53 protein-coding genes and 1 riboswitch (1 of these 54 running past the window's edge) are annotated in these 56714 nt (G+C 69.0%); of the genes, 18 read left to right on the forward strand and 35 right to left on the reverse strand.

All coding sequences use genetic code 11. The features are described 5' to 3' along the window. The first annotated feature begins 110 nt into the window (after nucleotides 1-110). Nucleotides 111-341 carry an RNA-binding S4 domain-containing protein gene (locus CXQ96_RS09275; protein ID WP_104117768.1) on the forward strand — a complete coding sequence of 77 codons (231 nt, stop codon included), beginning with the start codon at nucleotides 111-113 and terminating at the stop codon, nucleotides 339-341. A gap of 89 nt (nucleotides 342-430) precedes the next feature. Here the strand turns inward: CXQ96_RS09275 and CXQ96_RS09280 are convergent, their stop codons facing one another. Further along, a complete protein-coding gene (locus CXQ96_RS09280) occupies nucleotides 431-1111 on the reverse strand; it encodes an alpha/beta hydrolase (protein WP_104117769.1) in 681 nt (226 codons plus the stop codon). A 229-nt stretch (nucleotides 1112-1340) separates the two neighbouring features. Here CXQ96_RS09280 and CXQ96_RS09285 point away from each other — a divergent pair, with 229 nt between their 5' ends. Next, nucleotides 1341-2159 (forward strand): SGNH/GDSL hydrolase family protein, encoded by an 819-nt coding sequence (locus CXQ96_RS09285; RefSeq protein ID WP_104117923.1) that lies wholly within the window; start codon nucleotides 1341-1343, stop codon nucleotides 2157-2159. Nucleotides 2160-2378: 219 nt separating this feature from the next. Here the strand turns inward: CXQ96_RS09285 and CXQ96_RS09290 are convergent, their stop codons facing one another. The 3 genes from CXQ96_RS09290 to CXQ96_RS09300 form a co-directional block, all read right to left on the reverse strand. Next, a complete protein-coding gene (locus CXQ96_RS09290) occupies nucleotides 2379-2621 on the reverse strand; it encodes a hypothetical protein (RefSeq protein WP_104117770.1) in 243 nt (80 codons plus the stop codon). 129 nt (nucleotides 2622-2750) lie between these two features. Beyond that, complete coding sequence (locus CXQ96_RS09295; RefSeq protein ID WP_104117924.1) at nucleotides 2751-3869, reverse strand: homoserine O-acetyltransferase; 1119 nt, start codon at nucleotides 3867-3869, stop codon at nucleotides 2751-2753. Between the two features lie 30 nt (nucleotides 3870-3899). Beyond that, nucleotides 3900-5216 (reverse strand): bifunctional o-acetylhomoserine/o-acetylserine sulfhydrylase, encoded by a 1317-nt coding sequence (locus CXQ96_RS09300; protein WP_104117771.1) that lies wholly within the window; start codon nucleotides 5214-5216, stop codon nucleotides 3900-3902. Nucleotides 5217-5298: 82 nt separating this feature from the next. Then, a riboswitch (SAM riboswitch) is annotated at nucleotides 5299-5416 on the reverse strand. 124 nt (nucleotides 5417-5540) lie between these two features. Between CXQ96_RS09300 and CXQ96_RS09305 the strand changes: the two genes are divergently transcribed. After that, on the forward strand, nucleotides 5541-6182 hold the full coding sequence (locus CXQ96_RS09305) for a VOC family protein (RefSeq protein ID WP_104117772.1): 642 nt from the start codon (nucleotides 5541-5543) through the stop codon (nucleotides 6180-6182). 60 nt (nucleotides 6183-6242) lie between these two features. Here the strand turns inward: CXQ96_RS09305 and CXQ96_RS09310 are convergent, their stop codons facing one another. The 7 genes from CXQ96_RS09310 to CXQ96_RS09340 form a co-directional block, all read right to left on the reverse strand. Continuing rightward, entirely contained in the window at nucleotides 6243-6530 is a 288-nt protein-coding gene (locus tag CXQ96_RS09310) for a DUF1540 domain-containing protein (protein ID WP_104117773.1), read from the reverse strand. A gap of 141 nt (nucleotides 6531-6671) precedes the next feature. Continuing rightward, entirely contained in the window at nucleotides 6672-7445 is a 774-nt protein-coding gene (locus CXQ96_RS09315; protein ID WP_104117925.1) for a CPBP family intramembrane glutamic endopeptidase, read from the reverse strand. 81 nt (nucleotides 7446-7526) lie between these two features. Then, nucleotides 7527-8729 carry an imidazolonepropionase gene (gene hutI, locus CXQ96_RS09320; RefSeq protein ID WP_104117774.1) on the reverse strand — a complete coding sequence of 401 codons (1203 nt, stop codon included), beginning with the start codon at nucleotides 8727-8729 and terminating at the stop codon, nucleotides 7527-7529. Then, complete coding sequence (locus CXQ96_RS09325; RefSeq protein ID WP_104117926.1) at nucleotides 8729-10207, reverse strand: formimidoylglutamate deiminase; 1479 nt, start codon at nucleotides 10205-10207, stop codon at nucleotides 8729-8731. The genes hutI and CXQ96_RS09325 overlap by 1 nt, the downstream gene beginning before the upstream one ends. Nucleotides 10208-10227: 20 nt before the next feature. Further along, nucleotides 10228-11445, reverse strand: coding sequence for an allantoate amidohydrolase (locus CXQ96_RS09330; protein ID WP_104117775.1), 1218 nt, complete (start codon nucleotides 11443-11445; stop codon nucleotides 10228-10230). A 38-nt stretch (nucleotides 11446-11483) separates the two neighbouring features. Beyond that, entirely contained in the window at nucleotides 11484-13205 is a 1722-nt protein-coding gene (hutU, locus tag CXQ96_RS09335; RefSeq protein ID WP_104117776.1) for a urocanate hydratase, read from the reverse strand. Continuing rightward, nucleotides 13202-13891: an IclR family transcriptional regulator gene (locus CXQ96_RS09340; RefSeq protein ID WP_104117777.1), complete on the reverse strand. Its 690-nt coding sequence runs from the start codon at nucleotides 13889-13891 to the stop codon at nucleotides 13202-13204. The genes hutU and CXQ96_RS09340 overlap by 4 nt, the downstream gene beginning before the upstream one ends. Nucleotides 13892-13993: 102 nt before the next feature. Here CXQ96_RS09340 and hutH point away from each other — a divergent pair, with 102 nt between their 5' ends. Both hutH and CXQ96_RS09350 read left to right on the forward strand, forming a co-directional pair. Continuing rightward, the gene (hutH, locus tag CXQ96_RS09345; protein ID WP_258059000.1) at nucleotides 13994-15613 is read left to right on the forward strand and encodes a histidine ammonia-lyase; all 1620 of its coding nucleotides are present in this window, start codon (nucleotides 13994-13996) and stop codon (nucleotides 15611-15613) included. A gap of 50 nt (nucleotides 15614-15663) precedes the next feature. Then, entirely contained in the window at nucleotides 15664-16509 is an 846-nt protein-coding gene (locus tag CXQ96_RS09350) for a siderophore-interacting protein (protein WP_104117779.1), read from the forward strand. Between the two features lie 80 nt (nucleotides 16510-16589). Here CXQ96_RS09350 and CXQ96_RS09355 read toward each other — a convergent pair whose 3' ends face one another. The 10 genes from CXQ96_RS09355 to CXQ96_RS09400 all read right to left on the reverse strand — a co-directional run bounded on the left by CXQ96_RS09355 (nucleotide 16590) and on the right by CXQ96_RS09400 (nucleotide 26970). Continuing rightward, nucleotides 16590-17783, reverse strand: coding sequence for a cation:proton antiporter (locus CXQ96_RS09355; RefSeq protein WP_104117780.1), 1194 nt, complete (start codon nucleotides 17781-17783; stop codon nucleotides 16590-16592). A 7-nt stretch (nucleotides 17784-17790) separates the two neighbouring features. Then, nucleotides 17791-18273, reverse strand: a complete 483-nt coding sequence (locus CXQ96_RS09360; protein ID WP_104117781.1) for a cation:proton antiporter regulatory subunit — start codon at nucleotides 18271-18273, stop codon at nucleotides 17791-17793. Between the two features lie 152 nt (nucleotides 18274-18425). Continuing rightward, nucleotides 18426-19523, reverse strand: a complete 1098-nt coding sequence (locus CXQ96_RS09365; protein ID WP_258059001.1) for an FAD-binding oxidoreductase — start codon at nucleotides 19521-19523, stop codon at nucleotides 18426-18428. A 70-nt stretch (nucleotides 19524-19593) separates the two neighbouring features. Then, nucleotides 19594-20880 carry a glycine C-acetyltransferase gene (locus CXQ96_RS09370; RefSeq protein ID WP_104117782.1) on the reverse strand — a complete coding sequence of 429 codons (1287 nt, stop codon included), beginning with the start codon at nucleotides 20878-20880 and terminating at the stop codon, nucleotides 19594-19596. A 15-nt stretch (nucleotides 20881-20895) separates the two neighbouring features. Next, nucleotides 20896-21939 carry an L-threonine 3-dehydrogenase gene (gene tdh, locus CXQ96_RS09375; protein ID WP_104117783.1) on the reverse strand — a complete coding sequence of 348 codons (1044 nt, stop codon included), beginning with the start codon at nucleotides 21937-21939 and terminating at the stop codon, nucleotides 20896-20898. A 182-nt stretch (nucleotides 21940-22121) separates the two neighbouring features. Then, the gene (locus CXQ96_RS09380; protein WP_104117784.1) at nucleotides 22122-23021 is read right to left on the reverse strand and encodes an aminoglycoside phosphotransferase family protein; all 900 of its coding nucleotides are present in this window, start codon (nucleotides 23019-23021) and stop codon (nucleotides 22122-22124) included. 42 nt (nucleotides 23022-23063) lie between these two features. Beyond that, entirely contained in the window at nucleotides 23064-24578 is a 1515-nt protein-coding gene (gene gatB, locus CXQ96_RS09385) for an Asp-tRNA(Asn)/Glu-tRNA(Gln) amidotransferase subunit GatB (protein ID WP_104117785.1), read from the reverse strand. After that, nucleotides 24578-26083, reverse strand: a complete 1506-nt coding sequence (gene gatA, locus CXQ96_RS09390) for an Asp-tRNA(Asn)/Glu-tRNA(Gln) amidotransferase subunit GatA (RefSeq protein WP_104117786.1) — start codon at nucleotides 26081-26083, stop codon at nucleotides 24578-24580. The genes gatB and gatA overlap by 1 nt, the downstream gene beginning before the upstream one ends. Before the next feature lie 3 nt (nucleotides 26084-26086). Further along, the gene (gene gatC / locus CXQ96_RS09395; protein ID WP_104117787.1) at nucleotides 26087-26383 is read right to left on the reverse strand and encodes an Asp-tRNA(Asn)/Glu-tRNA(Gln) amidotransferase subunit GatC; all 297 of its coding nucleotides are present in this window, start codon (nucleotides 26381-26383) and stop codon (nucleotides 26087-26089) included. A gap of 80 nt (nucleotides 26384-26463) precedes the next feature. After that, entirely contained in the window at nucleotides 26464-26970 is a 507-nt protein-coding gene (locus CXQ96_RS09400; RefSeq protein WP_146070853.1) for a GNAT family N-acetyltransferase, read from the reverse strand. Between the two features lie 208 nt (nucleotides 26971-27178). Between CXQ96_RS09400 and CXQ96_RS09405 the strand changes: the two genes are divergently transcribed. The 6 genes from CXQ96_RS09405 to CXQ96_RS09430 all read left to right on the forward strand — a co-directional run bounded on the left by CXQ96_RS09405 (nucleotide 27179) and on the right by CXQ96_RS09430 (nucleotide 32118). Continuing rightward, on the forward strand, nucleotides 27179-28045 hold the full coding sequence (locus CXQ96_RS09405) for a GAF domain-containing protein (protein WP_181036412.1): 867 nt from the start codon (nucleotides 27179-27181) through the stop codon (nucleotides 28043-28045). A gap of 115 nt (nucleotides 28046-28160) precedes the next feature. After that, on the forward strand, nucleotides 28161-28790 hold the full coding sequence (locus CXQ96_RS09410; protein ID WP_104117789.1) for a GNAT family N-acetyltransferase: 630 nt from the start codon (nucleotides 28161-28163) through the stop codon (nucleotides 28788-28790). A 239-nt stretch (nucleotides 28791-29029) separates the two neighbouring features. Next, nucleotides 29030-30076, forward strand: coding sequence for a CE1758 family FMN-dependent luciferase-like monooxygenase (locus CXQ96_RS09415; protein ID WP_104117929.1), 1047 nt, complete (start codon nucleotides 29030-29032; stop codon nucleotides 30074-30076). 147 nt (nucleotides 30077-30223) lie between these two features. Continuing rightward, nucleotides 30224-31219 carry a pirin family protein gene (locus CXQ96_RS09420; protein ID WP_104117790.1) on the forward strand — a complete coding sequence of 332 codons (996 nt, stop codon included), beginning with the start codon at nucleotides 30224-30226 and terminating at the stop codon, nucleotides 31217-31219. A 12-nt stretch (nucleotides 31220-31231) separates the two neighbouring features. Continuing rightward, on the forward strand, nucleotides 31232-31603 hold the full coding sequence (locus CXQ96_RS09425) for a GNAT family N-acetyltransferase (RefSeq protein ID WP_104117791.1): 372 nt from the start codon (nucleotides 31232-31234) through the stop codon (nucleotides 31601-31603). Further along, nucleotides 31600-32118 carry a carboxymuconolactone decarboxylase family protein gene (locus CXQ96_RS09430; protein WP_104117792.1) on the forward strand — a complete coding sequence of 173 codons (519 nt, stop codon included), beginning with the start codon at nucleotides 31600-31602 and terminating at the stop codon, nucleotides 32116-32118. The genes CXQ96_RS09425 and CXQ96_RS09430 overlap by 4 nt, the downstream gene beginning before the upstream one ends. Before the next feature lie 6 nt (nucleotides 32119-32124). On the opposite strand, the gene CXQ96_RS09435 is transcribed toward CXQ96_RS09430, so the two are convergent. The 10 genes from CXQ96_RS09435 to CXQ96_RS09480 form a co-directional block, all read right to left on the reverse strand. Next, nucleotides 32125-33048, reverse strand: a complete 924-nt coding sequence (locus tag CXQ96_RS09435; RefSeq protein WP_104117793.1) for an NADP-dependent oxidoreductase — start codon at nucleotides 33046-33048, stop codon at nucleotides 32125-32127. A gap of 116 nt (nucleotides 33049-33164) precedes the next feature. Further along, nucleotides 33165-33656, reverse strand: a complete 492-nt coding sequence (locus tag CXQ96_RS09440) for a DUF2087 domain-containing protein (protein ID WP_104117794.1) — start codon at nucleotides 33654-33656, stop codon at nucleotides 33165-33167. Continuing rightward, nucleotides 33629-34495, reverse strand: coding sequence for an inositol monophosphatase family protein (locus CXQ96_RS09445; RefSeq protein WP_104117795.1), 867 nt, complete (start codon nucleotides 34493-34495; stop codon nucleotides 33629-33631). Before CXQ96_RS09445 ends, CXQ96_RS09440 begins: the two co-directional genes overlap by 28 nt. Next, a complete protein-coding gene (ligA, locus tag CXQ96_RS09450; RefSeq protein WP_258059002.1) occupies nucleotides 34492-36690 on the reverse strand; it encodes an NAD-dependent DNA ligase LigA in 2199 nt (732 codons plus the stop codon). The genes CXQ96_RS09445 and ligA overlap by 4 nt, the downstream gene beginning before the upstream one ends. Nucleotides 36691-36852: 162 nt before the next feature. After that, nucleotides 36853-37794, reverse strand: coding sequence for a hypothetical protein (locus CXQ96_RS09455; RefSeq protein WP_104117797.1), 942 nt, complete (start codon nucleotides 37792-37794; stop codon nucleotides 36853-36855). Next, entirely contained in the window at nucleotides 37791-38753 is a 963-nt protein-coding gene (locus CXQ96_RS09460; protein ID WP_104117930.1) for a PP2C family serine/threonine-protein phosphatase, read from the reverse strand. The genes CXQ96_RS09455 and CXQ96_RS09460 overlap by 4 nt, the downstream gene beginning before the upstream one ends. A gap of 249 nt (nucleotides 38754-39002) precedes the next feature. Beyond that, a complete protein-coding gene (locus tag CXQ96_RS09465) occupies nucleotides 39003-40253 on the reverse strand; it encodes an adenylate/guanylate cyclase domain-containing protein (RefSeq protein ID WP_258059003.1) in 1251 nt (416 codons plus the stop codon). After that, nucleotides 40250-40846, reverse strand: a complete 597-nt coding sequence (locus CXQ96_RS09470) for a PH domain-containing protein (protein WP_104117798.1) — start codon at nucleotides 40844-40846, stop codon at nucleotides 40250-40252. The genes CXQ96_RS09465 and CXQ96_RS09470 overlap by 4 nt, the downstream gene beginning before the upstream one ends. A 2-nt stretch (nucleotides 40847-40848) precedes the next feature. Next, complete coding sequence (locus tag CXQ96_RS09475) at nucleotides 40849-41730, reverse strand: biotin--[acetyl-CoA-carboxylase] ligase (protein WP_104117799.1); 882 nt, start codon at nucleotides 41728-41730, stop codon at nucleotides 40849-40851. Between the two features lie 46 nt (nucleotides 41731-41776). Next, nucleotides 41777-42637 (reverse strand): NAD(P)-dependent oxidoreductase, encoded by an 861-nt coding sequence (locus tag CXQ96_RS09480; protein WP_104117800.1) that lies wholly within the window; start codon nucleotides 42635-42637, stop codon nucleotides 41777-41779. Between the two features lie 224 nt (nucleotides 42638-42861). Between CXQ96_RS09480 and CXQ96_RS09485 the strand changes: the two genes are divergently transcribed. From CXQ96_RS09485 to CXQ96_RS09510, 6 genes are all read left to right on the forward strand, one after another. Next, a complete protein-coding gene (locus tag CXQ96_RS09485; protein WP_104117801.1) occupies nucleotides 42862-44457 on the forward strand; it encodes an acyl-CoA carboxylase subunit beta in 1596 nt (531 codons plus the stop codon). After that, complete coding sequence (locus tag CXQ96_RS09490) at nucleotides 44454-44681, forward strand: acyl-CoA carboxylase subunit epsilon (RefSeq protein WP_104117802.1); 228 nt, start codon at nucleotides 44454-44456, stop codon at nucleotides 44679-44681. The genes CXQ96_RS09485 and CXQ96_RS09490 overlap by 4 nt, the downstream gene beginning before the upstream one ends. A 67-nt stretch (nucleotides 44682-44748) precedes the next feature. Continuing rightward, complete coding sequence (locus CXQ96_RS09495) at nucleotides 44749-46470, forward strand: DUF885 domain-containing protein (protein ID WP_258059004.1); 1722 nt, start codon at nucleotides 44749-44751, stop codon at nucleotides 46468-46470. Nucleotides 46471-46609: 139 nt separating this feature from the next. Then, entirely contained in the window at nucleotides 46610-48022 is a 1413-nt protein-coding gene (locus CXQ96_RS09500; RefSeq protein ID WP_104117803.1) for a dicarboxylate/amino acid:cation symporter, read from the forward strand. A gap of 84 nt (nucleotides 48023-48106) precedes the next feature. Continuing rightward, nucleotides 48107-48739: a nucleoside triphosphate pyrophosphatase gene (locus CXQ96_RS09505; RefSeq protein WP_104117804.1), complete on the forward strand. Its 633-nt coding sequence runs from the start codon at nucleotides 48107-48109 to the stop codon at nucleotides 48737-48739. 107 nt (nucleotides 48740-48846) lie between these two features. Beyond that, entirely contained in the window at nucleotides 48847-50685 is a 1839-nt protein-coding gene (locus tag CXQ96_RS09510; RefSeq protein WP_104117805.1) for a biotin carboxylase N-terminal domain-containing protein, read from the forward strand. Nucleotides 50686-50861: 176 nt separating this feature from the next. Here the strand turns inward: CXQ96_RS09510 and CXQ96_RS09515 are convergent, their stop codons facing one another. The 4 genes from CXQ96_RS09515 to CXQ96_RS09530 form a co-directional block, all read right to left on the reverse strand. Further along, nucleotides 50862-51527, reverse strand: a complete 666-nt coding sequence (locus CXQ96_RS09515; protein WP_104117806.1) for a hypothetical protein — start codon at nucleotides 51525-51527, stop codon at nucleotides 50862-50864. Further along, the gene (locus CXQ96_RS09520; RefSeq protein ID WP_104117807.1) at nucleotides 51524-52924 is read right to left on the reverse strand and encodes a serine/threonine-protein kinase; all 1401 of its coding nucleotides are present in this window, start codon (nucleotides 52922-52924) and stop codon (nucleotides 51524-51526) included. The genes CXQ96_RS09515 and CXQ96_RS09520 overlap by 4 nt, the downstream gene beginning before the upstream one ends. A 223-nt stretch (nucleotides 52925-53147) precedes the next feature. Then, complete coding sequence (locus CXQ96_RS09525) at nucleotides 53148-54560, reverse strand: MFS transporter (RefSeq protein ID WP_104117933.1); 1413 nt, start codon at nucleotides 54558-54560, stop codon at nucleotides 53148-53150. A 167-nt stretch (nucleotides 54561-54727) separates the two neighbouring features. Next, on the reverse strand, nucleotides 54728-56128 hold the full coding sequence (locus CXQ96_RS09530) for an NAD(P)H-quinone dehydrogenase (RefSeq protein WP_104117808.1): 1401 nt from the start codon (nucleotides 56126-56128) through the stop codon (nucleotides 54728-54730). A 143-nt stretch (nucleotides 56129-56271) separates the two neighbouring features. On the opposite strand from CXQ96_RS09530, the gene CXQ96_RS09535 reads away from it, so the two are divergent. Then, nucleotides 56272-56714 carry the 5' portion of a purine-nucleoside phosphorylase gene (locus tag CXQ96_RS09535; RefSeq protein ID WP_104117809.1) on the forward strand. Its footprint extends 358 nt past the window's final position, so the window shows 443 of its 801 coding nt (coding positions 1-443); the start codon lies at nucleotides 56272-56274; its stop codon lies beyond the right edge, outside the window.

The raw sequence follows: 56714 nt of genomic DNA on the forward strand, positions 1-56714 counted from the left end.
TCAGACATCTCCACTAAGCCCGGAGGTTCTCCCCTTTCACAAGACCGGAAACGCCACCAACCTCATGGCCGGGTACACCTAGTGCGGCAGCATCCGGCATGATGGACTGCATGACCGACGACGCATCCATCGCAGAGCTGCCCATCCGGGACGACATGATCCGCCTCGGGCAGTTGCTGAAGCTCGCCTCCCTCGCCGAGGACGGCGTCGAGGCCAAGAACCTGATCGACAACGGACTGGTGCAGGTGAACGGGGAGATCGAGGAACGCCGCGGACGGCAGTTGCACCCCGGGGACACCATCAGCGTCAACGGCGAGACCGTGCGCATCACGCAGGGCTAGTACCCGGAGGGCAGCGACCCTCGGGCAGCACCCTCGCGGGTAGGACCGCACGCGTCGAGCGCTTCAGGCGTCGAGCAGGCGTCGAGCGCTCAGCGACGGCCGAGAACCGTCATGCTGAGGAACTCCCGAACATGCGCAAGTTCCTGCAGATTGATGCTGTGGAACATGTTCGGGTAGAGGATCTTCGTGAGCTTCGTGTGCTTGGTGAGCCAGGCGTGCGTGAACTCGATCATCTCCGGGGTGATCACCTCGTCTGCCTGGTCGCGGCCCCAGAAGAACTGGGCGGGCGCTTCCGCAGCTTCCTCGTCACGGAAGAAGGCGTGGCCTTCGGACGGCACGGCGAACCCTGACAGGCCGACAACGCAGGCGAAGTCGGACGGCCGATGGCGCAGGAGCGAGGTCGCAACCGCCATACCCTGCGAGAAACCCAGGAGGCTGACGCTGGTGTGGGCGCTGCGGAGGGTATCGAGCCACTGCACGACGGCGGTGGCGCTCTCCACGACGCGCTCCACGGAGTAATCGGTCTCACGGGAGAGCGGGAACCACGAGAAGCCCGGCCCTGCGGGCTGAGGGGCGCGCACCGATGCCACGGTGAAGTCCGCCGGGAGGTGGTCGGTGAGCCCCATGAGGTCCTCCTCGTTGGCCATGTACCCGTGGAACAGGACCAGCAGGGGCGTACCCTCGCGTTCGGACTCGGGCTTCGACCACAGGACGACGGGGTCCCAGGAACGGGTGGAGGGCGCAGCTGTGCCGCGGGCGGATTCGGTCATGACACCATTTTGGCATGGTGCAGTCTGCACCCTGCCCCGGAGATCGCGCCACGGCGCCTCGTCCCGAAGATGGATCCGGAGCCGCGCGCCAGCCGCAGCCGGCGGGCGCGACCGCGGGGACCGGAGTCGCTGGCCCCATCGGCACGGGGCCTGAAAGAATGCCCGGGTGAGCCCAACGGATGCCCCATCGCCTCTGCCCGACGCTGCCGATCCCCTCGTCAACGGGCCGATGATCGACCCGAGCCTCGTGTCCGAGCCCCACCCCTGGCATCGGTACGCCGCCCTCGGGGACTCCTTCACGGAAGGTATCGGGGACCCCGACCCGGAAAGCGTCGGTGGAAATCGTGGCTGGGCAGACCGCGTTGCGGAGGAATTGGCCCGCGGGCAGGCGGACTTCGCCTACGCGAACCTGGCGGTCCGCGGCCGCCTGCTGCAGCAGATCATCGACCAGCAGGTCGAGCCGGCCCTCGCCCTCCAACCGGACCTCGTCACGATCAGCGCGGGCGGGAACGACCTCCTACGGCCCGGCGGGGATCCCGACCTCCTCGCGGACAAGCTCGACGCCGTCGTCGACACCTTCGCCGCCTCCGGAGCGACTGTCGTCCTGTTCACCGGTCCGGACGTCCGGGAGACCGTCCTCGGCAGCATCCGGTCGAAGACCGCGATCTTCAACGAGAACCTCCGCACGGTTGCCGCCCGTCACGAGGCGGTGATCGCCGACATGTGGGCGCTGCGGCAGCTCATGGACCCGCAGATGTGGTCCTCGGACCGGTTGCACTTCTCACCACTCGGCCACCACACAATAGCGGCGATGGTGCTGGACACCCTCGCCGTGCGCCACACCCTCGAGCCGCTGCATCCGAAGGAGCGTCCAGTACGCTCCTGGCGCACCGCTCGCGCGGAGGACCTGGTGTGGGCTCGCGAATATTTCGTGCCGTGGGTCCTGCGCCGCCTGCGCCACCAGTCCTCGGGCGACGGCGTCGTCGCGAAGCGCCTCGAGGCGGGGCCGATCTTCGGCCCGGGCATGCCGCCGGGGGCATCGGACTGACGAGTCCCGATCGCGAGCGAGTCCCGATCGCGAGCCGCGGGGCCGGCGAGGGACCGAGGTCGTGGCGCGACGTCGAGCCCCGCGTTCTGCTGCTCAGGACTGCCATGAGTTACAGGGAATTCGCGGAATGACAGGAATGACAGAAATGACAGGAATGACCGGTGAGCGCCATGCCCACCGGTCACTTCTGTCACGATTCAGTGATCGAACCCGCCGCGCTCAGCTCTCCAGGTCGACGTCGCCGTTCGCTACCGCGTCCGCGCAGGCGCTGAGGTCCGGTCCGGGCTTGAAGTCGACGAACTGCGGCTGCAGCTTCTGGAACAGGAACTCGTAGATCTCGTCGCGGGACTTGCCCTGCATCGTCTCGACGGCCTCGCGGACCGCTCCCTGCAGGGCGCGATCGGAATCGAGCAGGATCTTGTCGCGTGCTTCCTGGTTCCAGCCAATGGTGCTCAGTTCCATGAACAGCTCCTCTTCATCTCACGCCGGTGAGTCCGGGGGCGTTGTACCTCGAACGTGCCTGCAGACCATCAGTAAGCAGGCTTAGCTCCCAGCCTAGGTGCCCGCCGCTGGAATCCCAACCGGTATCTGTTACACCGCGTAGAGGGTGGCGCGCAGCTGCGCGTCGAGCTGATGGATCTGCGTGAGGAACGCGTCATGGCCCACCGGCGAGGAGATCGTGTGAACCGGGACATCCCCGGGCAGTCCATCAGCCAGCCGCTGCGACTGCTCCGGGAAGTACAGCCGGTCCGAGTCCACGGCGGCGATGAAGAACTCCGACGTGGCGCCCCGCAGCGCAGCGTCGAGGCTCCCCCGGTCGCGTGCGGCGTCGTGGCTCATGAGCGCCTCCGTCAGGACGACGTAGCTGTTGGCGTCGAAACGCTCCACGAGCTTGTCCGCCTGGTGGTCGAGGTAGCTCTCCACCTGATAGCGCCCTCGATCGGCGGGCAGGACGGCCCCGAGGGGCTGCTCGGCGTCCTGCTCCGCCCGACCGAAGCGCGCTTCCAGTTCATGTTCCGAACGGTAGGTGATGTGCGCGATCCGCCGGGCGAGTCCGAGGCCCGCGTCCGGATGCGGGCCGTCGTAGTAGTCGCCGCCGCGATACGCGGGGTCGAGGCGGATGGCTTGCAGCTGCGCCTGGGCGAACGCTATCTGTTCGGCCGAGCTGGCGGCAGTGCAGGCGATGACCGCGCACCGTTCCACGCGCTGCGGATACATCAAAGCCCATTCGAGTGCGCGCGCCCCTCCCATCGAGCCCCCGAGCACCGAGTGCCAGCGGCCGATACCGAGCTGGTCGGCGAGCAGGCTCTCGGCGCGGACGGAATCCCGGATGGTGACGAAGGGGAAGCGCGAGCCCCAGGGCGTACCGTCGGGAGCGAGGCTGGCCGGCCCCGTCGAGCCGTAGCAGCCTCCCAGCATGTTGACGGACACCACGAAGTAATGATCGGTATCCACCGGACACCCGGGTCCGACGAGCGCATCCCACCAGCCCTCCTCCTCCGACGAGCCCCGGGCGACGTGCGAGCTGCCGGTCAGGGCATGCTGCACGAGTACCGCATTGGAGCCGTCCCTGTTCAACCTGCCCCAGGTTTCGAAGGCGAGCTGGACGTCCGGCAGCTCACCTCCGGTCTCGAGTGCCAGCGGACCGATCGAGCCGATGCGCAGGAGCCCGTCCCCCGCGGGGGCCGCGGCGTCGAATCCGGAATGCAGTGGAGCAGGAGGGTAGGTGGTCACGAAGGGTCAGGCTTCTTTCGCAGCGCGGAAACCGGCGTCGAGGTCGGCGAGGATGTCGGCGACGTTCTCGAGGCCGACGGACAGCCGGACGAGCCCCGGCCGGACGCCCGCGGTGAGTTGCGCTTCTGCCCCCAGCTGGCTGTGCGTCGTCGACGCGGGATGGATCACGAGCGAGCGGACGTCGCCGACATTCGCGACATGCGAGTGGAGCTCGAGGCCGTCCACGAAGCGTTTGCCGGCCTCGAGGCCTCCGACGATGTCGAAGCTGACGATGGCGCCGGTACCGATTCGGCCGTACTTCCTGCCGCGTTCGTACCAGGGGCTCGAGGGGAGACCCGCGTAGGAGACACGCTCGACGTCGTCGTGCGCCTCGAGCCACTCGGCGACGGCCTGGGCGTTCTGCACGTGCCGTTCGACACGCAGGCTGAGGGTCTCGAGCCCTTGCGCGATGAGGAAGGCGTTGAACGGGGACACGGACGCCCCGAGGTCCCGGAGCAGCTGGACGCGCGCCTTGAGGATGTACGCGAGGTTGGCTCCGAGGGCGCTGCCGACGCCGAGATCACGCGCGTAGACGAGTCCGTGGTAGCTCTCGTCGGGGGTGTTGAAGCCGGGGAACCGCTCCGGGTGCTGCGCGAAGTCGAAGTTGCCCGAATCGACGATCACGCCCGCGATGGCGTTGCCGTGCCCGCCGAGATACTTCGTGGCCGAGTGCACGACGATGTCGGCTCCCCACTCGATGGGCCGGATCAGGTACGGCGTGGACAGGGTGTTGTCCACGACCAGGGGCAGTCCGTGCTCATGCGCAACGGCACTGATGCCCTCGAGGTCGAGGACGTCCTGCCGCGGGTTCGAGACGACCTCGCCGAAGAAGAGCTTCGTGTTGGGCCGGATGGCGTCCCGCCACTGCTGCAGGTTGTCGGGATCCTCCACGAAGGTGGTCTCGATACCGAACTTCTTCAGGGTGTGCTTGAAGAGGTTGTAGGTGCCCCCGTAGAGGCTCGGGCTCGCCACGATGTGGTCTCCCGCCTCGGCGATGTTGAGCACCGCGAAGGTTTCGGCGGCCTGTCCGGAGGCGAGGAGCAGTGCTCCGACTCCGCCCTCGAGGCTGGCGATCCTCGTCTCGACCGCTTCCTGGGTCGGGTTGCCGATGCGCGTGTAGATGGGCGCCAATTCGGTCAGCGAGAAACGGTTCGCCGCACTCTCGGCGCTCGGGAAGACGAACGACGACGTCTGATAGATGGGCAGCGCGCGCGCTCCCGTCGCTGCATCCGGCACCTGGCCGGCGTGGATCTGGCGTGTCTCAAAGGACCAATCGTTGGACATGGTGCTCCCTAGTCGATAGGGGCTCCGCGTGGTCCGATGCTCCGGCCGGTGGACACCGCTCCAGGAGACCGGACCCCGGAGGAGCCCGCGCTTGCACGGCGCCATTGGCGACGCCGAGCCTGGTCCTCACCCGGGGCACCCCACCGCGGTTGGAGGGTTGCCGGCCAGCAAGCCGGGGCTTCGTGCTGGCACTCATGACCTGCACTCATGAAAACCCATCGGGGCCGATCCGGCAACCCGTATGACCTTGCGTGAAGTGGACCGCCAGAAGGGGTAAGGCGAGCCTAAGTCGAGACGTTCATCACTTAGTGCCAAAATGTCGGCATGCGCCTGGACCACGTTTCATATGCCTGCGAACCCGATGGACTTGCCGCGACGGCCGACCGGATCTCGGCCAAGCTCGGCATGGAGGCCGTGAAGGGCGGCGTTCACCCCCGCTTCGGCACCCGCAACATGATCTTCCCTCTGGCGAACGGCCAGTACCTGGAGGTCGTCGAGGTTCTCAACCACCCGGCGTCGGACAAGGCTCCGTTCGGTCAGGCAGTCCGGGCCCGCTCCGAGGCCGGCGGCGGATGGATGGGCTGGTGTGTTGCCGTCGACGACCTCGGTCCGTTCGAGGAGCGCCTCGGCCGCAGTGCGGTACCGGGCAACCGCAAGTTCCCCGACGGCCAGGAACTCACGTGGCAGCAGATCGGCATCAAGGGGTTGATCGCGGACCCGCAGGTGCCCTACCTCCTCCGCTGGGACGAGGGCACCGAGCCCCTCCACCCCTCGAAGGCGCGCCCAGCTTCCGTGAAGCTGGATTGCCTGACGATCGCCGGATCCTCGGAACGCGTCACCGAATGGCTCGGCACCGACGTCGAGGAGACGCTCGACGGTGTGCAGGTGCAGTGGATCGCTCCGAACGGTACGCCGGGCATCATGTCCGTGACCTTCGAGACCGGAGAAGGCCGCATCGAGATCTGATGGGGTAGAAACGGAAAAAGGGGGCCGGACGTCGTCCGGCCCCCTTTCGTCTTCTTCTGCTCAGGCGTGGGTGTAGGTCAGGCAGTCGGCCGCTTCGGCACCCGGGCCCACCTTGACCGCAGGGGCGCTGCACAGCAGGTCGTGGTTGAAGCTGCACTCGGAGCGCTGGCAGGCACCGACGTGCGCGAGCATCTTGGGTAGGCCCCCGCTGATGGAGGTGTCGATGAAGGTTGCGCAGGACGCGTGCTCCTCGCTTCCCGACACCGTGATGGCGACGGCGGTGCAGCCGTCGTGATTGAACGAGCAGTTGTGGACACTGCACTCAGAGACACTGGTGACGACGCTCATGATTCCTCCTGGCCGGTCCGGTGCAGCCCCGGTCGAAGCCGCCGATATCCCGAATGAATTCACGCTAGCACCGCAATTGTCGATTAATTTAGTCATGATCAGCGTCCGCAATAAGCAGAGGTAAGGCTTATCCGGCCGCATTCATCCGCCAATTCCGATGGCGGGTCCGAGCAGCGCGAATCCGACGAATCCCGTGGTGTCGATCAGGGCGTGGGCTATCACGAGCGGCATGACACGACGGGTCCGGGTGTAGAAGAAAGCGAAGAGGAGCCCCATCAGCACATTCCCGATGAAGGGCCCGAATCCCTGGTAGAGGTGGTAGCTGCCCCTCACCAGCGAACTGGTGAGGATGATCGCGGGAGTTGACCAGCCGAGCTCCCGCAGACGGATGAAAAGGTAGCCCACCACGATGACCTCCTCGAGCACCGCATGCCGGACCGCGGAGAGGATCAGCACAGGAACCGTCCACCAGTAGGCGTCGAGCGCGGCGGGCACCAGTGCCGTCGTGATCCCGAGCGCGCGGCCACCGGCGTACACACCCAGAGTGCCGACGCCGATCACCGCCGCCAAGCCGACCCCGAAACCGACGGTACGCAGCGGTCGCTCGAACGTGAGACCGAGTCGGCGGAACGCCGAGGCACCCTGCCCGCTGAGCAGGAACAGCACCAGCGCCACCGGGACCAGCGCGAAGAAGATCCCCAGCAGCTGGTAGGTGAGATCGAAGTACTGCCGGTCGTTGAGGACCGGATTGAGTGTGGTGGTCTGCCCGGCGAGCGGCCCCCGCGTCAGCTTCTCCGCCAGGTTGACGATGGCGTACACCCCGGACTGGCCGAGGGACAGACCGAGTACGATCAGCAGCTCCGCCGTGATGCGGCGTCTCGATGCGGGAGCATCCGCACGGCCAGGATCTGCCATGGACGACGCGGAGGATGCAGGCATGGCGCTATCCTCCCAGCGGCCGACGGTGATTCCCAGTCGCCGCACTGGGCGGCCTTCCTACCTGACCCTGGTGCCGGCCTTCCAGACCGCGTGGACGAGGGGCATGCCGGGGCGATAGGCCAGATGGGTCGCCGACGGCGCGTTGAGCACCTGCAGGTCCGCGCGGTGCCCGACGGCCAGCGATCCGACGGCGCGACGCCCGTCGACGTCATCCCCCGTGTGCCGCCGCAGTGCCAGCGCTCCCCCGAAGGTGGCGGCCCTGACCGCCTCGTGCACGGTCAGCCCCATCTGCAGGACAGCCGTGGCGACGCAGAATGCCATCGAACTCGTATAGGACGTGCCGGGATTGCAGTTGCTCGCGAGGGCGAGGTGCACGCCGGCGTCGAGCAGCTGCCGGGCAGGCGGGAACGGCTGGCGTGTGGAGAGATCGCAGGCGGGCAGGCAGGTCGCGACGGTTCCGGGTGCACCGTCCTCGGCGAATGCTCCCCACGTGGCCGCGAGCGCGCGGACGTCGCCGTCGGACAGGTGGTTGACGTGATCGACGCTGGCGGCGCCGAACTCGACCGCGAGTGCGACTCCCTCGCCCTGCCCCAGCTGGTTGCCGTGCACCCGCAGGCCGAGGCCGGTAGCCGAGCAGGCAGCGAGGACGCGTCGGGACTGCTCTGCCGTGAACGCACCGGTTTCGCAGAAGACGTCGGCCCAGCGCACGTACGGGCGGACGGCGTCGAGCATGGGACCGCAGACCAGGTCGGTGTAGTCGTCGGGGTCCCATCCGCTCGGCACGAGGTGCGCTCCGAGGAACGTGACCTCGTCGACGGCGCCGGCCGCGAGGCGCGCGCTGCGCTCCTCGTGCAGGACGTCGAGCCCGTAGCCCGTCTTGGTCTCCAGATAGGTGGTTCCGCCGGCGGCGGCCTCGGCGACGCGGGCCAGCAGGAGCCGCATGAGGTCGTAGTCGTTCGCAGCGCGGGTCGCGTCGACGGTCGCCGCGATCCCGCCCGCGGCATACGACTCCCCCGCCATGCGCGCCTCGAACTCGCCCGTGCGGTCGCCGGCGAACACGAGGTGCGTGTGGCTGTCCACCCAGCCCGGCAGGCCGGCGCGACCACCGGCATCATAGGCCTCGTCGGCCGCGGGAGCGTTCGCCGCGGAACCGATCCAGCTGATGCGTTCGCCTTCGAGGACCACCGCTGCGTTCCGCAGCACCGCATGCTCGCTGTCCTGGGTCATGAGTTCGCCGATGTTGGTGATGAGCAGGGACATCAGTGCCGCTCCCAGGGCTGCGTGTAGTTCTCGGAGGCGCGCGGCCCGTTCATCGCGTTCGTGGCTGTGTCCAGCCGGTCGATGGCCGCTACCAGCAGTCGGGCGGGGTCGCCCAGCGTGACGTGGACGCCGTCATGCGCCACCAGGATGCCACCGACGACGACACCCGTGACGTCCTGTCCGGTCGCCGTGTAGGCGAGCTGCTCCCAGGAGGATCCTGCCGTGCGCGCGCTGTGCGGGTCGACGGCCATGAAGTCGGCGGGACAGCCGGGACTGAAGCCTGCGCCGCGGCGTCCCTGCGCTGCCGCTCCTCCGAGCGCGGCGATGCCGTGCAGCCCTTCCGGATCGAAGTGGCCCCGCCGCCCGGTGCGCAGGCGCTCACCGTGCTCGAGCGCCCGCATCTCGAGCCACGGGTCGACGACGGCGTGCTGGTCGGTGCCGAGGGCGAGCCTCGCTCCCGCCCGCTGGAACTCGCCCGCCGGGCCGATGCCGTCCGCCAGGTCGGCCTCGGTGGTGGGACAGAGGACGACGACGGAACGGGCGTCCGCGAGGAGGGCGACGTCGCGTTCGCTGACATGCGTCGCATGCACTGCGGACAGTCGCTCGCTCACGAGCCCGTGATGGTCGAGCAACCCGGCCGGGGTGCGGCCGGTGGCGCGGAGGCAGTCCTCATTCTCCGCGGGCTGCTCGGAGAGGTGGACGTGCAGGGGCAGCTCCGTCGGCAGATGCTGTCCGATCACCGCGAGGTCCTCCTCCGGCACGGCACGCACGGAGTGGATGGCCGCACCGAGGGACACCTGGTGGTCGGGGTACAGGGAGGAGATCGTGGAGCGGAGCGAAGCGAGACGTTCGAGCCACGCGGCCGCGGTGCCGTCCGAGAAGCGACGCTGCCCGTCCTGCAGGGGCGTGCCGAATCCCCCGGCCAGGTAGCAGGTATCGAGCAGCGTCAGGCGGATGCCGGCACGGACGGCTGCACGCGCGAGCGCCAGTTCCATGGCATGGGGCTCCCCGGCGCCGGCTCCGTCACCGATTCCGTAGGGCGTGCCGTCCGGCTGGTGGTGCACGTAGTGGAACTCGGCGACGCTCGTCCAGCCCACGGTGACCATCTCGGCGTAGACGGCGGTGGCCAGCTCCTCGTAGAGCTCCGGGGTCAGCGCCCCCGCCGCTCGATACATCGTGTCCCGCCAGGTCCAGAACGTGCCGCCGCGGTCGTGGGTGCGGCCCCGCAGAGCACGGTGGAACGCGTGGGAGTGGGCATTCGCAGCGGCAGGGAACGCGACGCCCCGGAGGACGACGTCGCCGTCCTGGGCCGGCACGCCCGGCAGGACGCCGACCACGGTTCCGTCGGCGTCGATCTCGACCCGCACGGCGTCGCACACGCCCTCCGCCTCCAGCCACGCGTACTCGCACCAGACGGCCCGAGCCACCGCGCCGGTGCCGCCGCCTGTGCCGTGGATGCCGCGACGTGCGGACGCCATGCCCGCCTCCGTCGGTCCGGTCACAGCAGGTCTTCGAGGACGTCGGCGAGCGCAACCGCTCCCGCGTCGGCGTCGTCGCGCTCCACGAACTCCTCGGGCGAGTGGCTGATGCCGGTCGGGTTGCGGACGAAGAGCATGGCGGTCGGCGCGATGGCACCGAGGATGCCCGCGTCGTGCCCGGCGCCCGTGGGCAGCGTGGGAGTACCGGGGAAGGAGCGACCGAGTGCGTTGCCCAGGGTCCGCTGCAGCGCACCGTCGAAGTGGACCGTGCTGCTCCGTGACTCCTCCGTCAGGGTGGCGCGGCACCCCTCGAACGCGCAGATCTTCTGCGCCTGGCCGTGGATCTTCTCGATGAGCGACGCCGTCACGGCGTCCTCCTCATGGCGGACGTCGAGCCACAGATCCACGCGCGAGGCGATGACGTTCGTGCCACCGGGCACGGGCTGCAGCCGCCCGACGGTGGCACGCGCACCGTCCTGCTCGGCGGCGATCTTCCGCGCGGCGAGGACCACCTGGGCTGCAGCGATCATCGGGTCCGCGCGGTCCGCCATGAGCGTGGTTCCCGCGTGGTTGCCCTGGCCGGTGATGGACAGGCGCCAGCGCCCGTGCCCCAGCATCGTGGAGCCGATCGCAACGGCGGAGTCGAGGTCGATCAGCCCGCGTCCCTGCTCCACGTGCAGTTCGACGAAGTCGCCGATGTGCCGGATGGCTTCCTCGTCACGGCCGAGATGCTGCGGATCGATGCCGGCGGCCTGCGCCGCCTCGGCGAACGTCGCGCCGTCGACGTCCCTGAGTGAGCGGACGTGGTCCGGGTCGAGCGTCCCGGTGAGCAGGCGCGAACCGAGGCAGGACACCCCGAACCTCGACCCTTCCTCCTCGGGGAAGACGGCGACGGCGAGCGAGCGCTGCGGTTCGAGGCCACGCTCGCGCAGGAGGTCGACGGCGACGAGGGCCGATGCGACGCCGAGGGGGCCGTCGAACGCCCCGCCACCGGGCACCGAGTCGAGGTGGCTGCCGGTGACGAGGGCGCCGTCGCGGCTGGAGGTCGCGTCCCACCAGGCCCACAGGACGCCGTTGCGGTCGGTCTCCACGGAGAGTCCGCGGGCACCGGCCTCTGCGGAGAACCACTCACGCAGCGACAGCTCCGCGCCGGTGTAGACACCGCGGGAGTAACCACCGCGGACCGCATCGCGGCCGACGTCGCTGATGCTGTCGAGGACTGAGGATACGGTCTGCACTTCGGTACCTTCCGGTGGTGGGTCTTCGGGCGGGATTCTCAGGATTCCATGGGGATGCGCACGCCGCGCTCCACCGCGACCTCCCGGGCGCGTTCGTAGCCCGCGTCGACATGCCGGATGACTCCCATCCCGGGATCGTTCGTCAGGAGGCACTCGAGCTTCTGCGCGGCGAGCTCCGTGCCGTCCGCCACCGATACCTGCCCGGCGTGGATGGACCGGCCGATCCCCACGCCGCCACCATGGTGGATCGAGACCCACGTTGCTCCGGAGGAGGTGGTGAGCAGCGCGTTCAGGAGTGGCCAGTCGGCGACGGCGTCCGAACCGTCCGCCATGGCCTCCGTTTCGCGGTAGGGCGAGGCGACGGAGCCGGAGTCGAGGTGGTCGCGACCGATGACGATCGGCGCGGAGACCTTCCCCTCGGCGACCAGGCGGTTGAAGAGCAGGCCGGCTTTGGCACGGTCCCCGTAGCCGAGCCAGCAGATCCGCGCGGGGAGGCCCTCGAACTCGACGTGCTCCGCTGCGGCGTCGAGCCAACGGTGCAGGTGCCCGTGGTCGGGGAACAGCTCCTTGAGGGCGGCATCGGTGACCGCGATGTCCGCCGGGTCACCCGACAGGGCTACCCAGCGGAAGGGCCCGAGGCCCTCGCAGAACAGGGGGCGGATGTACGCGGGGACAAAACCCTGGAAATCGAAGGCACGGCCGTAGCCGCCCTTGCGGGCCTCGTCCCGGATGGAGTTGCCGTAGTCGAACACCTCCGCGCCGGCGTGCAGGAAGCCCACCATCGCCTCGACCTGGAGTGCCATGGACACCTGGGCCTTCTTCGTGAAACCGTCGGGGTCGGCCGATGCCTCGCGCTCCCATTCGTCCGGCGAGATTCCCTCCGGCAGATAGCTGAGCGGATCGTGCGCCGAGGTCTGGTCGGTGACGATGTCGACGTCGAGCCCGCGCCGGAGCAGTTCGGGGAAGACCGTGGCCGCGTTGCCGACGACGCCGACGGACAGCGCGCGCTTCTCGCGCTTGGCGGCGAGCACCTGGGCGACGGCGTCGTCGAGGTGCTCAGCGACGGTGTCCAGGTACCGTTTGGCGACACGCCGGCGCAGGCGTGCCTCGCTGACATCGACGATCAGGACGGCGCCGCCGTTGAGCGTGACGGCCAGCGGCTGTGCGCCGCCCATCCCGCCGCAGCCCCCGGTGAGGGTCAATGTGCCCGCGAGGCTCCCGCCGAAACGCTTGCGCGCGATCGCGGCGAACGTCTCGAAGGTGCCCTGCAGAATGCCCTGCGTCCCGATGTAGATCCAGGACCCGGCCGTCATCTGGCCGTACATCATGAGGCCCTCTGCCTCCAGGCGCCGGAACTCGGGCCACGTTGCCCAGTCGCCCACGAGGTTCGAGTTCGCGAGCAGGACGCGCGGAGCCCAGGGGTTGGTGCGGAACACGCCGACCGGCTTGCCCGACTGCACGAGCAGCGTCTCGTCGTCGTCGAGCGTCTCGAGCGTCCTGACGATGGCGTCGTAGGCCTCCCAGCTGCGGGCCGCACGCCCGGTGCCGCCGTAGACCACGAGGTCCTCCGGGCGCTCGGCGACCTCCGGGTCGAGATTGTTCATGAGCATGCGCAGCGGAGCCTCGGTCTGCCAGCTCTTCGCGGTCAGCTGCGTGCCGCGTGCGGCACGGATCCTCCGCGACGGGTCGTGTGTCGTCGTGGGCTGGGGCGTCGGTGTGGGGCTGGGCGTTGGTGTGGGGCTGGGCGTCGGTGTGGTCATACTGGTTCTCCTGTCAGATCCTCGGTCAGGGGGACGGTGCCGGTGTCCGGCTCCATCAGGAGCGCGGCTGCCTCCCGCGCGACGAGCGCACCGATGCGGCGGGCCTCCGCCTCGGTGATGCGGTAGCTGGGAACGACGACGCTGAGTGCGGCGACCACCCGGCCTCCGGGCGAGACCGGAGCCGCGATAGCCGTGACGTCCGTCTCCACGCCGTTCCGGACGACGACGAACCCGTCGCCCTGGTGGCCGCCGGTGAGGACGGCGCCGACCGCGGTACCTTCCAACGGGATGCTCCGCCCCACCCAGCTGGCATGGCGCACCGAGTGCGTGCCCTCCCGCATCGCGAGGTAGACACCCTCGCCGTCGTGCGAGGGCACGCTGAGGTAGGACGACTCCCCCGTCCTCTCGACGAGACGTTCGAGCGCAGGTTCCGCGAGGGACACCAGTGACTCGTGCCCGAGGGCCTGGGCTCCGAGCTGCACCACCCGGAGCCCGGGCCGGTAGGTCCCGAGCGCGTCGCGCCGGACGAACCCGGTACCCTCCAGCGTGCGCAGGAGCCGGAGGGCCGTCGAGGCCGAGAGGTCCGTCTCCCGCGCCGCATCGGCGAGGGTCAGCGAACCGGCGTCGCACACCGCCCCCAGGAGTACGAGGGCCCGCTCGACAGTGCGGGTCGACGGTTCCGCCATGGGTCGCCTCCTTGCTTTCGGCGTTCGCGTGTATTTCACTGATTGAAACGTCCTTTTCACTCAATGGCAATAGCGGTGCGAGCCGCAGATCCGAGGCACAGCGTGAACCAGCAATCCGTGATCGTGGGCACCGGCCCCCTGTCCCCGGCCGACGTCGTCGCGGTGGCTCGGCACGGCGTTCGGGTCGAACTGGCGGCAGAAGCCCTCGCCGCGATGGCCGCCTCGCGCGCCGTCATCGACACGCTGGTGGACGACGGGACGCCGCACTACGGCGTATCGACAGGATTCGGGGCGCTGGCCACGAAGCACATCCCGCTCGACCAGCGGAGCCAGCTGCAGCGCAGCCTCATCCGCAGCCATGCAGCGTCCTCGGGCACCGAGGTGGACCGCGAGGTGGTACGCGGACTGATGCTCGGGCGCCTGTCGACACTTGCAACGGGTCGCACCGGCGTGCGCCCGCTGGTGGCCGAGACCTACGCCGCGATGCTGAACGCCGGGATCACCCCCGTCATCGGCGAGTACGGTTCCCTGGGGTGCTCCGGTGACCTCGCGCCGCTGTCCCACGTTGCCCTCGCACTCATGGGCGAAGGCGATGTCCGCACCGGCTCCGGTGAGCTCGTGCCCGCCGCCGAGGCCCTCGCGGCTGCAGGGATCGCACCGGTAGAACTCCGCGAGAAGGAGGGCCTGGCGCTCATCAACGGAACCGACGGCATGCTGGGCATGCTCGTCCTCGCCGCAGCCGACCTGCACCGGCTCCTGACGACGGCGGACCTCGCCGCCGCGATGAGCGTGGAGGGCCTCCTCGGGACCGACGCCGTCTTCGCCGAGGACCTTCACGCCCTGCGTCCGCACCCGGGCCAGATGGCGTCCGCGGCGAACATCCGCTCGTTGCTCCGGAACTCTCCCCTGATCGCGGAGCAGCTGACCTCCGAGACCGGCAGGCACCGCTTCACCCGCGTGCAGGACGCCTACTCCCTGCGGTGCGCTCCCCAGGTGCACGGCGCCGCACGGGCCACACTGGCCCATGCCGAATCGGTGGCGGCGATCGAACTGGGTTCCGCCATCGACAACCCGGTCATCACTCCCGATGGCAGGATCGAGTCGAACGGCAACTTCCACGGCGCCCCCGTCGGCTACGTCCTGGACTTCCTCGCCATCGCCGTCGCGGATGTCGCGTCCATGAGTGAACGCCGGACGGACCGCTTCCTCGACAAGGCCCGCAGCCACGGCCTCAATGCCTTCCTCGCCGCGGATCCGGGCGTCGACTCCGGCCACATGATCGCCCAGTACACGCAGGCGGGCATCGTGTCGGAGCTCAAGCGGCTCGCGAACCCGGCGTCGGTCGACTCCATCCCCTCCTCGGCGATGCAGGAGGACCACGTGTCCATGGGGTGGGCCGCCGGCCTCAAGCTGCGGAAAGCCATCGACGGCCTGACCCGGGTGCTCGCCATCGAGATCCTGACCGCGGCGCGGGCCCTGGACATGCGCGACGGAGCCCATGCGACGGGCGGCACCGCGGCTGCTGCGGGCGCCGAGGGCACCCGTCCGGGAATGCGTAGTTCGACACCCATCAGTGCCGTCCGGAACCTGTTGCGGCAGGACGTCGAGGGCCCCGGTACGGACCGCTACCTGGCTCCGGAGATCGAGGCCGCGCGACTGCTGGTCGACGACGGTTCCCTCCTGGCCGCGGCCCTGGAGGCCCTCCCAGCAGTCCCTCAGTAAGAGTTGTTAGGGTGGGCTAACAACACCTCCCGTGAAAGAAGCGCATCCTCATGTCCTCGCCCGCTACCGAAGCTCCGCCCAGACCGCCGCGCCCCCAGGCGGTCCTCGCCGTGCAGGAGACCCGGTGGCTGAGCCCGCACCTCGTGCGGGTCGTGGCCGGCGGACCAGGCTTCGCGGACCTCCAGGAGTGCGACGCGACGGACAAGTACGCCAAGCTGCTCTTCGCGAAGCCCGAGCTCGGGCTCGTGCCGCCGTACGACCTCGCGGCGTTGAAGGACGAGCTCCCGGCGGAGGACAGGCCCGTGAAACGGACCTATACGATCCGGTGGCTCGACCGTGAGACCCAGCGCCTCGCGATCGACTTCGTGGTGCACGGCGACGAGGGCATCGCGGGACCCTGGGCCGCCCGGGCCGTGCCGGGCGACGCCCTCGTGCTCATGGGCCCTTCCGGCAAGTGGTCACCGGACCAGGACGCCGACTGGCACCTCTTCGTCGGGGACGATTCGGCGCTGCCCGCCATTGCGGCCGGCATCGAGGCACTGCACCCGGCTGCCGTCGGCCACGCGTACATCGAGGTGGACAGCGCAGCCGAGATCATCCCGCTCGCCGCTCCGGCCGGCCTCGAACTGCACTGGCTGCAGCGGGACGGCCGAGCGGCCGGTACGACGACGCTGCTCGCGGACGCCGTCGCCGCCGGCCCGTGGCCCGAGGGCCGGGTCGACGCCTTCGTGCACGGCGAACGAGGCGCCATGAAAGCCCTGCGGGATGTCCTGTTCAAGCACAAGGGCCTCGCCCGGTCACAGGTATCGCTGTCCGGCTACTGGGCCTATGGCCGCGAGGAGGACACTTTCCAGGCGGAGAAGCGTGAACCGATCGGCAAGATCCTGGACGACTAGCTCCACTCCTGTTCACGCACAGGTCCGGCAGAGGTCCGGCAGAGGAATGCGCCGGTCCGGTGCAGGAATACGTGACGCGGCTACCCGGCGGTGAGGACGCGCGCCCGCCGCCTGGGGATGCGCTCGACGAGTGCCATCGCGGGTTCGGCCAGGCGCGCCATCACCGGACCGAGAACGGCCATCAGCAGGACGTAGGTCGTCGCGAGTGCCGCGAGGTCGGGAAGGACCGCACCCGATGCGACCGCGAGCCCGGCGATCACGATCGAGAATTCCCCACGCGCCACGAGTGCGGTACCCGCGCGCGCCCGTCCCAGGCGTCCGATGCCCTGTCGGCGTGCCGCCCACCAGCCGGTGGCGATCTTGGTCGCCGAGGTGACCAGGGCCAGCAGCAGCGCCACACCGAGCACCGGCGGGATCGACGCCGGATCGGTGTTCAGTCCGAACACGACGAAGAAGATGGCTGCGAAGAGGTCCCGCAGGGGCTCGAGGATGCGCGCGGCGTTCTCCGCCGTCGCGCCCGAGATGGCGATGCCGAGGAGGAATGCGCCGACGGCCGCTGACACCTGGAGTGCGGAGGCAAGCCCTGCGACGAGGAGCGCCGCTCCGATGAGGGTCAGGAGGAAGACCTCCCGGTCGGTACTGTCGACCACCGCGGAGACGACGTTGCCCCAGCGCAGGGCGACGACCAGCACGAGGGTGACGACGAGCAGGGAGATCCCGACAGTTCCCAGGCCGCCGGCGAAGCTGAGCCCCGCCAGGACCGCAGTGAGCACGGGAAGGTAGATGGCCATCGCGAGGTCCTCGAAGACGAGGATCGCAAGGACGGTGGGAGTCTCCCGGTTGCCGAGCCGCCCGAGGTCCGTGATGACCTTGGCGGCGATCCCGGAGGAGGAGATGTAGGTGACGCCGCCCATGACGAGGGCGGCGACCGGACCCCATCCGAGGATGACGGCGACGAGCGCACCCGGGGTGAAGTTCAGGACGAAATCGACGATCCCCGCGAGCCAGGACTGCCGCAGCCCGGTGACGAGTTCCTTGGCGGTGTACTCGAGCCCGAGCATGAGCAGGAGCAGGATCACGCCGATCTCGCTGGCCACCTCGCTGAACTCGATGACCCCCTCGAGTTCGAGGAAGCCACCTTGCCCGAAGAAGAGACCTCCGACGAGGTAGAGCGGAATCGGCGAGAGCCCGATCCGGCCGGCGAGCCGCCCGAGGATCCCGAGGAACAGGAGGATGGCGCCGAGTTCGATCAGGGTGAGGGCAGACGTGTGCACCGGCGGCTCAGCCGTTACGCAGGATGTCCGCCGCGGCGTCGAGGCCCTCGGAGGTGCCCACCACCACCAGCAGGTCACCGGCGGAGAGGATGAAATCGGGCGTGGGTGAGGCCTGGACCTGACCCGACCGCAGCACGGCGACCAGCGAGGCGCCGGAGCGCGAACGCATCCGGGTGTCAGCGAGGGGGCGTCCGTCGAACGGCGAACCGCGCTCGATCAGGAACTGCCGCGTGGAGACTCCGGGCAGGTCACGGTGTTCCTCCGTCAGTTGCGCGACGAGCTGACGGGAACCGAGGAGGTTGCCGATGGTCGCTGCCTCGTCCGGGGTCAGCGGAATGGAGGCGACACATGCATCCGGGTCGTTGGCCTTGGAGATGATGAGGTCGAGATCCCCGTCGCGCTGGGCGACGATTCCCACCCTCCGGCCCGAGCCCGTGACGATCTCGCGCCGCACCCCGATGCCGGGGAGGCGCGTTTCGATGACGTTCATGCGCCCATCCTAGACCTGCTGCGGCACTCGTTCGTCCGGAGGGGCGGTAGCGGACCCTGCGTTCGCTGACGGCGTCGAGGCTTCCCGGGGAGCGCGCGGATCGGTCCCACGTACCTGCTGGCCAGGCCGGGAATCCAGTGCCCGCACGGCGGTCAGGCAGGCCGAAGAGCTGCCTCCGCGCCAGCGGTTCGAGCCGGATCGGCGCCGAGATCGGCCGGATCCGCGCCTGTGAGGAGGACGACCGCGAGTTCCGCGATCGCCGACGACGTCTGGAACCCGTACCCGCCCTGTCCCGCGAGCCAGAAGAAACCGGGATGGACCGCATCGAATCCCACGACCGGCAGACCGGTGTCCCGCTGTGTCCGCAGGCCCGTCCACGATCGACGGATGGACGAGATGCCGAGCGTGGTCACTGAGTCGAGGTGCCTGATGAGACGCTCGACGTCGCCCGCCCGGGGTTGTGCGTCGCCCGGCTCGGCAGGTTCGGCCTCGCTCGGCGAGATGAGCACGCCGTCCGCGTCGGGACGGAAGTAGAACGAGTCGTCGGCGGCAGCCACCATCGGGGTCCCCACGTGCGGCGCGTTCGCCGCACCGACGATGGCAGCGGTGCGGCGGTAGGGTACGAGTCCCTGGGGCCGAACACCACACAGCTCGGCCACGCCGTCGGCCCAGGCTCCCGCCGCGTCGACCACCACGCCGGCCCTGATACCCCTGCGGCCCGCCCGGACGTTCCAGCCCTCGCCGTCGTACAGGGCGGAGGTCACGGGCGTCCCCGTCAGGATGATGACGCCGTCGTCGCTTGCCCTCCGTCGGTGGAACTCGAGCAGGAGGTCGGTGTCCGTGCCCACGCAGTCGGGGTCGATCGCCGCGGCCTCGAACGATTCGGGGCGGAGCTGGGGGCAGAGCTCGAGGGCCTCGGCGTGGGACAGCCGGCGCATGCCCGCGGTGGTTCTGGCGTCGACATCGGCGGCGGACCCGATCAGCAGGAACGACCGCGGCATGGTCAGCGCCAGCCCGGTGGCTTGCTGGACCTCCGCGAGGAGGTCCAGGGTACGGCGCGTGAGGTCCACGACGGGCTCGGGGCCATAACTCGGTATCAGCTGCCGGGCCGAGCGCGACGACGTGTGGTAGCCGAGCGTGGTCTCGGCTTCGACGAGGACCACGCTGGAGAACGGCGCCAGCGCGGACGCCAGCGACAGTCCGGCGATCCCGCCGCCGATGATCAGGACGTCGCACTCCATGGAACCCATCCCGTCATCCTAGGGCGAGCCTCCCCCGAAGTGCCCGAACGCCCGTGCGAGGCTCATGTGCAGGCGAGGCCTAGGCCTCGCCCGTCCCGCCCACGTGCGCGCCCGTGGACGAGTTCGCAGCACCGTCGCCGTCGCTGCCGACCTCGTTCGCGGCCTCCCGGTTCGCTGCTACCTCGGCCCGTGCCGCGACGAAAGCCTGGACGCACGCCTCGATGTCCTCGTCGGAGTGCGCGGCGGAGAGCTGCACCCGGATGCGAGCCTTCCCCTTCGGCACCACCGGGTAGCTGAACGCCGTCACGAAGACGCCGTGGGCGAGCATCGCGTCGGCCGTCCGGGCGGCGAGCACGGCATCGCCGAACATGACGGGGATGATCGCGTGCTCCCCCGCCAGCAACTCGAAGCCCTCCTCCGTCATCCGGCGGCGGAACAGGGCGGCGTTGGACACCAGGGTCGAGCGCAGGTCGGCACTGTTCTGGACAAGGTCGAGCGCGGTCAGGGTCGCCGCGACGATCGACGGCGCGAGCGAGTTCGAGAACAGGTACGGGCGCGCACGCTGGCGGAGCAGCGCGACGATCTCGGCCCGTGCGGCGACGTAACCCCCCGAGGCCCCGCCGAGCGCCTTTCCGAAAGTGCCGGTGAAGATGTCCACGCGGCCCGAGACTCCGGCGTGCTCGGGCGTGCCGGCGCCGGTGGCCCCCATGAAGCCGACGGCGTGGGAGTCGTCCACCATGACCATCGCGTCGTACCGCTCGGCGAGGTCGCAGATGGCCTCCAGCGGAGCGAGGTAGCCGTCCATCGAGAAGATACCGTCCGTGACGACAAGGCGTCGCCGGGCGCCGGAGGCTTCCTGCAGCTTCGCCTCGAGGTCCGCCATGTCGCGGTTCGCGTAGCGGAAGCGCTGCGCCTTCGAGAGGCGGATGCCGTCGATGATCGAGGCGTGGTTCAGTGCATCGGAGATCACGGCGTCCTCCGGCCCGAGAAGGGACTCGAAGACGCCTCCGTTCGCGTCGAAGCAGGAGGAGAACAGGATGGTGTCCTCGGTGCCGAGGAACTGCGAGACGCGCCGCTCGAGCTCGAGGTGGAGGTCCTGCGTGCCGCAGATGAAGCGCACGGAGGCCATGCCGAACCCGCGCTCGTCGAGCGCCCTCTTCGCGGCCGCGATGATGTCCGGGTGGTCGGCGAGCCCGAGGTAGTTGTTGGCGCAGAAATTGAGCACCTGCGCGTCGCCGGCGTCGATCGCTCCGGCCCTGATGTGGCTGGACTGAGGCGAGGAGATCCGGCGCTCCTGCTTGAAGAGGCCTGCGCTGCGGATGTCGTCCAGTTCACCGGCGAGTTGGTCGCGGACTGCTGAATACACGGTGTTCCAATCCTCCTAGAAGGTGGTCCAGTCGAGGACCACTTTGCCGCTCGCGCCGTTGCGCGCTGTGTCGAAGCCCTGCTGCCACTCGCTCGCCGGCAGGCAGTCGGTCACCACGGACGAGACCGCCTCCTGCAGGGTCCGGTTGGACTGCAGCATGGCGCTCATCGCATACCAGGTCTCGAACATCTCGCGCCCGTAGATCCCCTTCAGGGTGAGCATGTGCGTGACCACTTTGCCCCAGTCGATGGAGATGGGCCCCGAGGGCAGGCCGAGCATGGCGATACGCCCGCCGTGGTTCATGTTGTCGATCATCTCAGGGAGCGCGGTCGCATGGCCGGACATCTCCATGCCGACGTCGAACCCCTCCTTCATGCCGAGCTCGCGCTGGGCATCCGCGATACGCACGCGCCTGACGTCGACGGCGATATCGGCTCCGACGCCGCGCGCGAGCTCGAGCCGCGGAGCCGACACGTCGGTGATGGCGATCTTGCGGGCTCCGGCATGGCGGGCGACGGCGACGGCCATGAGTCCGATCGGCCCCGCTCCCGTGATCAGTACGTCCTCGCCGACCAGCGGGAAACTCAGGGCGGTGTGGACGGCGTTGCCGAAGGGATCGAAGACGGCGCCGAGCTCGGGCGTGACGCCGGCATCGTGAACCCAGACGTTGGTCTCGGGGACGACGACGAACTCCGCGAAAGCGCCGTCGCGCTGCACACCCACGCTCGAGGTGTGGATGCACATCTGGCGGCGCCCGGCCCGGCAATTGCGGCACACGCCGCACACGATGTGGCCCTCGCCGGACACGCGGTCGCCGACGCGCACCCCGCGGATGCCCTCCCCGAGCGCCACCACCTCGCCGTAGAACTCGTGACCGGGGATGAGGGGTGCCTGGATCATGCCCTGCGCCCAGGAATCCCAGCTCTCGATGTGGAGGTCCGTTCCGCAGATACCGGTGGTGATGACCCGGATCTTGACCTCACCCCACCCAGCATCTGGTTCGGGCCGGTCCACGAGATCGAAACCGGGATGTGCCCCGGATTTGTACAGCGCCTTCACTGGACAGTTCCTTCCACGCCGCTCCCGGCGGCCAGCGGGATGGGCTGGGCCAGGACGGTACGAGTTCCGGGCGGGATGCGCCCGGAGCAACAGTACCAAGACCCGTCCACGACGTGCCGCCGTCCCTGCACTCCCGCGCTCCCGCGCGCACGTAGTCGCCTGGCGGAGCGACTGCACAAAGCTCAGTCCTCGAGGACTGCGGTGAGGATCTCGACCCCGAGCGCAAGGAACTCCGGGAAATCGTCGGAGGAGACCGCCAGGGCACTGCCCATGCTGAGGGCCCACCCGCGAGCCCGAGCCCAGGTGGCGGCGTCGGTCGGTCGGAGCGATTCGACCTCGCGCCGGAAAACGGCCCGGCCGTCCGCGTCGAACATGAGCCAGGCCGCGGCGAGGTCCGTTGCTGGGTCCCCGGCGCACAGGTCCCCGAAATCGACGACGCCGGCCAGGCTCCCTCCCGGCGCGAGCACGACGTTGGCAGGGTGGAGGTCCCCGTGCAGCCACAGGGGCGCCTGCTTCCACGTCGGGGCAGCCACCGCACCCTCCCACACGTGCCGCAATCGTGAAGTGGGCAGCTTCGGCAGCGCGGGAAGTGACGTCAGGCGGGCACGCACGACGTCGTCCCTGGCCGCCAGGGGACCGCCACGGCCGACAGGGCTCACGGGAGCACCGGCCGGGGCCGGTTGCTGGAATTCCGCGACGAACCGGGCGAGCTGTGGAGCTGCCGCGCGTCGGGCAGCCCGCCGCAGGGTGATTCCGCTCGCACCCTCGATCCACCGGCAGACGGACCAGTGCCACGGGAACGCCGGTCCGGGAAGGCCGGTCCGCACGGGTGCCGACGTCGGCACGGCGAGGTGCGCCGTCAGGCCCGGCAGCCAGCGCTGCTCCGTATTCATCAGCGCACCCGCGAGCTCGCGCCGCGGCAACCGCACCACGAGCTCGTCCCCCAGCCGGAAGAGCGCGTTGTCCCACCCGTGTCCGGCGAACCGGAGCGGCAGGTGCGCCAGGTCGGGGTGTTGCTCGATCAGCAGGGACAGGACGAGGGAGGGCCCGATGTCGATCTCTGCCCTCGGCATGACCGCCATCGCGCCCTCCCTCGTCGATGCTGTTCCGTGCTCTGCTGCGACCTAGCCCTCGACGCCGAGGCGCTGGAGGATCAGCTCACGCACGCGTGCGGCGTCCGCCTGGCCGCGCGTGGCCTTCATGACTCCGCCCACGATCGCCCCGACGGCCTGAACCTTGCCGCCACGGATCTTATCGGCGACGTCGGGCTGTGCCGCGAGGGCACCGTCGATCGCCTCGAGCAGCGGACCGTCGTCGGACACGACGGCGAGCCCGCGCTTCTCGACGACCTCCGCAGGCGTTCCCTCACCCGCGAGGACGCCGTCGAGCACGTCCCGGGACAGCTTGTCGTTGATCTTGCCGGACTCGATGAGGGCGTTGAGCTCCACGATCAGTTCGGGCGTCACACCCAGTTCGGCCGGCTCGACGTCGGCGAGCTTGGCTCGGCGTGAGATCTCGCCCATCCACCACTTCCGGGCGACGGCGGCACTGACGCCCGCGGCGATCGTGTCCTCGATCGAGGACATGACCCCTGCGTTGACGACGTCCCGGAACTCGGCGTCGGAGTAACCCCAGTCGGCCTGGAGTCGCTTGCGGCGCTCGGCGGGCGGCTCCGGCAGTTCGGCGCGCAGTTTCTCGATCCAAGCTTCGTTCGTCACGACCGGCACGAGGTCAGGTTCGGGGAAGTAGCGGTAGTCGTCGGCGTCGGACTTGGGCCGGCCCGACGTCGTCGAGCGCGTGTCCTCGTGCCAGTGGCGGGTCTCCTGCAGGATCGGCGTGCCTGAATCGAGCACGGCGGCATGGCGCTGGATCTCGTAGCGCACGGCGTGCTCGACGGCGCGCAGCGAGTTCACGTTCTTGGTCTCGGTCCGTGTGCCGAACTTCTCCTGGCCCTTCGGCTTGAGGGAGACGTTCGCATCGCAGCGCACGTTGCCGCGCTCCATCCGGGCGTCCGAGACCCCGAGGTTCTTGACGATCTCGCGGATTGCCGCGACGTAGGCCTTCGCGAGTTCGGGCGCGCGCGATCCGGCACCCACGATGGGCTTCGTGACGATCTCGATCAGGGGCACTCCGGCACGGTTGTAGTCGACGAGCGAGAACTCGGCGCCCTGGATACGGCCCGTCGAACCGCCCATGTGCGTGAGCTTCCCGGCGTCCTCCTCCATGTGGGCGCGCTCGATCTCGATCGTGAACACGGTGCCGTCGGCCAGCTCGATGTCGATGGAACCGTCGTAGGCGATCGGGTCCTCGAACTGGGAGGTCTGGAAGTTCTTCGGGGTGTCGGGGTAGAAGTAGTTCTTCCGCGCGAAGTAGCACTTCTCCGCGATCCTGCAGTTCAGCGCGAGGCCGATCTTGATCGCCGACTCCACGGCGACACCGTTGACCACGGGCAGCACGCCGGGCAGCCCGAGGTCGACCGGCGTCACGTTGGTGTTGGGGACGTCACCGAAGGCGTTGGGAGCGGAGGAGAACATCTTCGTCTTCGTGTTGAGCTCCACGTGGACCTCGAACCCGAGCACCGGATCGTACTTCTCCATGGCCTCGTCGAAGGTCAGGACCTCGTCGGTTACAGCAGTCATTACTTACCACCTGCGATCTCGGGGGCCTTGGCCAGCAGAGGGCCGCCCCATGTCTCTTCGAGCAGTGATTCCAGGACGGCGCCCACGCGGTAGAGGCGTGCGTCCTGGCGGGCCGGGGCGAGAAGCTGGATGCCGACGGGCAGTCCGTCCTCGTCCGCGAGTCCGCCGGGGAGCGACAGGCCGGGGACGCCTGCCATGTTCGCCGGGATGGTGGCCACGTCGTTCAGGTACATCGCCAGCGGGTCGTCGAGCTTCTCCCCCAGCTTGAACGCCGTGGTCGGCGCGGTCGGCGAGATGAGCACGTCGGCCTGCTCGAACGCGGCTGCGAAGTCCCGCTGGATGAGAGTACGGACCTTCTGCGCCGAGCCGTAGTAGGCGTCGTAGTAGCCCGCACTCAGCGCGTAGGTACCCAGGATGATGCGGCGCTTGACCTCGTCGCCGAAGCCGGCGGCGCGCGTGGCCCCCATGACGCGCTCGATGGTCGGCGTGCCCTCGGGCACCACGCGCAGTCCGAAGCGGACGCCGTCGTACTTGGCGAGGTTGCTGGAAGCCTCCGACGGCATGATCAGGTAGTAGGCGCCGAGCGCGTACCGGAAGTTGGGGCAGGAGACCTCGACGATCTCGGCGCCTGCCGAGCGCAGCAGCTCGAGCGACTCGTGGAACCGGGTGAGGACGCCGGCCTGGTAGCCCTCGCCCTGCAGTTCCTTGATGACGCCGATGCGCATGCCCTCGACCTGCCCCATGCGGGCGGCCTCGACGAGCGCGCCGACTGGATCGGTGAGGGACGTCGAGTCGTGCGGATCGTGACCGCCGATGACCTCGTGCAGCAGGGCGCTGTCGAGGACGGTCCGCGACACGGGACCGATCTGGTCCAGGGACGAGGCCATGGCGATGGCGCCGTACCGCGAGACCCCGCCGTAGGTCGGCTTCACGCCGACCGTTCCGGTCACGGCGCCGGGCTGGCGGATGGAGCCACCGGTGTCGGTGCCGAGCGCCAGCGGCGCCTCGAAGGCGGCGACGGCGGCAGCGGACCCGCCGCCGGACCCGCCGGGGATGCGGTCCAGGTCCCACGGATTGCGGGTGGGCCCGTACGCCGAGTGCTCCGTCGACGAGCCCATGGCGAACTCGTCGAGGTTGGTCTTGCCGAGGATGGGCATCTTCGCGGCCCGCAGCTTGCGGACGACCGTCGCGTCGTACGGGCTCTGCCAGCCCTCGAGGATCCTCGAGCCGGCCGTGGTGGGCTGGCCCTTGGTGACGATCAGGTCCTTGACAGCGATCGGGACGCCGGCCAGCGGATGCAGCGTGTCCCCGTCGGTCCGGGCCTTGTCGACCTCAGCGGCGACGAGCAGCGCCTCGTCGGTGTTGACGTGGAGGAACGCGTTGATCGCGCCGTCGACGGCGTCGATGCGGTCGAGGTAGGCCTGCGTCGCCTCGACGGCGGAGACCTCCTTCGACGCGAGCTTCTGCGCGAGGGCGTCGGCGGTGAGGTGGATCAGGTCTGCCATGGGTTACTCCCCGTCCAGGATGGCCGGGACCTTGAAGCGGCCGTCGGCGTTGTCAGGTGCGCCGAGGAGCGCCTCCTCGTTGCTGAGGGTCTCCCCCACGACGTCCTCGCGGAAGACGTTGCTCAGCGGGATGGGGTGGCTCGTCGCGGGGATGTCGTCACCCGCGACCTCGCTGACGGTCTTGATGGAATCGACGATCACGGCGAGCTCACCGGCCATGCGGTCCAGCTCGTCGTCGTTCATGTCGATGTGGGCGAGCCTCGCAAGGTGCGCGACGTCGTCCCGGTTGATCTCAGCCATGGATCTCCCCTGGAAGTCGGAGGTGGGTATCTGCTTCCAGTCTAGTGCTGGCGCGGGTGGCGCCCGGCACTGCGCGCCCCTCAGAGGGCCAGGCGGAAGACCCAGAGCAGGATGTCCTCGTTGGGGACCTCCCAGTCACGCTCGGGGATGCGGACGAAACCCAGCGACTCGTAGAGCTGGTGCGCCCGCACCATGTCGGAGCCGCTCGTCAGGCTCACCGCCTCGATCCCCGGCAGGGTACGGGCGTGCTCGATGACCTGTTCGACCATCGCCCTGCCCACGCCGCCACGCTGCACTGCGGGGTCGACCGCCAGCATGCGGAACTCGAGCTCGCCCTCGACGGCGATGTCCGTATAGCGCTGCCCGGCGAACGTCAGTGCCACCGATCCGACCACGGTGCCGTCGCGTTCCGCGACCCACACCTCGGCGTGCTGGGCGCGGTGCTCGACGTCGGACAGCACGGCCATGTAGGGGTGGGCGTCGTCCGTGAAGTAACCGGCTTCGAGGTAGGCGCCGCGCGTGATGCGGCGGACGTCGTCGTAGTCCTCGCGGCGGATCGGGCGAATGGTGACGTGGGACCCGCTCAGGGCGCTTCCGGACGATGCTGTGCTCACCGGCCTATCTTGGCACGTGGCGACTGCCGGTACTGGCACGTCAGGTCCACTCTGTCCACCAAGAGCGGATCAGGGGGGCGCGGTCCGAAAAACAGGGTTCGGGACTCTAGGGTTGTCGACAGGAACGGCGGGCCAGGCCGCAGGATTCGGGCCGACCGGAAGACAAGAGGAGAGGATCACCGTGCTGGACGAGCACCTGCAGCAATGGAGCGCGATCCAGACCGTCAGGGCAGCCGGACTGACGGTCGAGGAGGTGCGCAGGGCATATCTCGAGTGTTCGGGTGATTCCGACGAGCTCGGTGTCTACGGCTACCTCTGTGGACTGGTGATGCTCCCCCTGGAACGGCGCAACCTGCTCGCACACACCATCAACGGGCTGCTGGACAGTTCCGGGTCACTGGTCGACGGCGCGCACTACAGCGACGAGCGTGCGACACTCGACTCCGGGTACGACGACTACCTCCGGCGCCTGGTCCTGTCGCCTGACGGGTACGACTTCACGGCTCCCCCGGCAGGAGACCACAGCACCAGCACCCAGCAGGGTGCTCCCCATGACGAGGGGCGCGGGAAGACCTCCGCCCTGGAGGATGCCGAGTTCCGGCGGTGCCATGCCCTGTACGAGACAGGGCTGCTCGAGTCAGGGGCGGAAGAGCGGTTCGACCGCATCACGCGGGACGCCCGGGAACACTTCGGCGTTAGCTCGTCATCCATAGCCCTGATCACGGCGCACGCGCAGGTCATCAAATCCGTCGTAGGCCCGATCGGCCAGGATCTGCCACGGGATCTCGCACTGTGCGCGCGGACCATCGAGCGGGACCGCACGCTCGTCATCCCCGATGCCGGTAGCGACCCGGCGTGGAGGGATCATCCCCTCGTCGCGGACGGACCCGAGGTGCGCTTCTACGCCGGACATCCCGTGTCGACCGCGGAGGGTTGGCGGATCGGGAGCCTCTGCATCATCGATGACCGTCCACGCCGTTTCACGGAGGAGGACGAGGTGCACCTGAGGCGCTTCGCCGCTCAGGTGCAACTCGAGCTCTGGGCCTGATCGATCGACCAAGCGATAAGGTTGCTTAGTTTTCTTTTGCCCGTGTTGTCGCTACTGTTTCAGTGACACCGGGGTCTAGCCACAGGCCATGGTTCTGACAAGCACAGGAATGGCAATGACAGAACTCATGCATACCGCCAACACCGATTCATCCATGACAGCCGCAACCGTCTCGCGCAGCAACGTCGTCTCATTCGCTCGGCCCGCCCACCAGACGCCCGCCGATTCCCGGACCACCGGGCTCCAGTCCGACACGCACAGGGGCGAAGACCACCTGTCGACGGAGGACCTCACTACCGCGTCGACACGCCAGCTCCGCATCATGGCCAACCAGGTCTACCGGATGCTCGATACGGATTACCCGCCGCCCGGCGCCGTCGAGCGCTACCAGAGCGTCGTCGACGAACTCGGTTACCGAGCGCGCCAGGCGATGGAACGGGGCCCGGTTGCTCCGCCACGCGAGACCTTCCGGGACAACCTGCTGTACCGCCGATTCGAACTGTTCGTCGATGGCCGACTCGCCGCATACCTGAAGTACTCCATGAACGGTGGGCAGGTGAACCTCCTCGACGGCGTCGAACAGACGGGGTTCCGTGATCAGGGCTTCGATACGACCCTCATGCGCCATGTCATGCTCAACGTCCACAAGAGGCGACTGAACGTAGCGCCCCAGTGCCCCATGGCCTTCTCCTTCCTGGCCGACCACCCCGAGTTCCGGCTGCTGGCGACCCGCTCGAGGGCCTAGCGACGGACGTCCTGCGGCCGTTCCAGGTACCTCCGCCCATATCAGCGAGGCGAGCCGCAACCGCAGGAATGCCTGGGCGAGGATGAGCACTGCCGGTACACGGGAACAACACCGCCCTGACCGCGCGACCTCTGGGGCGGCCCCTCCGACTCGTGTCGCGTGCAGTTCGGTGGGGGCATAAACGGCAGGGGGACGTGGTTGTCGGGTGCACAACCACACAGGGAAGAGAAGTGATCAGCGTGGACATCGGAATCTTCGGGGTCGGCGACATCGTGCCGGATCCGACCACGGGTGAAACCCCCAGCGAGACCGAACGCATCCTCGGGCTGGGACGCATCGCCAAACATGCCGAGGACATCGGGATGGATGTGTTCGCCATCGGGGAGCACCACAATCCGCCCTTCATCTCCAGTTCGGACAGCACGCTCCTGGCGTACGTCGCGGGGATGACGACGGACATCACGCTCTCCACCTCGACGACGCTGATCACCACGAACGATCCGGTGAAGATCGCCGAGGACTTCGCGACCCTGCAGCACATCGCCGGTCCGAGGGTCGACATCATGCTCGGGCGGGGCAACACGGCCGAGGTGTATCCCTGGTTCGGCAAGGACATCCGCCAGGGCATCCCGCTGGCCGTCGAGAACTACGCACTGCTCCGTCGCCTGTGGCGGGAGGAGAAGGTGACGTGGAGCGGGCAGTTCCGCACGCCGCTGCTCGAGTTCACCGCGATGCCCCGGCCCCTGGATGGCATTCCGCCCTTCGTGTGGCATGGATCCATCCGCAGCCCCGAGATCGCCGAGCAGGCCGCCCACTATGCAGACGGCTTCTTCGTGAACAACCTCTTCATGCCGGTGTCCTATTTCAAGGAGTACGTCGACTTCTACCGCCGACGCTTCTCGGAGAACGGTCACGGCCGGCCCGAGGATGCGATCGTCGGAGCAGGTGGGGCGATCTTCGTCAGGCCGACATCACAGGCCGCCTTCAAGGAATTCTCTCCCTACTACTACTCGCACCCGGTCATGTCGAGCGCCGGCAGACTCGAGACGGCGGCCCGGACGACGGGCCTGGCCGTGGGCAGCCCGCAGGAGGTCATCGACCACATCATGACGTTCCGGGACTCGTTCGGTCCTTATCAGCGGCAGCTGTTCGGGATCGACTTCGGCGGAGTGCCCGAGCGGATCGTGCACGAGCAGCTCGATCTGATCGGCTCTGCCGTCCTGCCGACCCTGAGGCGTGAACTGGAGAGCCCCGTCGCCGACGCGCTGGCCGACCCCGTCCTGTGACGCTTCCCCAAGGGGTCGCGCCATCGAATTCGAGTTGTGAGGCGGCGCCCCCTACGGCGTAGGAGGATAGCGCCGCTGCACATAGGATGACACTGGAGCGTCGCCAGACATACCTGCCAGAGACCGAGCCCTGCTGAGGACCACACGATGAGCAACCTCGAAGCACCACGTCCGATCACTGCTCCGGCCGCGGAGCCTTCGCTCCCTCCTCGTCAGGGCGCCGATGTCATGGAGCCGCGGGACGTCCCGCTGGGTGGACCCCGAGCGATGAGTGTCCGACGCACACTCCCCCAACGACACCGATCCCTGATCGGAGCCTGGTGCTTCCTGGACCACTACGGCCCGGCACGCGTGAGCGATACCGGAGGGATGAAGGTGCCGCCGCACCCTCACACCGGGCTGCAGACCGTCAGCTGGCTGTTCTCCGGTGAGATCGAGCACCGCGACAGCGCTGGGACGCATGCGGTGATCAGGCCGGGTCACCTCAACCTGATGACCGCCGGGTCGGGCGTGTCGCACTCCGAGGTCTCCACCCCGGACACGGACCTCCTGCACGGAGTGCAGCTCTGGGTCGCGCTGCCCGAGCACAGGCGGACGATCGACAGGCGCTTCGACCACTTCGCCCCGGCCCCGGTCGAGGCTGAAGGGTATCGCCTGACCGTGTTCCTCGGAAGCGTCGGCGGGGTGTCGTCGCCGGTCCCTACCCACACTCCGCTCGTCGGGGCCGAAGTGCTCGTTCGTCCGTCGGGTGCGGCGACGATCCCGCTCGACAGAGACTTCGAGCACGGCTTCCTCGTCGATACCGGCGCGGTATCGCTCGACGACCAACCGGTCCCGCCTGACTCCCTTGCCTACCTCCCCGTGGGACGGGCATCGGTGACCCTGAGGAACACCTCGGACACCCCCGCCCGGCTGATCCTCATCGGGGGTACGCCCTTCGGGGAGGAGATCGTCATGTGGTGGAACTTCGTCGGCCGTTCCCACGAGGAGATCGTCGAGTACAGGGCGCGGTGGCAGGACGAGATTTCGCCCGGCTCCGGCAGCCGGCACCCTTCGTTCGGTCTCCCCGATGATGACCCGCTCGAACCCCTGCCGGCCCCGGAGCTTCCGACCGTGCGCATCAGACCCCGTAGAAACCGATGAACAGGACGCTCCATGACTCCCGATGAAACGTTGCCGCAGGAAAGCGGCATCTCCACTATCGCCCTCCGGCATGCCCCCGAACTGCATCGGTACGAGCTGGTCGATGGTGACCGCATTGCCGGTTTCACCACCTACCGCGCGCGGCCGCGGCAGAACCAGAGGGTCTTCGTCCATACCGAGGTGCACGACGACTATGCAGGACAGGGACTGGCCCCGCTGCTCGCCCGCTTCGCCCTGGACGACGTCGTCGCCCAGGGCCACCGCATCGTGGCGATCTGCCCCTTCATCGCGGCGTACCTCCGGCGCCACCCGGAATACCGGGACCACGTCGACGCGCCGGACGCCAGGCCCGCGTCGGAGCCGGCCGGGACAGCACAGCCATGAGTGTCGACGGCGACCGCGAGCACAACCACGTGTTCCTCGACAAGGAGGACCCCGCAGTCTTCCGGGCACTCAACGCAGTCGCGCTCAAGGCTCGCGAAGCGGCGATCGGCGCGGGAATCACCTCCGAGCTCATCGAGCTGATCAACCTGAGGGTCTCGCAGCTGAACGGCTGTGCCTTCTGCCTTCGACGACACACCATCCTCGCGGTGGAGCTCGGGGTGGACCCCGACCGCCTGTCCGTCCTGGCCGCATGGCAGGACACCGATCTGTTCACGCCGAAGGAACGTGCCGCCCTGCTCGTCGCGGAGACCGTCGCGGACCTGCCACCGGCAGGCGCGCGGGACCACAATCTGGAAACCGCCCGCCAGGAGCTCACGGAGGGGGAGTTCTCCGCCATCGCATGGATCGCCATCACGATCGGCGCCTTCAACCGGGTCTCGATCATCAGCCGGCATCCGGTCCTCAAGGATCAGCACGACGGCGGAGCACGCCTCGCCGCCGAGCGTGTTTCCTGATGCCCGCTAGGGCCTGATGCGCAGGACGCGCTTTCCGAAGCCGTGACGCGTGGCGACCTCCCTGTACGCGTCGGCCACTCGCTCGAGCGGGTAAACAGCACCGACCGGTATGTCGAGGGCTCCCGAAGCCGCCAACTCGGCGAGTTCTCCCCAGATGGCCGGGGAGTCCGCCTGCTCCTGGGCGTCGGAGTGCACGCCGTACCGCTGCACTCCGGCGCCGTCGGCCGTGGTGTTGATGCGGTTGGGTGGAACGCCCAGCGCGATCGCGAGGGCGACGTTGCCCCTGCCGAAGGTATCGATGAACGCATCGACGCCGTGCGGTGCCATCCGCTCCAACTCCGCGCGGAGCCCCTGCCCGTACTGCACGGGGATGATGCCACGGTCCTCGAGCGCTGCCGCATTGGCACTGCTCGCAGTACCGATCACCGTGGCTCCGGACAGGCGGGCCAGTTGCGCGGCGATGATGCCGACTCCCCCGGCAGCACCGGACACCACGACGGTCTCGCCCGGTTGCGGCTTGACGGCGGCCACGGACGCCCACGCCGTCGCCCCCGCTCCGGCGACCGAGGCGGCCGCTTCCCACGAGAGCGTCGCGGGCTTGTGTGCGAGAGCTCCACTGCTGACGACGACATACTCGGCCTGGGCAGCCCGAGGTGAGAACCCGAGGACCTCGTCACCCACAGCGAAGGCGCTCCCTGTTCCGCCCACTTCCACGACGTGCCCGGAGAAGTCATTGCCCTGGCCCTCGGGGAAGTGCGCCGGCCAGATCTGGGCGAAGACTCCCTCGCGGATGCCGATCTCACCCGGATTGAGAGCTGCCGCCATCACCTGGACAAGGACCTCGCCGTCCGCGGGCACGGGCATCGGGACGTCGACGACCTGCAGCACGTCCGGTCCGCCGTAGGTCGAGAATCTGACTGCCTTGGGCATGAGCCGCCTCCTGGTAGGCCGCTGACAGGGTCTTCAGGCGGCAATGGGATGATGATGCAGACCCTACCGCCTACAGCGTAGGTTGCCACGCCTACGCTGTATGTTACGAAGAAGGTTCAGGAGGACTCCGTCACCCGGCGGTATCCGGTGCCGTCGGGGTAGCGCTCCACGTACCCGTGGTCCACGAGAGCCCGCCGGAGGGTGGGGATATCGCGTGTCACGGTCGCGAGCAGCCGGTTGATCTCCGGTTCGCTCAGCTCCTCGTCCGGCGGCAGGAGGCGTTCCGCAAGGTGCTCGAGGATGTCGGCGCGATCCTGCCCCGTCCGCGGCAGGCCATCGATCATGCCCTCCCGGAAAAAGCGGTCGACGCCCCTCGGCGTTCCGGGGGATGCGGCCGCGAGCACTTCCTTAAACAGGTGCTCGTCCACCGTGGCGTCCTGCCGGAGCAGCCCCGCATCGACGAGTCGCTGCAGTTCCTTCGGTGTCGCGTCGAGCGGCTCCCCGAGCACAGCCCGCGCGTAGAGCTGCCGGGCGCGCCCGCCGGCGAGGGTCGACAGGATCTTCTGCCAGGACGGCGTGGTCATGACTGCCTCTCCGTCGAATGCCATGCCACGAAGTCCGCAGGTCCGGCCAGGGTCATCCCTGCGAGGCGCTCGGACTCGGTGGGGCCGCCGTCGATCATGGGACGCAGCACCGGCCGGCGCACCGCGACTCCCGCCTCCTCGGCGATCAGCGCGCCGGCCGCGAGGTCGTGCTCGTTCAGCCCGCGCTCGGCGAAGGCGTCGAGCGTGCCGTCGGCCACCAGGCAGAGGTCGAGCGCCGCCGATCCCAGGCGCCGGAGATCGCCGAACCCGTCGAGGAGTGGGCCGAGTTCACGCACCTGACCCGCGCGTGCGGCCGGGTCGTAGGACAAGCCTGTCGCCAGGAGGCGCCCCCTGTGCGTGGCCGGTCCGGTCAGCCGTCGCACTGCCCCTCGGTCGCTCAGCCACGAGCCGCCGCCGCGGCACGCCCAATACACGCGCTCCAGCGCCGGCGCGTGCACGACGCCGGCAAGCCAGGTGCCGTCCTCGGCAGCCACCGCGACCGAGGTGCCGTAGTAGACGATGTTCCGGATGAAGTTGGTGGTTCCGTCGAGCGGATCGATGGACCAGCGGACCCTGGACCCGTCCGGGGAGGTGCCGGACGGTACGGAGGTTCCGAGCTCCTCCCCGGTGATGACGTCATGGGGCCTCGAATCCTGGATGACGGTGCGCACCGCACGCTCCGCCGCGACGTCGAATGCGGTCACCCAGTCGCTGTCGGAGCTCTTGCTGGTGGCGTCGAGCGCCTGCGGGTCGCGGCGGGCCAGTACCTCCGCGCCGGCCGCCGCCGCCTGGCGGGCGAGGTGCAGGAGCGATTCGGGCGAGTGGGCCGGACCGTGTGGTCCACTCGCCGGAGTGCCGGTCATGTGGCGGGCCCGCCGTCGGATGCCTGCCCGTTCTGCAGCAGTGCGATGAAGCCGTCCTCGTCGAGGACGGGAATGCCGAGGGCTTCGGCCTTCTCGAGCTTCGTGCCCGCGTTCTCCCCCGCCACCACGTAGCTCGTGTTCTTCGACACCGAGCCGGACGCCTTCCCACCGCGGGTGATGATGGCCTCCTTCGCCTCGTCGCGGTTGTACCGCTGGAGGGAACCGGTGACCACGATGGTGAGGCCCTCGAGGGTCCGGGGTGCGCTCTCGTCGACCTCGTCCTCCATCCGCACCCCGGCCGCCGCCCAGCGGTCCACGATCTCGCGATGCCAGTCCTCCGCGAACCACTCCTTGAGCGCCGCCGCGATCGTCGGGCCGACGCCGTCGACGTTGGCGAGTTCCTCCTCGCTCGCGGTTCGGATGCGTTCCATGGAACCGAATGCGGTGGCCAGGGCGCGCGACGCCGTCGGGCCGACGTGCCGGATCGACAGCGCGACGAGCACACGCCAGAGCGGCTGCTTCTTCGCCTTCTCGAGCTCGGTGAAGAGCTTGCGCGTCGTCGCACTGGGTTCGGAGGGCTTCTTGGCGGTTCCCCTCGAGTAGAAATAGGGCACGAGTTCCCGACCCGTCACGACGCCCTTGACCTTCTTGTCCCGCTCGATCTTCACATCAGCGAGCTTCTCCGGCGTGAGGTCGAAGATCTCGGCCTCGGTGGTGATCGGCGGGATCGCCGGCTCAGCCGGTTGCGTGAGCGCGATGGCCGCCTCGTAGCCGAGGGCCTCGATGTCGAAGGCTCCGCGTCCTGCAAGGTGGAACACGCGCTCGCGCAGCTGCGACGGGCAGGACCGGGCGTTCGGGCAGCGGATGTCGACATCGCCCTCCTTCGCCGGCTGCAGGGGGGTTCCGCAGGACGGGCACTCGGTGGGCATGACGAACTCGCGCACCGGCGGATCCTGCTTGTCGCGCAGGGCCAGGACCGGCCCCACGATCTCCGGGATCACATCACCGGCCTTCCGCAGCACCACGATGTCACCGATCATGACGCCCTTGGCCTTGACGACCTCCTGGTTGTGCAGCGTGGCCATTCCCACGGTCGAACCGGCGACCTTGACTGGCTCCATCAGACCGAAGGGCGTGACGCGCCCCGTCCGTCCGACGTTCACCAGGATGTCCAGGAGCTTGGTGTTCACTTCCTCCGGCGGGTACTTGTAGGCCACCGACCAGCGCGGGACCCTCGACGTATGGCCGAGGGCGCGTTGCAGAGCGAAGCTGTCGACCTTGATGACGATCCCGTCGATCTCGTGCAGGAGATCGTGGCGGTGCTCGCCGAAGTGCGCGATGTAGTCGAGAATCTCGTCCTGCGTCTGCAGCACCTTGTAGTAGGGCGACGTCGGCAGGCCCCAGGCCTTGAGCAGGTCGTACGTCTCGGACTGCGTCTCGGCCGCGAGCCCCGTGCGGGCCCCGATGCCGTGCACGTACATGTCCAGCGGACGCTCCGCCGTCATGGCGGGGTCCTTCTGCCGCAGCGACCCTGCCGCGGCGTTCCGCGGGTTGGCGAAAGGTGCCTTACCCGCTGCGACCATCCGCTCGTTGAGTTGCCCGAACTCCTTCGTCGGGAAGAAGACCTCTCCGCGTACCTCCACCTCCTGCGGGTGGTCGCTGCCGGCGAGGTGCCGGGGGATCGAAGCGATGGTGAGGACGTTGTGCGTGATGTCCTCACCGGTGACACCATCCCCCCGTGTGGCGGCGCGGACCAGCTCACCCTTGCGGTACAGCAGGTTCACGGCGAGACCGTCGATCTTGAGCTCCGTCAGCCATGAGACCCTGGCGCCCGGGCTGCGCTGCTCGACTCCCGCGCTCGCCCGGTCCAGCCATGCCCTCAGTTCGTCGAGCGAGAAGACGTCCTCGAGGCTGTACATGCGGGCGAGGTGGTCGACGGGTGTGAAGGCGGCGGATACCTCGCCGCCCACCTCCTGCGTCGGCGAGTCGTTGGAGACGAGTTCCGGATGGAGCGCCTCCAACTCCTCGAGGCGCCGGAAGAGGGCATCGAACTCGGCATCCGAGACAGTGGGAGCCGCATCCTGGTAATAGGCGATGCGATGCGCGCGGATCTCCTCGGCGAGCTGCGCGTACTCCTCCCTGAGCTGGTCACTGGGAGTGGCGTCTACCGTTGCGCTGTCAGGTTCTGGAGTCACTTTTCCATCTTGCCCTAACGCCCCGGAGCGGGCTACCGGCGCTCCGGGCTGTTCCAGCACGTCACGAGCGCTCCAGCAGGGCGCCTGGAGCAGGGCGGTCGCGCCACCCATGCCCGGACACGCCCACGGCCCGCACGGGCACCTTCCCGTCCTGTTCTCCGCCTAGGCCCCGTCTGCACTGTCGCCGCCGCTGGTGCGGCCAGGCGCCGCTTCCCGCGCCCTCGGCGCCTCGGTCCGGACCGGCATGAGGGGTTCGATGGCGGAGACTACTCCGGGATCGGCGATGTCGGGCGGCACGTCGCGCAGGTGAAAGCTGGGGGTAGTCGTCACCTGATTGCCGTCCAGGGGATGACCGGGTTCTGCAGCACCGGACCGTGCGGAGGCCACTTCGCCGACCGCGAGGGACGGTTCGGCTTCGAGCTCAGGATCCATGGCGCCGAGGCTGCCTGGATCTGCGACAGGCTCGGCCGAGTGAACGTTAAGGCCGGCACGAGACGTGCTCCCGGCACCTGCAGCACTCCCGGCACTCCCGGTGCTCCCGGTGCCTCGAGTGCCGCTCGTGCTCGATACTTCGACGTCTGCAGCCTCCGCAGCCGGCCCTACTGCGCCGACAGTCTGATCGTGAAGCGATGCGCCGACCGGTCCGGGCGCTCCGGTAATCGATCCCGCGCGCACGGCGCCGCCGGTGAGGGGCAGGGTCGGGGGGCGCCCCGCCGCAGGCTCACAGGTGAGGGTGAAGGAGGAGAAGCTGCCGTCACCCAGGATGTGCTCCGCCCAGGTGGTGACGCGCTCCCCTGAGTAGGTGCTTGACCCCGAATCGTGCATAGCCGTGAGTGTCACGTGTCCCCGCAAAATGACGTGCAGGCCGCTCGCGGCGGCCACGATGGCAAACGGCGGCGTTTCGGCAAGGCCTGCCCCGGATCCGCCGCTCACCAATGGCAGCAGCGTCGCGATCTCGGCGTCGTCCATGGCCGCCCATACGGACTGGATCGTGGCCCCGGAAGTGCCCGGCGGCAGCGCTGCGATCAGGCGCGCGCGGAAGAGCACAGTCCAGTCACCGGGCGTGTACACGTAGCTCGGAACGGGCGCTGGGGCTGTCGTCACGGCTGCAGCCCCAGTGTCTCCGGGCGTCCCTCGTGTCCGGTGGCCCCGGCAGCCGGGCCGGCGATCTGAACCGCATGCGCTCCTGCCGGCAGCGTGGCGTCGTCGGGCTGGACAGGATGGCTGCCGGTCCCGACGATATGTCCGACGTCGGCCGCGAAAGTGCTGCCGCTCGGGGCCGTGGTCTGCATCTCCGTCTCGTCGCCCACGCCCGTCGCGTCGACGACGATCAGCGTGACGTTGTCGCGCGCTCCCGAGCGCAGGGTCGCCTCGACCAGTTCCTCGCACGCCTGCTGCGGATCGCGCACGGTACTCATGACGGCGCAGATGCCATCATCGCTGACCTCGCCGCTGAGTCCGTCCGAGCAGATGAGGATGCGGTCGCCCTCCTCAACGGGCATGAGCCAGAAGTCGGCCTCGGCGTCATCTCCGGTTCCCAGAGCGCGCGTGACGACGTGGCGGCGCGGGTGCGTCCGTGCTTCCTCCGACGTGATGGTGCCGGTATCCACGAGTTCCTGGACTTCGGAGTGGTCCACCGAGATCTGTCCGAACTGGCCCTTGCTCAGCAGGTAGGTGCGGGAATCCCCCACGTTGAAGAACAGCCAGTACGGCATTCCTGCTTCCTGTACGAGGACCACGCCGCTGAGCGTCGTACCCGCCTGCCCGCCAGTCTGCCGTCGGATCTCGTGGTCGGCGTCCTCGATGAGCTCCTCCAGGTCCGCCGCGGAGAACTCCGGCAGGTGCCGACCGATGACCGCACTGGCCCCCAACGTGCGCACGCAGATTCCGCTGGCGATCTCACCGGCCGCATGGCCGCCCATGCCGTCGGCGACGGCGAAGATCGGTTCGGACGCGATCAGGGAATCCTCGTTCAGTTCCCTGCGCAATCCCCGATCGGTGGCGAATCCGTAGGTGAGGCGCAGGTCCCGCGGCGAGGCCGGCACCGCGTCGTGGCCCGTCATGGACGCACCACCAGAATCCTGGACATCGAGCATCGCTGGCCGGGGAAGTCGATGGTGTGGTCGGTCATTCTCCTATTCTGCCTTGCCCGGTCGCGCTCGCTCCTCGTGCGTCCCAACAGCGTCACCTCGCGGCGTTGCGGACTCGGCGGAACCGGCATCCGGGCCCCGGTCCGGCCCTCACCACCGCTCAGGCGACGGGCAGGACATTCACCCGGTCCCCGAGCGATCGTGTGATGACGCGACGCCGAGTCAGTCGAGGATGATGCCGGTGCCGGTGCCGCGGGCGAGTGTCACGGGACGCACCTCGCCGAAGCCACGCACCTGCCGGGGCTCGTGGGGTGTCAGGACGAACCTGTCGTTGGAGTCCAGCGTCGACGCCGTCACGGAGTCGATGAGCACCTCGCCGGGTTCGGCGAGCGCGGTGAGGCGTGCCGCCAGGTTCACGGTCGGGCCGTAGATGTCACCGAGCCTGGAGAGCACACGGCCCCAGACGAGGGCGCAGCGTGCGGACGGCAGGAACTCGTCCTCCGAGAAGGCCTTCGCGAGCGCCAGCGAGATCTCCGCCCCCGCTTCCGGCGACTCCGCGATGTAGAGGACCTCGTCGCCGATCGTCTTCACGAGGCGCCCGCCCCCCACGGAGATGATCTCCGCGCTCTTGTTCTCGAACCGCTGCACGAGCTGGGCCAGCGTGCGTTCGTTCATCTGCCGCGACAGGCTCGTGTAGGAGACGAGGTCGGCGAAACCCACCGCGCGGGCGAGCGGCAGCGGAGCGTCCTGTTCGTCGCCGTCGCGGCCCGCCTCGCTCGAACGCAGGCCCGATTCCGCTCGCAGCGCCAGGCGCTGGACGGCGGCGTTCATCTGCCGCCGCCATGCGTACACGAGTGTCTTCTCGAGCGGTTCGATCAGGTCCGGCAGCTCGGACACGAGCGTCTTGCGCGCATCCGCGTCCGTCAGCCCGCGCTGGGCCACCATCTCCTCGACGATGGCCTCGATCTGCCACACGACCATGCGATCGGTCATCTGGCCCACTGCGCGCGTGATCGAGATCGCGGCGTCCTCGGTCAACTGCTCGCGGCGCACCATGTCGATGATCGTCGTGAGCGCGCCGAGGTCCTTCTCGGTGAAGGCGACGTCGTCGTCGCCGATGTTCGGGAAGCCCATGGCGCGCCACAGCTTGCGGGCCGAGAGGAGGGATACGCCCGCGCCGGCGGCGATGTCGCGGCGCTTGAGCGTCCGTTCGGCCCCGAGGAGTTCACGCTCGAGCCGCCGGATGGTGTCGCGGTCGAGCTCGATAGGACCGGCCGACGCGTCGTCGGGATGCGTCGGCCCGTCGTCGTCCGCCGCCATGTCCGGCTGGAGCTGCCACACGGCCTTCGACGCCGTGGAGGCAGCGGCCTCGCGAGCGTCGTCGTACTGCCCCGTCCCCGCGGGGCTCCCGGCGCCACCCGCCGCATCGGTGCGGGCCGATCGCGCGGACTCGGGGCGGTCCTCGACTGTCACGGCTGCTCGCTCCTCCATTCCTGCTGCACCCTGGGCTCCTGGCCGCGGGCGTACTGCGGATCGATCTCCATGTCTACACCATCGAACATCCGCGTCAGGGGGAGCTCACTGATGGCCTGCACCACGTACTCCTTGAACGTCCCGATCTGCGGAACGTCCCGGTAGTCGTGGGCACGATCAAACCCGAGGTCCGCTATGAGGGTGCCGCTGCCCACCATCCGCTGCAGCAGTCCCTGTTCCGTCTGGAGCTGGGAGATGGCCGAGAGGTTGATCTGGTGCTCCATCCGCCGGGTCGCCCCCCGTCGGTGGATGAGCCGCATGCTCGTGAGCACGAAGCGGTTGCTCGACCAGCGGACCAGCGGCCGCACGACCACGCGGAGGAGCAGGAGTACGACGACGGCGAGCACGACGAGCAGCACCACGGGCTGCCAGTCGGCCAGGCTGCCGGACAGGCTGCTCCGCCCGAGGTAGCCCAGCACGAATCCGCCGGCGGCGAGGATGATGAATCCTGCCACGACCGGCCCGACGAGCGGCAACGGATTCGGCCGGGTACGCACGATCACGCGCTCCCCCGGCAGCAGCTTGATGCGCACAGCTATGCCTGTGGACGCAGGTGCACGACGTCGCCCGCTGAGATGGTGTGCCGCTCGCCGTCGTCGTCCCGCACGATCAGCGCGCCGCGCGCGTCCAGCGCGAGGGCTCGGCCGCTCAGCAGGTTCTCGCCGGGCAGTTCCGCCCGGACGTCCTGGCCAAGGGTCGCCATCCTGGCTTCTACGCGGGCGAGCAGGGACGGCCCGTCCGCCCAGGCCACCTCCGCGTCGCCGTCGACGTCGCAGAAGGAGCGGTAGTGGTCCGCGAAGGTGCGCAGGAAGGATTTCAGCAGGATGTTCCGGTCGGTGGTCCCGGCGTATTCGAGGAGCAGGCTCGTCGCTGTGGGAACGGGCAGCTCGTCATTCGTGAGGCTGACGTTCAGCCCCACCCCGACGACGACGGCGGGCGGCTCCGCGTCGGCGCCCGGCACGAACTGGGCCAGGATGCCCGCCAGCTTCCGGCCGTCCACCGTGACGTCGTTGGGCCACTTGAGCTGGGGGGCGATCTCGGTGCGGTCCTCGACACTCTCGGCAAGCGCCAGCGCCGCGAGCAGCGAGAACCAGGAGTAGGCCCCGGTGGGTACGGGCCGTCCCTGCCTGTTGAAGGGGCGCAGGAGCACGCTGACGAAGAGCGACGAGCGCTCGGGTGCCACCCAGCTGCGGTCGAGGCGACCGCGGCCGGCTGTCTGCACCTCGGCGCCGAGGACGCTGAGATCGGGCCACCCTGCCGGTTCCCGCTGCGCGTGGTCCACGAGGTCCGTGTTCGTGGAACCGGTCCTCGCGACGATGTCGAGCCGCGAGAACGGACCGGACGGCATGCAGACGGCTGTCCTCAGTGCGCCGAGGTTCAGGCCCGGACGCTCGAGATTGGAATAGCGGGAGGACATGCCATCGATCCTATCCGGCCCAGCGCGCCCTGCCCCGAGCCGAACCTCAGAGGAAGATGTCCGGGACGAGCTGATCCTCCGGTGCCCCGAGGCTGTACCGGGCGAGGTCGGTGACGCCCACCTCGCGCAGCACCTCCTCGTCCGTGTAGAAGTTCCCGGTGCAACCGCGGCTCGGGCGGACCAGCACGGCGTGGGCGGCGTCGGCGACGATCTCCGGGCTGCGGGCGGCCTGCACCATCGTGGTTCCGCCGGGCAGGTTGCGGATCGCTGCGGTGTCGATGAGGGTCGCCGGCCAGAGCGAGTTCACGGCGATGCCGTCCTCCTTCAACTCCTCCGCCAGACCGAGGGTGGTCATGCTCATGCCGTACTTGGCCATGGTGTAGGCGAGGTGCATGCCCGCCCATCGCGGTTCGAGATTCAGCGGTGGCGAGAGCGTGAGGATGTGCGGGTTCCCGGACTGCCTCAGCGCGTCGAGACAGAACTTGCTCAGCATGAACGTCCCGCGGACGTTGATGTCCGCCATGAGGTCGTAGCGCTTCATGTCGACGTCGGGCGTCTTCGAGAGGTCGATCGCCGAAGCGTTGTTCACCACGATGTCGATCCCCCCGAAGGCGTGCACCGTCGCGTCGACGGCGGCCCTGACGTCGTCGTCGTTCCGCACGTCGCCGACCAGCGGAAGGGCGTACCCGCCCGCGGCCTCGATCTGCTCGGCCGCCGTGTACACGGTGCCCTGGAGCTTCGGGTGGGGCTCACCCGTCTTGGCCATGATGGCCACGTTCGCTCCGTCGCGCGCCGCACGCAGCGCGATGGCGAGGCCGATCCCCCGGCTGCCGCCCGACATGATGATCGTGCGCCCGTCGAGCGTGGGCGCGGCGGGCGATTCCTGAGCGTCATTGCGTGCAGTCATGGCTCCACCCTAAGCAACCGGGCTGTCACAGCGAGCGTCGACGCACCGTTGTTACTCGTCGGTAACAACGAGGCGTCGGCTAAGCGATGGCGCCGGAAACTGTAGGCGTCCTACAACGGCCACCCCCTTGAACCTCACTAGACTGGACGAAACGCGCTGCGCTTTGTCGGAATCCTCCAGTCATCGCCAGAGCTTGCCCCCATCCCGCGCCGACCGGAGTATCAATGCAACAGGACACGCAGCCCGACCTCACCACGACGGCCGGGAAGCTCGCCGACTTCCGGAGGCGCAAGGCTCTCTCGGAGCAGCCGTCCGGTCCGGAGGCGATCGAGAAGCAGCACGCGCGCGGCAAGAACACGGCCCGCGAGCGCATCGACATGCTCGTGGACGAGGGCTCCTTCGTGGAGTTCGACGCCCTCGCGGTCCACCGCTCCACCGCCTTCGGCATGGAAAAGAAGAAACCGCTGGGCGACGGCGTCGTATCCGGGTACGCGACCGTGGACGGGCGCCTCATCGCGGTCTACAGCCAGGACTTCAGCGTCTACGGCGGCTCCCTCAGCCAGGTCAACGGGGAGAAGATCGTCAAGGTGCAGGAGTTCGCGCTGCGCAACGGCTGCCCCGTCATCGGGATCAACGACGGCGGCGGTGCCCGCATCCAGGAGGGCGTGGCGTCGCTCGCGATGTTCGCGGACATCTTCCGCAACAACGTCCACGCCTCCGGCGTGGTCCCGCAGATCTCCCTCATCATGGGCCCGTGCGCGGGCGGTGCGGCCTACTCCCCGGCCCTGACCGACTTCGTGGTGATGGTGGACAAGACGTCCCACATGTTCATCACGGGACCCGACGTCATCAAGACGGTCACGGGCGAGGACGTGGACATGGAGACCCTGGGCGGCGCGCGGCAGCACAACACGACGACGGGAACCTCCGCCTACCTCGCTACGGACGAGGCGGACGCCATCGGCTTCGTCCGGGAGCTGCTCGATTTCCTGCCCTCCAACAATCTGGCGGAGGCGCCCCTGACGGCCTTCGCGGAGGAGCCGGAGGTCACCGACGAGGACCTCGCCCTCGACGAGCTCATCCCCGACGCGGCGAACCAGCCGTACGACATGCACGCCGTGATCGACGCGATCGTCGACGACGGCCACTTCCTGGAGATGCAGGCGCTGTACGCGCCGAACGTCGTCACCGGCTACGCCCGCGTGGAGGGCCACACGATCGGTGTGGTGGCCAACCAGCCACTGCAGTTCGCGGGAACACTCGACATCAACGCCTCCGAGAAGGCCGCCCGGTTCGTACGCCACTGTGATGCCTTCAACATCCCGATCCTGACCCTCGTGGACGTGCCCGGGTTCCTGCCGGGGAAGGACCAGGAGTTCCAGGGCATCATCCGGCGCGGCGCCAAGCTGCTCTACGCCTATGCGGAGGCGACCGTGCCGAAGCTGACCGTCATCACACGCAAGGCCTACGGCGGCGCGTACATCGTCATGGGCTCCAAGAAGCTCGGCGCGGACCTGAACCTCGCCTGGCCCACCGCGCAGATCGGCGTCATGGGCGCACAGGGTGCGGTCAACATCCTGTACCGCGGAGACCTCAAGGCCGTCGCCGCCGCTGGTGGCGACGTCGAGGCACGCCGTGCCGAGGTGGTGCAGCAGTACGAGGAGGAGCTGCTCAACCCCTACCAGGCGGCGGAGCTCGGCTACGTCGACGCCGTCATCGCCCCGTCCGAGACGCGGCTGCAGATCGTGCGTGGGCTCCGCGCACTGCGGGACAAGAGAGCCGCCAATCCCGCCAAGAAGCACGGGAACATCCCGCTGTGACGGTCGAGGAGAACGTCCCCGTCGAGGACCCTGCCGTCCTGTCGGTCGTCTCCGGCAACCCGACGGAGGAGGAGCTCGCAGCCCTGACCGCCGTCGTCGCCGCGCTGCAGGGAACCGGAGAGGCGGACGAAGCGCCCACCCATGCCCGGTCCTGGGTCCGGCGCGTCATGCTGAGGCTCGGGCCGACGCCGGGGCCGGGCTCGTGGCGGCGCAGCGTTCGCTGACGCACGTCCGGCCCGCGCCCGGGCCAGGAGGTGGCCTTCGGCAACTGCACGACGCTAGGCTCGTCGAGTGACCCATGACACTCCAGCTTCCGTCCCCTCCCCCGGCGAGCAGCCCGCGCGGCAGTCCACCGCCGTCGACGCCGTCGCCACCTCGTACTACGAGACCCTCCTCGAACTGATGCCCAACTTCGCGACCGAACTGGGTATCCCCGGCCACGAGACCGAGTACCAGGATTACTCACCCGCCGGCATCGAGGCCCTCGCGGAAGCGGCGCGCGACACGCTGCGCCGTCTCGAGGACCTCCAGCCCGCCGACGACGTCGACGCCGTGACGCTCGACGCCATGCGGGAGCGGCTCGGCCTCGACCTCGAGATCCACGACGCCGGCTACACCTTGGCCGATCTCAACAACATCGCCTGCCCGGCCCAGACCATCCGCGCGATCTTCGACCTCATGCCTACCGCCACGGCGGAGGACTGGGGCAACATCGCCGGCCGGATGGCCAACGTGCCCGCTGCGATCGGCGGATACATCTCGTCCCTGCGCGCGGGCCGCGAGCGCGGTCTCGTGGCTGCCCGCCGGCAGGTCGGCATCGTCATCGAGCAGTCCTCCAAGTACGCCGAGGACGGTGGATTCTTCGATTCGCTGGGTAGCACCGACAGCGCGGACGACGGCGAGCTGCCGGCATCGGTGCGGGAGCGGCTCCGGTCGGGTGCGGGAGCCGCCCGTGACGCCTACCGCTCGCTCGCCTCCTTCCTGCAGGACGATCTCCTGCCGACTGCGCCCGAGAAGGACGCCGTCGGACGCGAGCGCTACGCCCTGATGTCCCGTCTCTTCCTCGGAAGCGCCGTCGACCTCGAGGAGACCTACCAGTGGGGGGTCGAGGAGCTCGACCGCGTCATCGCCGAGCAGGAGGCCGTGGCGAACGAGATCCGGGAGGGCGCATCGGTCGAGGAGGCCATCCGCCTGCTGGACGAGGACCCGGCCCGCCAGCTGCAGGGCACCGATGCCCTCCAGGCGTGGATGCAGGAGCTCTCGGACAAGGCCGTCGAGGCGATGGCCGGCGTGCACTTCGACATCCCCGACGTCATGCGCCGCCTCGAGTGCAGGATCGCCCCCACCAACGAGGGCGGCATCTATTACACGGGCCCGAGCGACGACTTCTCCCGGCCGGGCCGCATGTGGTGGTCGGTCCCGGAGGGCGAGGACTCGTTCACGACCTGGAAGGAGACGACCACCGTCTACCATGAGGGCGTTCCCGGCCACCACCTGCAGATCGCGACGGCGACGTACCAGCGCGCCCTGCTCAACCCCTGGCGACGCAATGCGATCTGGGTGTCGGGCCAGGGCGAGGGGTGGGCGCTGTACGCGGAGCGCCTGATGCAGGAGCTCGGGTTCCTGTCCGATCCGGGTGACCGCCTGGGCATGCTCGATGCCCAGCGCATGCGTGCCGCACGCGTCGTCTTCGACATCGGTGTGCACCTCGAACTGGAGATCCCCGAACGCTGGGGTGAGGGCACCTGGACGCCGGACAAGGGCTACGACTTCCTGAAGCGCAACATCGCCATCAGTGAGGGCCAGCTCAACTTCGAGTTCACCCGCTACCTCGGCTGGCCGGGCCAGGCGCCGTCGTACAAGATCGGCCAGCGACTGTGGGAGCAGGTCCGGGACGAGGTGCGCACCCGCGAGGGGGACGCCTTCGACCTCCGCGCTTTCCACACCCGTGCGCTCAACCTCGGGTCCGTCGGGCTCGACACCCTGCGCCGGGCACTCGTGTCCGAAGGATAGACGTTCATCACAGGGCGGGCGGGAAGACACCAGCCCGCCCTGTGATTGCGCGGGGGTCCGCGGGCGGCGCACCCTGCCCTGCGTAACATTTCGCAACTGGCGCTTCGCTTGTGTATACGGCCCCCCTAGTGTTTCGGGCGTGTCTACTGAAATCAGCTCCCCGCCCTCCCGCCGCAGGTTGCCCCGCTGGGCGACCTCCTTCGGTCCGCAGATCATCGCAGCCCTCGTCGTAGGCCTCGCCCTCGGCCTCCTGGCCAAGTACACGGGCCACACGAAGGAGACGCCCACCGGTCTCGGCACGACGCTCGCCACGCTGGGCTCGAGCTACGTCGCCCTGCTGCGTGCCGCCGTCGTCCCCCTGATCTTCACCGCGGTGGTCAGCTCGATCGCCAACCTCCGGGCCGTCAACAACGCTGCGCGGCTCGCCGGGCAGACACTCCTGTGGTTCGCCATCACGGCGCTCATCTCCGTGGTCATCGGCATCGCCCTCGGCGTGGTGTTCCAGCCGGGCGCCGGCACGGACGCGACCCAGCCCGCGGAATACACCGGCACCACGGGTAGCTGGTGGGCCTTCCTGACCGGGCTCATCCCCGCGAACTTCCTCGGCCTCCAGGCCTCCTCGACCGTCGCCGAGGGCGGCGCGGTCACCACGGCACTGAACTTCAACGTCCTGCAGGTGCTCGTCGTCGCCGTCGCCGTCGGAATCGCCGCCCTGAAGGTCGGCAAGCAGGCAGAGCCCTTCCTCGCGTTCAACGCGTCGGCGCTGGCCGTCATCCAGAAGGTCCTCTGGTGGATCATCCGCATCGCCCCGCTCGGCACCGTAGGCCTGATCGGCAACGCCGTCGCGGTGTACGGCTGGGACACCATCGGATCCCTGGGCAAGTTCACCCTGGCCATCTACGTGGGGCTCGCGCTCGTGCTGTTCGCCGTCTACCCCGTCCTGATCAAGGCGCACGGCCTGTCCGTCCGGCAGTACTTCTCCGGCGCCTGGCCGGCCATCCAGCTCGCGTTCGTCTCGCGCTCCTCGGTGGGCACGCTGCCGCTCACACAGCGGATCACCGAGCGGAACCTCGGTGTTCCCCGCGGCTACGCCTCCTTCGCGGTGCCGCTCGGCGCGACGACGAAGATGGACGGCTGCGCCGCCATCTACCCGGCGATCGCCGCCATCTTCGTGGCCCAGTTCTTCGGCATCGACCTGACCCTGACGCAGTACCTGCTGATCGCCCTCGTCTCGGTCCTCGGTTCCGCCGCTACCGCCGGCACCACGGGTGCCGTCGTCATGCTGACGCTCACCCTGTCCACGCTGGGACTCCCCCTCGCGGGCGTCGGGCTGCTGCTCGCCGTGGACCCGATCCTCGACATGGGCCGCACGGCAGTGAACGTCGCCGGCCAGGCTCTCGTTCCGACGATCGTCGCCCGCCGCGAGGGGCTCCTGGACCTCGACCTCTACAACGCACAGCGCACGGGTGACCCGTTCGCCGACGACAGCGTACGCGACGGCGTCGACCCCGAGGCCGCGAACGACGGCATCTCGACCGCCCTGACCCGGTAGTCGGCCGCCCCGGTGCACGACGGCCCGCCCCGGTCCATCCGGGGCGGGCTTTCCGCTGCCCGGCAGCCTGCCTACGCTGGAGCCATGACCCCGCGCCTGATCCTCGCCTCGAAGTCCCCCGCCCGCACCAAGCTCCTGGCCGAGGCCGGGATCCGCCACTCCGTCCTGGTGTCCGCTGTGGACGAGCCCGCCGTCGTCGCCTCCTACGGCGTGACCGACGCCCACGACACCTCCTTGCTGCTGGCGCGTGCGAAGGCCGAGGCGGTCGCGAACCTCGACGACGCCGCAGACGCCCTCGTCATCGGGTGCGATTCGGTCTTCGAGTTCGACGGCGAGGCTCACGGCAAGCCCTACGAGCCCTCGGTTGCGATCGAGCGCATCAGCCGCATGCGGGGCCGGTCCGGCGTCCTGCACACCGGGCACTGGCTCGTGGACACGCGCGACGGCGGATCGGGTGCCACGATCGGCTCGGTGTCCTCCGCGACGGTGTACTTCGGCGCGATGTCCGATGTCGAGGTCGCCGCGTACGTGGCGACCGGCGAACCCCTGCAGTGCGCGGGCTCCTTCACCATCGACGGGCTGGGTGGTGCCTTCATCGATCGCGTGGACGGCGACCCCCACGCCGTCGTCGGCCTCAGCATCTCCACCCTGCGCGGCCTACTGCACTCTGCCGGCGTCTCCGTCACTGAACTCTGGGGCGCACCGACCTCGTTGTAGGTTCCCTACAAAGGATTGCCGCACAACACTCCCCTTCAGCACGATCCATGGGCGGAAGCCACAAAACCGGGTTAGGCTCCGACCTGAGAAGAAGGAGTTCCAGCCCCATGAACCAGTCCCCCAGCACCCCGTCCGATCGCGCAGTCGCCACGAGTGGCAGCAATGACACCGGGGGCCGGCAGCACCGGGTGACGAAGGTCCTGGTGGCCAATCGCGGTGAGATCGCGGTCCGGGTCATCCGTGCCGCGAAGGATGAGGGCATCGCGTCGGTCGCCGTGTACGCGGACCCCGACCGCGACGCGCTGCACGTCCGCATGGCCGACGAGGCCTTCGCGCTGGGTGGCGAGACAGCCGCGGAGTCCTACCTCGTCATGGACCGCATCCTCGAGGCGGCCCGGCGAAGCGGAGCGGACGCGATCCACCCCGGCTACGGTTTCCTCTCCGAGAACGCCGAGTTCGCGCAGCGGGTCATCGACGCCGGGATCACCTGGATCGGACCTTCACCCGACTCCATCTCGCAGCTGGGCGACAAGGTCCAGGCCCGCCACATCGCGGAGCGGGTAGGTGCACCGCTGGTTCCCGGCACCAAGGACCCTGTGGAATCGGTGCAGGAGGTCATCGACTTCGCCCAGGAGTTCGGGTTGCCCATCGCGATCAAGGCGGCGTTCGGCGGTGGCGGCCGCGGCATCAAGGTGGTCCGCAGCCACGAGGAGATTCCCGAGCTGTTCGATTCCGCGGTCCGCGAGGCGACGGCGGCCTTCGGACGCGGTGAATGCTTCGTCGAGCGGTTCCTGGATGCTCCGCGCCACGTCGAGACGCAGTGTCTGGCGGACGCCCACGGAAACGTCGTCGTCGTCTCCACACGCGACTGCTCCCTGCAGCGCCGCAACCAGAAACTCGTCGAGGAAGCTCCTGCTCCCTTCCTCTCGGACGAACAGAACGAGCGGCTGTACACGGCATCCAAGGCCATCCTCCTCGAGGCGGGATACCAGGGCGCCGGCACCTGCGAGTTCCTCGTCGGACAGGATGGAACCATTTCGTTCCTCGAGGTCAACACGCGCCTCCAGGTCGAGCACCCCGTCTCGGAGGAGGTCACCGGCCTCGACCTCGTGCGCGAGCAGTTCCGCATCGCCCGCGGCGAGGAGCTCGGTTACGACGACCCGGAGGTGCGCGGCCACTCCTTCGAGTTCCGCATCAACGGCGAGGATGCCGGCCGTGGTTTCATGCCCGCTCCGGGCACGGTGCAGACCCTCAAGCTGCCCACTGGTCCGGGCGTCCGGGTCGATTCGGGCATCGAGGCGGGTGAGGTCGTCGGCGGGAACTTCGACTCAATGCTCGCGAAGCTCATCGTCAGCGGCGCGAGCCGGGAACAGGCACTGCAGCGTGCGCGCCGCGCCATCGGTGAGATGGTGATCGACGGAATGCCGACCGTCCTCCCCTTCCATGCAGCAGTCGTCGCCGATCCCGCCTTCGCTCCCACGAGCGGAGCATTCTCGGTGCACACGCGCTGGATCGAGACCGAGTTCACCAACACCATCGAGCCCTGGGCCGGCTCCACGGAGCCCGCAGCGGACGAGGAGCCCCGCCAGCGCATCACCGTGGAGGTCGCCGGCCGCCGGCTGGATGTCGTCCTACCCGCGGGACTCGGTGGATCGACCAACGGCAAGGCGAGCACCCCTACCAAGTCCAAGAAGTCGTCGCGGGCACGAGCAGGGAAGGCCGCGGTCAGTGGAGACGAACTGACCTCGCCGATGCAGGGCACCATCGTGAAGGTCGCCGCGGCGGAGGGTGACGTCGTGGCGGAGGGCGATCTCATCGTGGTGCTGGAAGCGATGAAGATGGAGCAGCCGCTGACGGCACATAAGGCCGGAACGCTGTCCGGGCTGGTCGCAGCTGCCGGCGATACCGTCTCGGCAGGCTCCGTCATCGCCACGATCCGCGACTGACGCCGGCACGGCCGCTCGGGCCGGCTTCGGCACGGCCGACAGATAGCGCGCCCGCGCCCGATCACCTGCCGTGCCGGGCAAGCCGATTACGGGCCGTGCCGAGCTAGCCGATGACGGGTCGCGCTGAGCAGGCCGGCCACAGGCCGGGCGTCCGGCGCTTGAGGGGGATCGCCGGGCTAGTTCCCGGAGTTTCCCTTAGCCCTCTCCTCTGCTTCCTCGGCTTTCTCCTCGGCTTTTTCCGCAGCCTTCTCCGCCGCCTCCCGGGCTTTCTCCTGGGCTTTCTCCTCGGCTTTCCGCTGCCGCTCGAGGGCCCGGTCCGCAGCGCTGTCCTCGCCGCTGTCGCCCGGATCGGACGTTTCCTCGTCGCCTCCTCCGGACCCGTCGCCATCCTCCGTGCCGCCATCGGCAGGAGGCACTGCGGGAAGAGGATCCACCGGCGTTGCGGGAACGGTTGGAGGTGCGGTCTCCTCGGACGTCTCCGCCGGTGCCGGTGCCTCCGCCGGAGGAGGAGTATCGGTGGGCGCCTGCGCCGCCTCCAGCGCCGCGACGACGGCGTCGATGCGGAGGCTGATGCGCGCCGCGCGATCCTCCGTCACGGTCCCCGCGACCCGGGCACCCTCGACCTCGTCCTTGAGCTGACGTGCGAGGAGGATCGCTCCGGCAGGATCAGCGCCGGCTGCAGCCGCTGCGATGGAGCGGACATCAGCCTGGAAGTCCCCCGCAGTGGCTGCGTCGATGGGCTCCCCGCCGCAACCCGTCAGCAGGACGACGGCTGCGACGATGACGGGCACCTTCGACCGGAGGGCGCTGGGCGTTCGGGGGCGCCGGGCTGGACTGCTCATTGCTGCACGCTTTCGTAGAGTTCCTGCAACTTCTCACCGGGCTCGCCCGGCACGGCCGGCAGTGGTTCGATGTCGTCCGACGGGGCGCCGCCCCCGGACAGCGTCATGAAAACCCAGAGAGCGGCTGCCAGCAGTGCGACCAGGAGGATCGCGATGAGCCAGGGCACGGCGCGGCGCCGCCGCGCGGGGGGCACGACGTCGGACGGGCGCGTACGGGCGGGCCGGGAGTACCTTTCGACTCCCCCGTCACCACGTGCCGCAGACCCGCTGTCGGGCGACGTGCGGCCGGGCGCAGCCGTCGGAGCGGCATCCGCCGGGAGCGACAGCATGGCGCTCGCCTCCACGCCAGGATCAGCGGGCGGGGCGAACATCCTCGTGACCGCCGCGACAGGCGGGAGGCGCGTCGTCTCCGGCTCGCCTCGCTGCAGGGACCGACCACCGGCGGCTGCTTCGCCAGCGCCCGTCGTCGGGCCGGCCATCGTGCCCGTCATCATGCCTGTGGCGGCGTCCCCGGACACGGACGACGACGCCGTGTCCGGCGTGCTTGCCGGAGACGCCGTCGTGACCGGTTCTCCCGCCTGCTGCGGTCCCATTACCGTCAATGCCCGGACGACGCTTGCTGCATCCGGCCGGTTCGCGGGGTCGTCGAGGGTCATGGAGATCAGCAGTGCCGACAGGGCAGGGCCGGCGGTGTGCGGTATGGAAGGGCTGCGGTGGAGGCGCGCCAGGGCGCTCTCCACCCCTGTTCCGGGGAACGCCCGTTCACCCGTGAGGGCCTCGATCATCACGAGTCCCAGCGAGTAGATGTCGGAGTCCTGCCCGACGTCGTCGCCCCGGGTCTGTTCGGGACTGAAGTACGCGGCGCTTCCGATGACCTGGCCGGTCGCCGTCATGCGGCCGCCGTCGAAGAACCGGGCGATCCCGAAGTCCGTGAGGAGGTACTGGAAGAGGCCGCTGTGCGGATCGGCATCGCGGGTCAGGATGTTCGATGGCTTGATGTCCCGGTGGACGATGCCCCGCCCGTGGATGTACTGCAGGGTCCGCGCCAGGTCCAGCGCCATGAGCCGAACTCCCTCCCTGGTGAGCGCGCCGTGCTTCCGCAGGCGTACGCCCAGGTCCGGACCGCTGACGAGCTCCATGACGAGGTAGGCGCCGTCAGCGGCGTTCTCGCCGCTGTCCATGTCGAGGACGCGGACGAGACCGGGATGGTCGAGCCCGGCCAGGAGCCTTGCCTCGGCCGATCCGCGCTCGATCCCGTCGGCCGTCCCGGGACGGAAGAGCTTGACCGCCACGTTCCGCTCCAGGCGGGTATCGCGGGCGGCGAAGACGTCCGCCATGCCGCCGGTCCCGACACGCTCCCCCAGTGCGTACCGCCCGGCCAGCGCTCGGTTCTCCATGTCACTCACTTCCGCTACCCCGTGCAGTGGCCTCGGGCACGCGGCGTCGTCGCACGTCCCGGATTGGTAAGCCAGCTTCCCATCCAGTGTACGGGGGGAACCGGCGCCGGGGACAACCGCTACGGCCGACCGCCCGCCGGCGGGACCGGCCAGGAACGACGACGGCGCCGCACCCGGTCGGGTACGGCGCCGTCCGCGGGCCGCCGTCTGGCGGCGTCCGCGATCAGGCCACGTTGTTCTCGTAGTCGTGGTCCCGGGTCTCACGCGAGACGAACAGCGCGATGAACGTGGCAACCGCCGCCACACTCAGGTAGGCGCCGACCAGCACGGTGCTTCCACCGGCGGCCTGCCAGAGTGCCACCGCGATGAAGGAGGCGGGGGCCGCGCCGATCATGCTGGACACGTTGTACGCGACCGCGGATCCGGTGTAGCGGACGTTCGCCGGGAAGAGTTCCGGCAGCACGGCAGCCATGGGCCCGAAGGTGAGGCCCATCAGGGTGAATCCGACGATCAGGAGCACCATGGCGCCCACTGTTCCGGCTCCGAAGAGCGGAGCCCACAGGAGACCGAACACAGCGATGCCGACCGTGGTCGCGAGGAGCATCTTGCGGCGTCCGAAACGCTCTGCCAGGGGTCCGGAGACGATCGTGAAGATGCCGAAGAACACGACGCCGATGATGAGCATCCAGAGGAAATCGGTGCGCGCCATGCCGAGGCCGGGGACGAACGCCGCGGCCTGCGCTTCCGTGAACTCCTTGCCCGCTGCTTCGGCCCTCGCCTGCGCCTGCTCGATGCTCGACGGTGCCGTTCCGTAGGTCAGGGTGAACGCCGTCATGAAGTAGAAGAGCACGTAGGTCGCGAACATGATGAAGGTACCAAGGAGCAGCGCACGCCAGTGGAGGCGGAACGTGGTGCCGAGCGGGATCTTCACGACCTTGCCCTCGTTCTGGACCTTCTGGAAGGAGGCGCTCTCGATGAGCTTGAGCCGGACGTAGAGACCGATGATCACCATGACAGCGCTCAGCAGGAACGGCACACGCCATCCCCAGGACAGGAATTCCTCGGGGCTGAGCGTGGTGCTCAGCAGGACGAACAGGAGATTCGCCAGGATGAAGCCGATCGGCGCTCCGAGCTGCGGGAACGTTCCATAGATCGCACGCTTTCCGGCGGGTGCGTTCTCCGTGGCCAACAGCGCCGCTCCGCTCCACTCGCCGCCCAGGGCGAGTCCCTGCAGGAACCGCAGGACGACGAGCAGCAGCGGTGCAAGGAACACCCAGCCCTCGGTGGTCGCCGCGGGAAGCAGCCCGATGAGGAACGTGGCGATACCCATCGTCAGCAGTGAGGCCACCAGGGTCGCCTTGCGGCCGATCTTGTCGCCGAAGTGCCCGAAGACGATGGACCCCAGGGGCCGGGCGACGAAGGCGACGCCGAACACCGCGAACGAGCTGAGTAGCTGGTTGGCCGAGGTCTGGTTCGGGAAGAACAGCGCGGGGAACACCAGGACGGCGGCCGTGGCGTAGATGTAGAAGTCGTAGAACTCGATCGTCGTGCCGATGAGGCTGGCGAAGATCACCTTGCCCCGCGAGTTCAGGGGCTTGGTGGTTCCGCTGGCATCAGCGGAAGTAGAGGAGGTCATGGCGTCGGCTTTCTCGGACGAGGCGCCGGCGCGAGGCACGAAGCGCCCTTGCCGCACGGCGCCCGTGCTTCAGTTGAACCCCAATATCAGACCACCGGCGTCCAGTGAGTGGATAAACATGTCCGCATGCTGGACGCCGGGAACGAAGTCGGAGCTACGCCTGCGCACTAGATGTGCACGTGCAACCGGCGAGCGGCCTCCGAGATGGACCCCGTCAGCGACGGGTAGACGGTGAACGTGTTGGCGACGTCGTCCACGTGCAGCTTCTTCGTGACGGCGAGCGCGAGCGGGAAGATGAGCTCGGACGCGCGCGGGCCGACGACGACGCCACCGATGACCGTGCCGGAACCCTTGCGGGAGATCACCTTCACGAAGCCGTCCTTGACGTTCATCATCTTGGCGCGTGCATTGGTGTGCAGGGAGAGCTTGACGACGTCGCCCTGGTACCGCCCGGACTCGATGTCCTCCTCCGTCACTCCTACGGTGGCGATCTCGGGCGAGGTGAAGATGTTCGAGGCGACCTGCTTGAGCTTGATCGGGCTGACGGAGTCGCCCATCAGGTGGGCGATGGCGATCCTGCCCTGCATCGCGGCAACCGACGCGAGGGCGAAGACACCCGTGCAGTCGCCCGCCGCGTAGACGTTCGGCGCCGTGGTGCGCGAGACGCCGTCGACCTGGATGTGGCCGGACTCTCCGACAGCGACGCCGGCCTCCTCGAGGCCGATGCCCGTGGTGTTCGGTACGGCTCCGACGGCGACGAGGCAATGGCTGCCCTCGACCGTTCGGCCGTCGGCCAGGCGGACGATCACGCCGTCGTCCGTGCGGTCCACCGCCTCGGCACGGGAGCGGGACAGGACCGTCATGCCGCGGTCCCTGAACACGCCCTCGAGCACCTCGGCGGCGTCGGCGTCCTCACCCGGCAGCACGCGGTCCCGGCTCGAGATCAGCGTGACCTTGGAGCCGAGCCCGTTGTAGGCGCTCGCGAACTCGGCTCCGGTGACACCGGAGCCGACGACGATGAGGTGCTCGGGGATCTGCCGGAGGTTGTAGAGCTGCGTCCAGTTGAAGATGCGTTCGCCGTCCGGCATCGCGCTCGGCAGCTCACGCGGCGTCGAACCGACGGCCAGCAGGACGGCGTCAGCCTCGATGATGCTGGTCTCGCCGTCGGACACGACCTCCAGGCGGTGGTTGTCGAGCAGCTTCCCCGTACCGATGATGACCCGCACGCCGAGTCGCTCGAGCGTGGCGCGGATGTCGGAGGACTGCTCGACAGCCAGTTTCAGCAACCGCTGGTTGACCTTGTCCAGGTCCGCGTACACCTTGCTGTCCGCCGAGAAGTGGACGCCGAGCCCGCTCGCGTCGGTGAAGCGCGTCATGGTGTCCGCGGTGGCGATGAGGGTCTTGGACGGGACCACGTCCGTCAGCACCGCCGAGCCGCCGAGGCCCTGGCGCTCCACGATCGTGACGTTGGCCCCGAGCGACGACGCGACCAGCGCGGCTTCGTACCCGCCGGGCCCTCCGCCCAGGATCGCCAGGCGCAATGAACTGAAATCGAGTTGGTTGGTCACGGCCTTATTCTCTCCTATGCCACCGACACGCGGAAAATGGACTCCAGGCGTTGCGATGGGATGAGCGATCACAGCGCGTTGCGGGGCCGCGGCGGTGCTCGCGCTCTTCGCGCAACGGGGAACGCAAGGGGTAAGTTGTAGCGGTGACTTCTGATCCTTTCGACCTGGCCCGCAGTGCTGCTGACCACATTGCCCGCGCCACCGGCATCGACCGGCATGACACCGCCCTCGTCCTCGGGTCCGGCTGGGGGGAGGCGGCGGAACTGATCGGTGAGACGACCCATACACTCGACGCTGCCGACATCCCCGGCTTCTCCGCACCCGCCGTCGTCGGCCACACCGGGACCGTCCGCTCCATCCTCACCCCGAACGGCAAGCGCGCGCTCGTGCTGGGCGCACGGACCCACTTCTACGAGGGCAAGGGCGTTCGCGCCGTCGTGCACGGTGTCCGCACCGCGGCGGCCGCCGGGGCGACGACGATGATCCTCACCAACGGCTGCGGAGGCCTGAAGGAGCACTGGCAGCCCGGCACCCCGGTGCTGATCAGCGACCACATCAACCTCACTGCGTCCTCCCCGCTCGAGGG

Source organism: Arthrobacter sp. B1805 (assembly GCF_002929745.1).
GTDB lineage: Bacteria > Actinomycetota > Actinomycetes > Actinomycetales > Micrococcaceae > Arthrobacter_D.

What these genes read in the sequence shown, in the direction of transcription:
- CXQ96_RS09275 (WP_104117768.1), top strand. Translation starts at nt 111, where the DNA reads ATGACCGACGACGCATCCATCGCAGAGCTGCCCATCCGGGACGACATG.
- CXQ96_RS09280 (WP_104117769.1), bottom strand. Translation starts at nt 1,111, where the DNA reads ATGACCGAATCCGCCCGCGGCACAGCTGCGCCCTCCACCCGTTCCTGG.
- CXQ96_RS09285 (WP_104117923.1), top strand. Translation starts at nt 1,341, where the DNA reads ATGATCGACCCGAGCCTCGTGTCCGAGCCCCACCCCTGGCATCGGTAC.
- CXQ96_RS09290 (WP_104117770.1), bottom strand. Translation starts at nt 2,621, where the DNA reads ATGGAACTGAGCACCATTGGCTGGAACCAGGAAGCACGCGACAAGATC.
- CXQ96_RS09300 (WP_104117771.1), bottom strand. Translation starts at nt 5,216, where the DNA reads ATGTCCAACGATTGGTCCTTTGAGACACGCCAGATCCACGCCGGCCAG.
- CXQ96_RS09305 (WP_104117772.1), top strand. Translation starts at nt 5,541, where the DNA reads ATGCGCCTGGACCACGTTTCATATGCCTGCGAACCCGATGGACTTGCC.
- CXQ96_RS09310 (WP_104117773.1), bottom strand. Translation starts at nt 6,530, where the DNA reads ATGAGCGTCGTCACCAGTGTCTCTGAGTGCAGTGTCCACAACTGCTCG.
- CXQ96_RS09315 (WP_104117925.1), bottom strand. Translation starts at nt 7,445, where the DNA reads ATGGCAGATCCTGGCCGTGCGGATGCTCCCGCATCGAGACGCCGCATC.
- hutI (WP_104117774.1), bottom strand. Translation starts at nt 8,729, where the DNA reads ATGTCCCTGCTCATCACCAACATCGGCGAACTCATGACCCAGGACAGC.
- CXQ96_RS09325 (WP_104117926.1), bottom strand. Translation starts at nt 10,207, where the DNA reads ATGGCGTCCGCACGTCGCGGCATCCACGGCACAGGCGGCGGCACCGGC.
- hutU (WP_104117776.1), bottom strand. Translation starts at nt 13,205, where the DNA reads ATGACCACACCGACGCCCAGCCCCACACCAACGCCCAGCCCCACACCG.
- CXQ96_RS09340 (WP_104117777.1), bottom strand. Translation starts at nt 13,891, where the DNA reads ATGGCGGAACCGTCGACCCGCACTGTCGAGCGGGCCCTCGTACTCCTG.
- CXQ96_RS09350 (WP_104117779.1), top strand. Translation starts at nt 15,664, where the DNA reads ATGTCCTCGCCCGCTACCGAAGCTCCGCCCAGACCGCCGCGCCCCCAG.
- CXQ96_RS09360 (WP_104117781.1), bottom strand. Translation starts at nt 18,273, where the DNA reads ATGAACGTCATCGAAACGCGCCTCCCCGGCATCGGGGTGCGGCGCGAG.
- CXQ96_RS09365 (WP_258059001.1), bottom strand. Translation starts at nt 19,523, where the DNA reads ATGGGTTCCATGGAGTGCGACGTCCTGATCATCGGCGGCGGGATCGCC.
- CXQ96_RS09380 (WP_104117784.1), bottom strand. Translation starts at nt 23,021, where the DNA reads ATGGCGGTCATGCCGAGGGCAGAGATCGACATCGGGCCCTCCCTCGTC.
- gatB (WP_104117785.1), bottom strand. Translation starts at nt 24,578, where the DNA reads ATGACTGCTGTAACCGACGAGGTCCTGACCTTCGACGAGGCCATGGAG.
- gatA (WP_104117786.1), bottom strand. Translation starts at nt 26,083, where the DNA reads ATGGCAGACCTGATCCACCTCACCGCCGACGCCCTCGCGCAGAAGCTC.
- gatC (WP_104117787.1), bottom strand. Translation starts at nt 26,383, where the DNA reads ATGGCTGAGATCAACCGGGACGACGTCGCGCACCTTGCGAGGCTCGCC.
- CXQ96_RS09410 (WP_104117789.1), top strand. Translation starts at nt 28,161, where the DNA reads ATGACAGAACTCATGCATACCGCCAACACCGATTCATCCATGACAGCC.
- CXQ96_RS09420 (WP_104117790.1), top strand. Translation starts at nt 30,224, where the DNA reads ATGAGCAACCTCGAAGCACCACGTCCGATCACTGCTCCGGCCGCGGAG.
- CXQ96_RS09425 (WP_104117791.1), top strand. Translation starts at nt 31,232, where the DNA reads ATGACTCCCGATGAAACGTTGCCGCAGGAAAGCGGCATCTCCACTATC.
- CXQ96_RS09430 (WP_104117792.1), top strand. Translation starts at nt 31,600, where the DNA reads ATGAGTGTCGACGGCGACCGCGAGCACAACCACGTGTTCCTCGACAAG.
- CXQ96_RS09435 (WP_104117793.1), bottom strand. Translation starts at nt 33,048, where the DNA reads ATGCCCAAGGCAGTCAGATTCTCGACCTACGGCGGACCGGACGTGCTG.
- CXQ96_RS09440 (WP_104117794.1), bottom strand. Translation starts at nt 33,656, where the DNA reads ATGGCATTCGACGGAGAGGCAGTCATGACCACGCCGTCCTGGCAGAAG.
- CXQ96_RS09445 (WP_104117795.1), bottom strand. Translation starts at nt 34,495, where the DNA reads ATGACCGGCACTCCGGCGAGTGGACCACACGGTCCGGCCCACTCGCCC.
- CXQ96_RS09460 (WP_104117930.1), bottom strand. Translation starts at nt 38,753, where the DNA reads ATGACGGGCCACGACGCGGTGCCGGCCTCGCCGCGGGACCTGCGCCTC.
- CXQ96_RS09475 (WP_104117799.1), bottom strand. Translation starts at nt 41,730, where the DNA reads ATGTCCTCCCGCTATTCCAATCTCGAGCGTCCGGGCCTGAACCTCGGC.
- CXQ96_RS09480 (WP_104117800.1), bottom strand. Translation starts at nt 42,637, where the DNA reads ATGACTGCACGCAATGACGCTCAGGAATCGCCCGCCGCGCCCACGCTC.
- CXQ96_RS09485 (WP_104117801.1), top strand. Translation starts at nt 42,862, where the DNA reads ATGCAACAGGACACGCAGCCCGACCTCACCACGACGGCCGGGAAGCTC.
- CXQ96_RS09505 (WP_104117804.1), top strand. Translation starts at nt 48,107, where the DNA reads ATGACCCCGCGCCTGATCCTCGCCTCGAAGTCCCCCGCCCGCACCAAG.
- CXQ96_RS09510 (WP_104117805.1), top strand. Translation starts at nt 48,847, where the DNA reads ATGAACCAGTCCCCCAGCACCCCGTCCGATCGCGCAGTCGCCACGAGT.
- CXQ96_RS09515 (WP_104117806.1), bottom strand. Translation starts at nt 51,527, where the DNA reads ATGAGCAGTCCAGCCCGGCGCCCCCGAACGCCCAGCGCCCTCCGGTCG.
- CXQ96_RS09520 (WP_104117807.1), bottom strand. Translation starts at nt 52,924, where the DNA reads ATGGAGAACCGAGCGCTGGCCGGGCGGTACGCACTGGGGGAGCGTGTC.
- CXQ96_RS09525 (WP_104117933.1), bottom strand. Translation starts at nt 54,560, where the DNA reads ATGACCTCCTCTACTTCCGCTGATGCCAGCGGAACCACCAAGCCCCTG.